At 70.2% G+C, this 57,671-nt stretch carries 42 protein-coding genes and 1 tRNA gene (2 of these 43 cut by a window edge); 19 read left to right on the forward strand and 24 right to left on the reverse strand.

Going from position 1 to position 57,671, the window contains the following annotated elements; all coding sequences use genetic code 11:
* The 3 genes from mfd to ABZ725_RS16410 all read right to left on the reverse strand — a co-directional run.
* Positions 1–1,769 carry the 5' end (the start) of a transcription-repair coupling factor gene (mfd, locus tag ABZ725_RS16400; protein WP_358803342.1) on the reverse strand. It extends 1,789 nt beyond the left edge of the window, so only the first 1,769 of its 3,558 coding nucleotides appear in the window; its start codon is at positions 1,767–1,769; its stop codon lies off the left edge, out of view.
* Positions 1,770–2,050: 281 nt separating this feature from the next.
* Positions 2,051–4,630 carry an FtsX-like permease family protein gene (locus tag ABZ725_RS16405; protein ID WP_358803343.1) on the reverse strand — a complete coding sequence of 860 codons (2,580 nt, stop codon included), beginning with the start codon at positions 4,628–4,630 and terminating at the stop codon, positions 2,051–2,053.
* Entirely contained in the window at positions 4,627–5,415 is a 789-nt protein-coding gene (locus ABZ725_RS16410; RefSeq protein WP_351918450.1) for an ABC transporter ATP-binding protein, read from the reverse strand. The genes ABZ725_RS16405 and ABZ725_RS16410 overlap by 4 nt, the downstream gene beginning before the upstream one ends.
* 435 nt (positions 5,416–5,850) lie before the next feature.
* Between ABZ725_RS16410 and ABZ725_RS16415 the strand changes: the two genes are divergently transcribed.
* Positions 5,851–7,368 carry an MFS transporter gene (locus tag ABZ725_RS16415; RefSeq protein WP_358803344.1) on the forward strand — a complete coding sequence of 506 codons (1,518 nt, stop codon included), beginning with the start codon at positions 5,851–5,853 and terminating at the stop codon, positions 7,366–7,368.
* A gap of 52 nt (positions 7,369–7,420) precedes the next feature.
* Here the strand turns inward: ABZ725_RS16415 and ABZ725_RS16420 are convergent, their stop codons facing one another.
* From ABZ725_RS16420 to ABZ725_RS16430, 3 genes are all read right to left on the reverse strand, one after another.
* The gene (locus tag ABZ725_RS16420) at positions 7,421–8,305 is read right to left on the reverse strand and encodes a cellulose-binding protein (protein ID WP_358803345.1); all 885 of its coding nucleotides are present in this window, start codon (positions 8,303–8,305) and stop codon (positions 7,421–7,423) included.
* A gap of 239 nt (positions 8,306–8,544) precedes the next feature.
* A complete protein-coding gene (locus ABZ725_RS16425) occupies positions 8,545–11,352 on the reverse strand; it encodes an SUKH-4 family immunity protein (protein WP_358803346.1) in 2,808 nt (935 codons plus the stop codon).
* An 8-nt stretch (positions 11,353–11,360) separates the two neighbouring features.
* Positions 11,361–12,365 (reverse strand): SMI1/KNR4 family protein, encoded by a 1,005-nt coding sequence (locus tag ABZ725_RS16430; protein WP_358803347.1) that lies wholly within the window; start codon positions 12,363–12,365, stop codon positions 11,361–11,363.
* 306 nt (positions 12,366–12,671) lie between these two features.
* Here ABZ725_RS16430 and ABZ725_RS16435 point away from each other — a divergent pair, with 306 nt between their 5' ends.
* Both ABZ725_RS16435 and ABZ725_RS16440 read left to right on the forward strand, forming a co-directional pair.
* On the forward strand, positions 12,672–13,265 hold the full coding sequence (locus ABZ725_RS16435; protein WP_358803348.1) for a YwqJ-related putative deaminase: 594 nt from the start codon (positions 12,672–12,674) through the stop codon (positions 13,263–13,265).
* A gap of 91 nt (positions 13,266–13,356) precedes the next feature.
* On the forward strand, positions 13,357–13,851 hold the full coding sequence (locus ABZ725_RS16440) for an SUKH-3 domain-containing protein (RefSeq protein ID WP_358803349.1): 495 nt from the start codon (positions 13,357–13,359) through the stop codon (positions 13,849–13,851).
* 62 nt (positions 13,852–13,913) lie between these two features.
* On the opposite strand, the gene ABZ725_RS16445 is transcribed toward ABZ725_RS16440, so the two are convergent.
* Positions 13,914–15,197, reverse strand: a complete 1,284-nt coding sequence (locus ABZ725_RS16445; protein ID WP_358803350.1) for a histidine kinase — start codon at positions 15,195–15,197, stop codon at positions 13,914–13,916.
* Between the two features lie 133 nt (positions 15,198–15,330).
* Between ABZ725_RS16445 and ABZ725_RS16450 the strand changes: the two genes are divergently transcribed.
* From ABZ725_RS16450 to ABZ725_RS16480, 7 genes are all read left to right on the forward strand, one after another.
* Entirely contained in the window at positions 15,331–16,203 is an 873-nt protein-coding gene (locus tag ABZ725_RS16450) for a hypothetical protein (protein ID WP_358803351.1), read from the forward strand.
* Positions 16,204–16,209: 6 nt separating this feature from the next.
* Positions 16,210–16,280, forward strand: a tRNA-Gln gene (locus tag ABZ725_RS16455).
* 114 nt (positions 16,281–16,394) lie between these two features.
* Positions 16,395–17,843: a bifunctional UDP-N-acetylglucosamine diphosphorylase/glucosamine-1-phosphate N-acetyltransferase GlmU gene (glmU, locus tag ABZ725_RS16460; protein WP_358803352.1), complete on the forward strand. Its 1,449-nt coding sequence runs from the start codon at positions 16,395–16,397 to the stop codon at positions 17,841–17,843.
* A 137-nt stretch (positions 17,844–17,980) separates the two neighbouring features.
* A complete protein-coding gene (locus ABZ725_RS16465; RefSeq protein ID WP_358803353.1) occupies positions 17,981–18,955 on the forward strand; it encodes a ribose-phosphate diphosphokinase in 975 nt (324 codons plus the stop codon).
* A gap of 177 nt (positions 18,956–19,132) precedes the next feature.
* Positions 19,133–19,717, forward strand: a complete 585-nt coding sequence (locus tag ABZ725_RS16470; RefSeq protein WP_358803354.1) for a 50S ribosomal protein L25/general stress protein Ctc — start codon at positions 19,133–19,135, stop codon at positions 19,715–19,717.
* 71 nt (positions 19,718–19,788) lie between these two features.
* Entirely contained in the window at positions 19,789–20,391 is a 603-nt protein-coding gene (gene pth / locus ABZ725_RS16475; RefSeq protein WP_358803355.1) for an aminoacyl-tRNA hydrolase, read from the forward strand.
* A gap of 52 nt (positions 20,392–20,443) precedes the next feature.
* Positions 20,444–20,971 carry a hypothetical protein gene (locus tag ABZ725_RS16480; RefSeq protein WP_358803356.1) on the forward strand — a complete coding sequence of 176 codons (528 nt, stop codon included), beginning with the start codon at positions 20,444–20,446 and terminating at the stop codon, positions 20,969–20,971.
* A 70-nt stretch (positions 20,972–21,041) separates the two neighbouring features.
* On the opposite strand, the gene ppc is transcribed toward ABZ725_RS16480, so the two are convergent.
* Entirely contained in the window at positions 21,042–23,783 is a 2,742-nt protein-coding gene (gene ppc, locus ABZ725_RS16485) for a phosphoenolpyruvate carboxylase (RefSeq protein WP_358803357.1), read from the reverse strand.
* 278 nt (positions 23,784–24,061) lie between these two features.
* Here ppc and ABZ725_RS16490 point away from each other — a divergent pair, with 278 nt between their 5' ends.
* Together ABZ725_RS16490 and ABZ725_RS16495 are read left to right on the forward strand one after the other, a co-directional pair.
* Positions 24,062–25,072, forward strand: a complete 1,011-nt coding sequence (locus tag ABZ725_RS16490; protein WP_358803358.1) for a fatty acid desaturase — start codon at positions 24,062–24,064, stop codon at positions 25,070–25,072.
* Entirely contained in the window at positions 25,069–25,755 is a 687-nt protein-coding gene (locus tag ABZ725_RS16495) for a TetR/AcrR family transcriptional regulator (RefSeq protein WP_358803359.1), read from the forward strand. The genes ABZ725_RS16490 and ABZ725_RS16495 overlap by 4 nt, the downstream gene beginning before the upstream one ends.
* 35 nt (positions 25,756–25,790) lie before the next feature.
* On the opposite strand, the gene ABZ725_RS16500 is transcribed toward ABZ725_RS16495, so the two are convergent.
* Entirely contained in the window at positions 25,791–26,594 is an 804-nt protein-coding gene (locus ABZ725_RS16500; RefSeq protein WP_358803360.1) for a trans-aconitate 2-methyltransferase, read from the reverse strand.
* 90 nt (positions 26,595–26,684) lie between these two features.
* On the opposite strand from ABZ725_RS16500, the gene ABZ725_RS16505 reads away from it, so the two are divergent.
* Positions 26,685–27,182, forward strand: a complete 498-nt coding sequence (locus tag ABZ725_RS16505) for a MarR family transcriptional regulator (protein WP_351919425.1) — start codon at positions 26,685–26,687, stop codon at positions 27,180–27,182.
* Here the strand turns inward: ABZ725_RS16505 and ABZ725_RS16510 are convergent.
* Positions 27,141–27,908 (reverse strand): response regulator transcription factor, encoded by a 768-nt coding sequence (locus ABZ725_RS16510; protein WP_351919423.1) that lies wholly within the window; start codon positions 27,906–27,908, stop codon positions 27,141–27,143. The genes ABZ725_RS16505 and ABZ725_RS16510 overlap by 42 nt on opposite strands.
* Positions 27,909–28,178: 270 nt before the next feature.
* Here ABZ725_RS16510 and ABZ725_RS16515 point away from each other — a divergent pair, with 270 nt between their 5' ends.
* Positions 28,179–28,634 carry an N-acetyltransferase gene (locus ABZ725_RS16515; protein ID WP_358803743.1) on the forward strand — a complete coding sequence of 152 codons (456 nt, stop codon included), beginning with the start codon at positions 28,179–28,181 and terminating at the stop codon, positions 28,632–28,634.
* Positions 28,635–28,667: 33 nt separating this feature from the next.
* Here the strand turns inward: ABZ725_RS16515 and galK are convergent, their stop codons facing one another.
* From galK to galT, 3 genes are read right to left on the reverse strand one after another with little or no spacing between them, the layout of a single operon-like run.
* The gene (galK, locus tag ABZ725_RS16520) at positions 28,668–29,825 is read right to left on the reverse strand and encodes a galactokinase (RefSeq protein ID WP_358803361.1); all 1,158 of its coding nucleotides are present in this window, start codon (positions 29,823–29,825) and stop codon (positions 28,668–28,670) included.
* Positions 29,826–30,809, reverse strand: a complete 984-nt coding sequence (gene galE, locus ABZ725_RS16525; RefSeq protein ID WP_351919420.1) for a UDP-glucose 4-epimerase GalE — start codon at positions 30,807–30,809, stop codon at positions 29,826–29,828. It lies immediately after the preceding gene.
* A complete protein-coding gene (galT, locus tag ABZ725_RS16530; RefSeq protein WP_358803362.1) occupies positions 30,806–31,867 on the reverse strand; it encodes a galactose-1-phosphate uridylyltransferase in 1,062 nt (353 codons plus the stop codon). The genes galE and galT overlap by 4 nt, the downstream gene beginning before the upstream one ends.
* 121 nt (positions 31,868–31,988) lie before the next feature.
* On the opposite strand from galT, the gene ABZ725_RS16535 reads away from it, so the two are divergent.
* Together ABZ725_RS16535 and ABZ725_RS16540 are read left to right on the forward strand one after the other, a co-directional pair.
* Positions 31,989–33,668 carry a sodium:solute symporter family protein gene (locus ABZ725_RS16535; protein WP_358803363.1) on the forward strand — a complete coding sequence of 560 codons (1,680 nt, stop codon included), beginning with the start codon at positions 31,989–31,991 and terminating at the stop codon, positions 33,666–33,668.
* 36 nt (positions 33,669–33,704) lie between these two features.
* A complete protein-coding gene (locus tag ABZ725_RS16540) occupies positions 33,705–34,085 on the forward strand; it encodes a hypothetical protein (protein ID WP_358803364.1) in 381 nt (126 codons plus the stop codon).
* A gap of 68 nt (positions 34,086–34,153) precedes the next feature.
* Here the strand turns inward: ABZ725_RS16540 and ABZ725_RS16545 are convergent, their stop codons facing one another.
* Both ABZ725_RS16545 and ABZ725_RS16550 read right to left on the reverse strand, forming a co-directional pair.
* Positions 34,154–34,426, reverse strand: a complete 273-nt coding sequence (locus ABZ725_RS16545) for a hypothetical protein (protein WP_358803365.1) — start codon at positions 34,424–34,426, stop codon at positions 34,154–34,156.
* A gap of 128 nt (positions 34,427–34,554) precedes the next feature.
* Positions 34,555–34,962 (reverse strand): ATP-binding protein, encoded by a 408-nt coding sequence (locus tag ABZ725_RS16550; RefSeq protein ID WP_358803366.1) that lies wholly within the window; start codon positions 34,960–34,962, stop codon positions 34,555–34,557.
* A 202-nt stretch (positions 34,963–35,164) separates the two neighbouring features.
* Here ABZ725_RS16550 and ABZ725_RS16555 point away from each other — a divergent pair, with 202 nt between their 5' ends.
* Both ABZ725_RS16555 and ABZ725_RS16560 read left to right on the forward strand, forming a co-directional pair.
* Positions 35,165–36,016, forward strand: coding sequence for a helix-turn-helix transcriptional regulator (locus ABZ725_RS16555; protein WP_358803367.1), 852 nt, complete (start codon positions 35,165–35,167; stop codon positions 36,014–36,016).
* 7 nt (positions 36,017–36,023) lie between these two features.
* Positions 36,024–36,329: a DUF397 domain-containing protein gene (locus ABZ725_RS16560; RefSeq protein ID WP_358803368.1), complete on the forward strand. Its 306-nt coding sequence runs from the start codon at positions 36,024–36,026 to the stop codon at positions 36,327–36,329.
* Here the strand turns inward: ABZ725_RS16560 and ABZ725_RS16565 are convergent.
* Genes ABZ725_RS16565 through ABZ725_RS16575 form a run of 3 tightly spaced genes read right to left on the reverse strand, consistent with a single transcriptional unit; the run spans position 36,260 to position 45,126 of the window.
* Positions 36,260–36,898, reverse strand: coding sequence for a hypothetical protein (locus ABZ725_RS16565; RefSeq protein WP_358803369.1), 639 nt, complete (start codon positions 36,896–36,898; stop codon positions 36,260–36,262). The genes ABZ725_RS16560 and ABZ725_RS16565 overlap by 70 nt on opposite strands.
* A 54-nt stretch (positions 36,899–36,952) precedes the next feature.
* Positions 36,953–37,381, reverse strand: a complete 429-nt coding sequence (locus tag ABZ725_RS16570; protein WP_358803370.1) for a hypothetical protein — start codon at positions 37,379–37,381, stop codon at positions 36,953–36,955.
* A gap of 32 nt (positions 37,382–37,413) precedes the next feature.
* Positions 37,414–45,126: a polymorphic toxin-type HINT domain-containing protein gene (locus tag ABZ725_RS16575; RefSeq protein WP_358803371.1), complete on the reverse strand. Its 7,713-nt coding sequence runs from the start codon at positions 45,124–45,126 to the stop codon at positions 37,414–37,416.
* 510 nt (positions 45,127–45,636) lie between these two features.
* Here ABZ725_RS16575 and ABZ725_RS16580 point away from each other — a divergent pair.
* Positions 45,637–49,239, forward strand: a complete 3,603-nt coding sequence (locus ABZ725_RS16580; protein WP_358803372.1) for a DNRLRE domain-containing protein — start codon at positions 45,637–45,639, stop codon at positions 49,237–49,239.
* Positions 49,240–49,386: 147 nt separating this feature from the next.
* Here the strand turns inward: ABZ725_RS16580 and ABZ725_RS16585 are convergent, their stop codons facing one another.
* The 6 genes from ABZ725_RS16585 to ABZ725_RS16610 all read right to left on the reverse strand — a co-directional run.
* Positions 49,387–49,836 (reverse strand): hypothetical protein, encoded by a 450-nt coding sequence (locus ABZ725_RS16585; protein ID WP_358803373.1) that lies wholly within the window; start codon positions 49,834–49,836, stop codon positions 49,387–49,389.
* Positions 49,833–50,531, reverse strand: a complete 699-nt coding sequence (locus ABZ725_RS16590; RefSeq protein WP_358803374.1) for a LuxR C-terminal-related transcriptional regulator — start codon at positions 50,529–50,531, stop codon at positions 49,833–49,835. The genes ABZ725_RS16585 and ABZ725_RS16590 overlap by 4 nt, the downstream gene beginning before the upstream one ends.
* 230 nt (positions 50,532–50,761) lie before the next feature.
* Positions 50,762–52,912, reverse strand: coding sequence for a PQQ-binding-like beta-propeller repeat protein (locus ABZ725_RS16595; RefSeq protein WP_358803375.1), 2,151 nt, complete (start codon positions 52,910–52,912; stop codon positions 50,762–50,764).
* A 58-nt stretch (positions 52,913–52,970) separates the two neighbouring features.
* Entirely contained in the window at positions 52,971–54,788 is a 1,818-nt protein-coding gene (locus ABZ725_RS16600) for a PQQ-binding-like beta-propeller repeat protein (protein ID WP_358803376.1), read from the reverse strand.
* 191 nt (positions 54,789–54,979) lie between these two features.
* Positions 54,980–56,788, reverse strand: a complete 1,809-nt coding sequence (locus ABZ725_RS16605) for an ABC-F family ATP-binding cassette domain-containing protein (RefSeq protein ID WP_358803377.1) — start codon at positions 56,786–56,788, stop codon at positions 54,980–54,982.
* Between the two features lie 161 nt (positions 56,789–56,949).
* Positions 56,950–57,671, reverse strand: partial view of an ATP-binding protein gene (locus tag ABZ725_RS16610; protein WP_358803378.1) — the final stretch only. Its footprint extends 1,240 nt past the window's final position; the window shows 722 of its 1,962 coding nt (coding positions 1,241–1,962); the start codon falls outside the window, past its right edge; it ends in the stop codon at positions 56,950–56,952.

The following is a 57,671-nucleotide window of genomic DNA, read 5'->3' on the forward strand; positions in this document are numbered from 1 at the left end:
CGCGCCTTGGTCTTCGTCCAGTCCGCGCCGCCGAGCCGGTGCAGGGTGGGGGCCTCGCCGCCGACGTACTTGGTGATCTGCTCCAGCTGGTCGGTGGGGATGTAGAGCCGGTCGCCGGGCTGGCCGCGCTTGGCGGGGGCGTACTCGACGACCAGGTACTCGCGCGTGGCGCCCTGGACCGTGCGCTGCACCATCTCGATGTAGCGGCCCACGCCGTGCTGCTCGTGGACGATGTAGTCGCCCGCTTCAAGGGTGAGCGGGTCGATGGTCTTCCGGCGACGCGCGGGCATGCGCGCGCCGTCCTTGCCGGCCGCCTTCTGGCCGGACAGATCGGTCTCGGTGAGGACGGCGAGGCGCAGCGTGTGGTCGACGAAGCCGTAGTCGATCGAGCCGCAGGACACATGTACCAGGGAGGGGCCGAGGTCGGTGAGGTCGGCGTCCAGCCGGGCGGCGACGCCCTCGCCGCCGAGCACCTCGACCGTGCGGGCCGCCGGGCCGTGCGCCTCGGTGACGAAGACGACGCGCCAGCCTTCGGCCAGCCAGCCCTTGGTGTCCGCGAGGGCCTTCGCGGTGTCGCCGCGGTAGGTCTCGGGGGCGTGCATGCCGAGCTTGAGGGTGTCGGCGGACCCCGCCGCGTCAGCGGCATGGGTGAACGACTCGTCCGCCGCGAACGGCGACACCGACCACCACATCATGTCCAGCTCGCGCGCGTGGTCGCGGACGTCCGCGATGGACCGCAGGGAGGCCGCGCCGACGTCGATGGGGGCGTCGCCGCCGCCGGCGGTGGCCGCCCAGGACGCCTGGAGGAACTCCTGCGAGGTCGCGACGAGGTCGGCGGCACGCGTGCGTACCCGCTCGGGATCGCAGACGACAGCCATCGCGTTCTTGGGCAGGACGTCGATCAGCAGCTCCATGTCGTCGACCAGCACCGGGGCCAGGGACTCCATGCCCTCGACCGCGATGCCCTCGCCGATCTTGCCGAGCAGCTCGCCCAGTTCGGGATGCTGCTCGGCGAGGGCACGCGCACGCGTGCGCACCTCTTCCGTCAACAGGAGTTCACGGCAGGGCGGGGCCCACAGGCCGTGGGCGGCGACCTCCAGGGAGCGCTGGTCGGCGACCTTGAAGTAGCGGATCTCCTCGACGTCGTCGCCCCAGAACTCGACGCGCAGGGGGTGTTCCTCGGTGGGCGGGAACACGTCCAGGATGCCGCCGCGCACGGCGAACTCGCCGCGCTTCTCGACGAGCTCCACGCGCGCGTAGGCGGCCGCGGCGAGGGCTTCGACGATCGCGTTCAGGTCGGCGCTCTGGCCGGTGCGCAGGGCCACCGGTTCCAGGTCGCCGAGGCCCTTGACCTGCGGCTGGAGCACCGAGCGGACCGGCGCGACGACCACCGAGACCGGGCCGGTCTCCGGGTCGTCGGGGCGCGGGTGGGCGAGGCGGCGCAGGACGGCGAGGCGGCGGCCGACGGTGTCGCTGCGGGGGCTGAGGCGCTCGTGCGGGAGCGTCTCCCAGGAGGGGTACTCCACGACGCCGTCCGGTGGGAGCAGCGAGCGCAGGGCGGCGGCCAGGTCCTCGGCCTCGCGGCCGGTGGCGGTGACGGCGAGGACCGTGCGGGCGCTCTCGCGGGCCAGGGCGGCGATCGCGAAGGGGCGGGCCGCCGGGGGACCGACCAGGTCGACGTGCATGCGGTTGCCGTCTGCGGCCGCGGGGATCGCTTCCGCGAGGGCGGTGTCCTTGACGACGGCGTCGAGCAGACCGTGCAGGCTCATGGAGGGCTGTTCCGTCCGAGGGGTCGGGGGCGGGGCTTGTTGCTGGCAACGCGAAGGGCCCGACGCGTGTCACGGGCCGGGGGTGTCCAGGGTACGACGGGGCGGTGCGGTTCGCCGGGGGCTGTGGACAACCCCGGGGGCGGTGGGGGTCCGGGCCGGGGGTCCGGGCCGGACCCCCACCGCCCCCGGGGTCGGGGTCCGGGCCGGCGCACACAACTGGCCCGGCACCGAGAAGACCCCCGTCCTTCTCGATGCCGGGCCGTTGCCCCCGTGGGCTGTGGTCAGTCCGTCGCGATCGCGTTCAGCACGTTCATGCGGCCCGCGCGGAACGCCGGGATCAGTGCCGCGAACAGGCCCACGAACGCGGAGCCGATGAACACGCCGATGATCGTCGGCCACGGGATGTCCAGGACGTCCAGGCCCTGCAGGGCGAGGAGTTGCTGGGCGGTGGCGCCCCAGCCCATGCCCAGGCCGAGGCCCAGCAGGGCGCCGAAGAGGGCGATGACGACCGACTCCATGCGGATCATGCGGCGCAGCTGACGGCGGGACAGGCCGATCGCCCGCATCAGGCCGATCTCCCTGGTGCGCTCCACCACCGACAGGGCCAGGGTGTTCACCACGCCCAGGACCGCGACGATGATCGCGAGGGCGAGCAGGCCGTAGATCAGGTTCAGCAGCTGGCCGATCTGGTCCTTGAGCTCCTGCTTGTAGTCGGTCTGGTCGCGGACCGTGTACTGCGGGTAGTCGTGCAGCGCGGCCTTGACCGACTTGTACGCGGCGTCCTGCTGCCCCTCCTTCGCGGTCGCGAAGACCAGCTGGTCCAGCGGCAGCTTGTCGGCCGGGACGTACTTCTTGAGGGTGTCGATGGAGGTGTACATCGCGTGCTGGTCGATGACGACGTCGCTGCTGGTGATCGCGCGGACCGTCAGCCGTGCGGTGGAGCCGTCCCGGAAGGCCACGGAGATCTTGGAGCCGAGGCTGATCTTGTGGTCCTTGGCGAACTTCTCGTGGACGGACATCGAGTCGGGCTTGTAGGCGTCGGCGAGGTTGCCGGCGACCGTCTCGGTGCGCAGGTCGGTCGCGTAGGTCGGGTCGGCGGCGGTGATGGCCGTCTTGTCGAGGGTCTTGCCGTCGGGGGTGGTGAAGTCGGCCTCGGTCGGCTTGTACTCGGTGACCTGCGCCAGTTCCGGTGTCGACTTGATGGCCTGCACCGCCTGCGGGGTCATGAGCTGGCCGCTGTCGCTCTGGATGATGAAGTCCGTGCCGACGCTTTTGTCGAGCTCTTCCGTGGCCGAGGCGACCATGGAGGAGCCGACCACCGACAGACAGGCGACCAGCGCGAGGCCGATCATCAGGGCCGCGCCCGTGGCGCCGGTCCGGCGCGGGTTGCGCAGCGCGTTGCGCTCCGCCATCCGTCCGACGGGTCCGAAGGCCCGCAGGACGAGCGCGCCCAGCACCCGGACCACCGCGCCCGCCAGCAGCGGGCCTATCACGACGAAGCCGATCAGGCTGAGCACCACGCCCAGGCCGAGCCAGAGCGAGCCCTCGGCGGCCTTGTCGGCGGTGGAGGCGAGGTAGAGGCCGAAGACGCCGCCGCCGGTCAGCAGCAGGCCGAGGACGGCCCGTACGGCGCCGGCCTTGGCGTCGGCCGGGGCGCCCGCGTCGCGCAGCGCGGCCATCGGGGAGACCTTGCCGGCGCGGCGGGCCGGGAGGTAGGCCGCCAGCACGGTGACGACGATGCCGAGGACCATGCCGACCACCGGGGTGGTCCAGGCGACCGTCAGATCGTCCGTGGAGAGGTTCATGCCGGTCAGGCTCATGAGCTTCATCAGGCCGATCGCGATGCCGACGCCCGCGCCGACGCCGAGGACCGAGCCGACCACGCCCAGGAGCAGGGCCTCCACGAGAACCGACCGGTTGACCTGCTTGCGGCTGGAGCCGATGGCCCGCATCAGGCCGATCTCGCGGGTGCGCTGGGCGACCAGCATCGAGAAGGTGTTGATGATCAGGAAGATGCCGACGAGGAAGGCGATCCCGGCGAAGCCGAGCATCGCGTACTTCATGACGTCCAGGAAGCTGCCCACGTCCGCGCGGTTGGCGTCGGCGGTCTCCTTGGCGGTCTGCACCTTGTAGTCGGCGCCGATCTCGGCCGCGACGTTCTTCTTCAGCTGCGCGTCGCTCACCCCGGACGCGGCCGTGACGTTCACGTTCGTGAAGACGTCCGGCTGGCCGACCAGTGCCTCCTGGGCGGTCCTCGTGTCCAGGTAGAAGATCGCGGCGCCGGGGTTGGTGACCTGGAAGGCGGCGATGCCGGAGATCTTCGCGGTGTGCGTGCCGATCGCGCTGATCACGCCGATCTCGTCGCCGAGCTTCAGGTGATGCTTGTCGGCGGTGTCCTCGTCCACCATGATCTGGTCGGAGCCCTTGGGGGCCGCGCCCTCGGTGATCTTCATGGTGCGGGCGTCGTTGCCGTTCCAGCTGCCGACGATGGTGGGCGCGCCGCTGGACGGCGACAGGCTGTCCTTGTCGGCGTCGACGACGGTCACGGAGGTCGAGAAGACGGTCCCCTCCGCCGACTTCACCCCTTGCGCCTTGCGCACCTCGTCGAGCACGGAGGCCTGCATGACCGGCGGCTTGCCGTTCTCGGAGGTCGTCTCACCGGTGTCCGAGGCGCCCTTCGCGCTCACCGTCACATCGGAGGAGGTGGCGGCGAAGAGCTTGTCGAACGTCGTGTTCATCGTGTCGGTGAACACCAGCGTCCCGCAGACGAACGCCACCGACAGCAGGACCGCCACGGCCGACAGGGCCATCCGTCCCTTGTGCGCGAAGAAGTTGCGCATGGAGGTCTTCATGACGGTCATGACGTACGCCCCCGCGCGTCGAAGTCCTTCATCCGGTCGAGGACGGTCTCGGCGGTCGGCTTGAACATCTCGTCGACGATCCGGCCGTCCGCGAGATACAGCACGCGGTCCGCGTAGGAGGCCGCCACCGGGTCGTGCGTGACCATGACGATGGTCTGGCCCAGGTCGTCCACCGAGCGGCGCAGGAAGCCCAGCACCTCGGCGCCCGCGCGCGAGTCGAGGTTTCCGGTCGGCTCGTCCCCGAAGATGATCTCCGGGCGGGCGGCGAGGGCCCGGGCCACGGCGACGCGCTGCTGCTGACCGCCCGAGAGCTGGGTGGGACGGTGCTTGAGCCGGTCGCTGAGGCCGACGGTCTCCACCACCTGGTTCAGCCAGCCCTTGTCCGGCTTACGGCCGGCGATGTCCATGGGCAGCGTGATGTTCTCTATCGCGTTCAGCGTGGGCAGCAGGTTGAACGCCTGGAAGATGAAGCCGATCCGGTCCCGGCGCAGCTTCGTGAGCTTCTTGTCCTTCAGCCCGGTGATCTCGGTCTCGTCGAGGTAGATCTCCCCGGACGTGACGGTGTCGAGACCGGCGAGGCAGTGCATGAGCGTGGACTTGCCGGACCCCGAGGGGCCCATGATCGCGGTGAACTGGCCGCGGGCGATGTCCACGTCGACGTGGTCGAGGGCGACGACACGGGTCTCGCCGGACCCGTACGCCTTGACGACCTGCCGCGCCCGCGCGGCGACGGCCGTACGCCCTCCAGTGCCCCCGTGCCTGGGAATGGTCACAGCCGAAGTCACGGTAAATCTCCTCAGTAGAAGGTCAGAAGCTTTCAGAAGCTGCATAGCGAGAAGCGCTACGCCGAAGAGTCTGTCGGCGGGAGGGGGTCCCGCGCGCTGGTGCTCGGGCCCGTCTTCCAGGGGGGTTAACCCCACCCCCCGCCGGTGCGTCTGCCGCCCCCCAGCGGCATAAAGCCAGGTTAAGGAGCGACCTGGGGCCTTCTCCTCCTCCGACGGTACGAACCCTCCCCCAGCCGCAGTACGGAGGGACCCCTAGGGGCCGTCCACCGTCAGGTGGAGGCGCTCTCGGGGTCGTGTCCACCCTTCGACCCGGTCAGGCTCCACCCTCCCGCGACGTGAGGGTCAAGTGGGAAGCTGAGTTCCGGCAGTTGCATGCAAGGGGCACGGAACACGGGACGACGGAACATCTGACGGAACATCTGGGGAGGGGCATCCGTGGGGGACACCAGACCTGCGCTACGCGGGACCGCGCAGCCGACGCAGACGCACAAGCGGGGAGCGGTCGTCGCCGCGCTCATGCTCGCCATGGCGCTGGCCGCGCTCGACTCCACCATCGTCTCCACGGCCGTCCCGCAGATCGTCGGTGACCTGGGCGGGTTCTCCGTCTTCTCCTGGCTGTTCTCCGGCTACCTGCTCGCCGTCACCGTCACCCTGCCGGTGTACGGCAAGCTCTCCGACACCTTCGGCCGCAAGCCTGTGCTGGTCGCCGGAGCCGTCCTCTTCCTGCTCGGCTCGCTGCTGTGCGCGCTCGCCTGGAACATGGGGGCGCTCATCGCGTTCCGCATCGTGCAGGGCCTGGGCGGCGGGGCGTTGCAGGGCACCGTGCAGACGCTCGCCGCCGACCTGTACCCGCTGAAGGAGCGCCCGAAGATCCAGGCGAAGCTGTCCACGGTGTGGGCGCTCTCCGCGGTCGCCGGGCCCGGGCTGGGCGGGGTGCTGGCCGCCTACGCGGACTGGCGCTGGATCTTCCTCGTCAACCTGCCCATCGGGGCGGTCGCGTTGTGGCTGATCGTCCGTCATCTGCACGAGCCGCAGCGGGAGTCGGACGGAGGGGCGGAAGGAAAATCGCGGGTACGCGCGCGTGTCGACTGGGCCGGCGCGCTGGCGGTGTTCGCGTGCGGCGGGGTGCTGCTGACCGCGCTGGTGCAGGGCGGGGTGGCCTGGCCGTGGCTGTCGGGACCGTCGCTCGCGCTGTTCGCCGCGGGTCTGGCGCTGGCCGGCCTCGTCGTCGTCATCGAACGCCGGGCCGCGGAGCCGATCATCCCCGGCTGGGTGTGGCGCCGCCGGACGATCGCCGCGGTCAACCTCGCGCTCGGCGCGCTGGGCCTGCTGATGGTGGCCCCGACGGTGTTCCTGCCGACCTACGCCCAGGCGGTCCTGGGGCTGGGACCGGTCACCGCCGGCTTCGTCCTCTCCGTGTGGACGCTGAGCTGGCCGCTCTCCGCCGCCCTCAGCCAGCACGTCTACCGGCGCATCGGCTTCCGCGACACCGCGCTGCTCGGCATCGGCACGGCGACGCTGATCCTGCTCGCGTTCCCGTTCCTGCCCTATCCCGGCCAGGCCTGGCAGCCGACCCTGCTGATGCTGCTGCTCGGCGGCGCGCTGGGCCTGTTCCAACTCCCGCTGCTCGTCGGCGTGCAGTCGACGGTCGGCTGGTCGGAACGCGGGACGACGACCGCGTCCGTGCTGTTCTGCCGGCAGACGGGCCAGACGATCGGCGCGTCGGTGTTCGGCGCGGTCGCCAACGGGGTGCTGGCCGCCCGCCTGGGCGGAGCGGGCGACCTGGACTCGCTCGCCCGCGACCTGGACACCGGCACCGCCGCCGAGGCGACCCGCCGGGCGGTCGCCGACGCCGTGCACGCGGTGTACCTGGGCGCGTCGTGCGCGGCGGCCGTGGCATTCGTCGTCCTGCTGACCCTGGCCCCACGCCGCTTCCCGGTACGAACGGAGTGAGCAACCGGGACCGCCGGGCCCGACCGGCGGCCCCGGTGGGCGGCCCGACCGGCTACTCGACCGCTCGGCCCGTGAGTGCGGTCAGGCTGTTGCGTACGTGGTCCATGTGGGCCTGTACGTCGTCCCAGCGCTCGCCGTGCTCCCGCAGGACCCGTTCCGTCTCCCGCGCGGCGTGCTCCTCCCGGGCGCGTGCCTCGGCCAGGAGTTCGGCGGCACGCGCGTGTGCGTCCTCCTGGCCCCGGCGGGCCGACTCCTCGGCCTCGGCGAACGCCTGCTTCGCCGCGGACAGCGCCGCCTCGGCCCGGGTCACCGACCGGGCGTACTGCGCGTCGAGCGCCGCGGACCGTTCGGCCGCCTCGCGCTCGGCCGCCGTCCACCGCTCGGCATGCTCCTTGTCCTGCTCGGCGAGCATCCCGGTGGTGCGCTGCCGCACCTCGCGCAGGGCGGCCAGCGCCTCGCCGCGATACTCCTTCACCTCGCGGCGGGCGCCGACCCGGACCTCGTCGGCCTCGGCGCGCGCCGCGAGCAGTCGCTGACGGGCGCGTTCCTCGGCCTCCGCGCGGAGCGTGTCCGCCTCCTCCTGCGCCTCCCTGCGCACGCTGAGGGCGCACGTCTCGGCCTGCGCAACCTGCTCTCGCGCTTCACCCCGCGCGTTCTCGCGGACGTCCGCCGCCTCCTCCAGCACGAGCTGGAGAATGCGCCGTGCACGCTCCCCCAGGCACTCGTACGTCTGCGGCGCGAGCTGTGTCACGACCTCGCGCAACTGCTCGACCTCCGCCTCCATGCGCTTGGCGAGGACGGTGAGCCGGGCGGCCCGCTCCCACGCGGCGTCCCGGTCGGCGCAGAGCGCGACGGTGTACGCCTCGACCTGTTCGGGCCGGTAACCGCGGCGGCGAACGGTCACGAACCCCGGCGGTGCCACCGATGCGCTGCTCATCCTTGAAAACCCCTCGCCATCAGACGGACACGACATGATGATTTCGCGCATATCTTGATGGATCGGGTGTAAGTGTTCATAACGCGACACTCCGCGCACAGGACACGGTCAACCCAGAACAGGGATTGATCGCATGTCGATCGCACCCTGAACACAGAAGGGGCCGGGCCCGATCTTCCGACCGGGCCCGGCCCCTTCCCCTTCGCCTGAGCGACCTCAGCGACCTCAGCGACCGCCCGTCACAGCAGCCCGTCCCACATCTGCTCCAGCAGCACCGACCACCAGCTCTCCGGCGAACCGAGCGCCGCCGGGTCGAGCGAGACCAACTGGGCCTGGAAGTCGACGGTCCAACGACCCGCCTGCTCCTGGTTCAGACCGAACCGCAGCCGCCACATCCGCCCCAGCAACGCCAGGCAGCGCGCGAACTCCGGCAGCCCCGTGTTCACGAACTGCGGCGGCACGGGCGCCCCGCCCGGCCCCGCCTCCACCGGCACGGCGACGATGTTCGCCGTCCCGTACTGCACACAGATCGCCTTGCCGAAGTCACTGCCCATGACGAGGTACGACCCCGCGTCCGAAGCCGGCTGCACACCCCGCTCCGCCGCCAGCTCGGCCAGCGTCGGCACGGCCCGCCCCGGCTGGGCCTGCGCCCAGAAGAACGGCCCCATGTCCGCGGGCAGGCCCGCCACCACCAGCGTGTGCGCCACCACCGGCGGCACACCCTGCCGCGACACCGCCGCCTGCTCGAACCGGAACACCGACGGCCCGAACACCGCGGCCAGCTCCTGCCCGATCGCCTCCGGCGGAACCGGCGGCGCCGACTGCACCTGCGGCAACGGCGCCCGAACCGGCGCCGGACGCGCCGGCCCGTCCGCCACCTGGTGCAACTCGCCCTGGTGCGCCAGCAACTGCTGCATGCCCTGCTGCCGACTCGCGTGATCCGTGCCGTACGGCGCGATGCTCGTGATCCGCGCCTGCGGCCACTGCTCCCGGATCATCCGCGCACAGTACGCACCCGGCAGCTCACACGACTCCAGCTCCGTGTGCAGCTCCAGCACCTGGTCCGGCGGCACGTTCATCGCCCGCAGCTCGTGGAAGATCTGCCACTCCGGGTGCGGCGTCCCCGGCGCCGAACGCCGGATCAGCTGCTGCTCCGAACCGTCCTGCGCCCGATAGCGCAACACGGCCTGATAGCCCGGACCGACCGTCGGCAACCCCTGCTGCTGCGGATACCCGTACGCCGGCGGCTGCCCCGGCACCGGCCCACCCGGCGGCGGCATCGCACCCGGCGGCATCGGGGGCTGGGGAGCACCCGGAGCCATACCGGGAGCGCCCGGGAAACCAGGAGCACCTGGAACACCGGGGGCCTGCGGCGGCGGAGGCGCGCCCGGGCCGCCCGCCGGGGGCCCGGCCAGCATCGTCTGCGCATGGTGGACGGCGCCCTGCGCGCCCCCCACCGAACCGTGCACGCCCTGCACGCCGGGCGCGCCAGGCCCGCCCGGGGCTCCCGGAACACCAGGGGCACCCGGCGCTTGAGGTGCACCGGGAGCGCCCGGCATCCCCGGAGCACCCGGCGCGTGAGGCACACCCGGAGCACCCGGAGCCTGCGGCGCGCCACCCGTTCCCGGACCGCCCGGTCCACCCTGACCGCCCGGACCGCCCGGTCCCATCCGGCCGGGATCGGCGAACATGGTCGCGGCATGGTGAACGCCACCGGGAGGCGTGCCCCCGGGCGGGTTCGGCCCAGCAGGCGCACCCGGACCCGCCGGAACACCCGGCCCGTCAGGCCCCAGGGCCGACACAAGCTGTGTAGGCACGTAACCGCCCGCCGGAGTACCCGGCGCCCCCGGCCCGGAAGGCGGCGGCGGAGGCGTGCCGCCCGGCCGCGCGCCCGGAGTCCCCGGCGCACCCGGCGGAGGCGGCGGCACGGCCCCTCCCCCTCGGTTACGACGCGGAGGCGGCGCAGCCTTGCTGGTCGCGGCGTCGGCGATGTCACCGGCGTTCGGCGCGAGCGGCCGCGACGGCGCACCCGGACCGGCCGGCGGCGCCGAAGCAGCAGCGCCCTGCGGATAGCCGTACGACGCCCCGACCGCCCCGACCGCCCCGGACGGACCGGACGGCGAAGGCGGCGGAGTCGGAGCAGCCGGCGGAGTCGGAGCAGGCGTAGGCGGCGGAGTCGGCTGAGGCCGCGCCCCCTGCGGCACGGGCGCACCCGTCCCGTCGAGCGCGGGCGCGACCGCGGTCGGCGGAAGCTGGCTGCCACCGGACATCAGCGCCGTCTTGGCGTCCGGCGCCGCCGTCGGCGGTCCCGACTCGTCGTCGGAGCCGCTCAGCGGCGGCGCGAACACGGTCGCGGGCAGCGGCACGGAACGGTCGTCACCGGAGTCGCCGTTGGTGTCCGTCCCCGCCCACGGAGTCGCCCCCAGCGGCGCCGCGGGCGCGACCGGCACCCCGCCCTGCGTCTCGGGCAACCCACTCCCCGGCACCCCGGCCTGCGTCCGAGGCAGCGAAGGATCACCACCGGGCACGCCCCCACCGGCGGCGGACCCCACCCCCGAACCCGCACCCACTCTCGAACCAGAACCAGAACCCGGACCAGAACCCGCAGCCGGACCCGGACCCGCACCCGCAGCGGCCGCCCCGTTCCCCGAACCAGCCCCCTGCCGGCCCTCGATGCCCAACCTGTCCGCCGCCTCCTGCAACCACTCCGGCGGCGACAACAGGAACGACGTCTGATTCAGATCCACCCGCGCCGCCGGCGCCGGCGCCGCGTCGGCAGGGGCCTCCGGACGGCCGTACTCCTCCTCGTACCGGCGGATCACCTCGCCCACCGGCACCGAAGGCCACAGCGTGGCCTCCCCGCTGTCCCGGGCGATCACCAGCCGATGCGCACCGCCGTCCGACCGCGGCCCCTCCGCACGGTCCTCGGCCCACACCACGAACCCGAGCTCGAACTCCCGCACCCGCACCTCACGATGCTGGTACGCCGGCACATCCCCGTTGATCCACTCTTCGGCGCGCTCCTGCGCCTGCGCGAACGTCACCATCGGTCAGCTCACTCCCCCGCGCCCGCGGACGACCCGGACGACACCGGAACCGACCGCGCGAAACCGCCGTCCACCATCAGATTCGCCACCGTCTCCAACTCCGGCGGATTACCCGCCAACCGCGACAGGAAGACGTCGAAATCCTCACCGCACGGCAGCAACAACCGCTCCATACGCTCGGCCGACGACCAGCCCGGATCCACGTCCCGCACATCGTCGTACGAGCAGAACCACACCGAACCGGCACGCTCACCGCGCACCTTCACGGCCAGCAACCCGCCCTGCACGAACGCGACGCCCAGATAGTCCTTCGTCAGATGGTCACGCAGGCACTTGTTCACATACACCAGGTCGTTCACGGCGGCCTCGTCCCGCACCGTGAAGAACGGCTGGTCCACCAGCAGCCCCAGCTCCGCGACCAACGCCGCGCCCACCGGCGCACAACCGCCCGCCGCCTTCACGAACGACCGATACGCACCCGGCAGCCGATACCCGAGGTCCTCCTCGACCCCCTGCACCTGCTGCTCCGTCACCGCCACACCCGACTTCGGCAGCCCGAAATGCGCCGGACGCGTCTCCTGCAACGGCCGCGTCCCGCGCTTCGACTGATCCACGACAGCCGTCGACACACCACCGTGATGCCGCAGCAACGCCTTCACCTCGACCGGAACCAGCTCCAGCCGCCGCGAACCCACCACGTGATGCCACGTCCAGCCGTGCGGAGTCGCCACCGCCGGCACCGTGTCCCACAGCTCGTGACCCGAAGCCGCCAGCGCCGCGTTCGCCGACACGTAGTCCGTCAACCGCAGCTCGTCCACGCCGAAACCCTCCGGCGGATCCGCGATCTCCGCGACCGCGCGCGCATACGGCGAGAAAACCGGGTAGCCCCGCTCGTCCACCCGCACACCTCTCGGGTGCCGTGCCGCCCGGACCGGATCCGGGAAATGCACGACCTGCCCGGCATAGGCCGCATTCGGCGGCGCGGCTTGCTGCCCGAGCCGACTCGTCGTCATGGCGGTTGCCCCCTGCGGCACTCTGTACGGCCCGCAGCGGCCGGTTCCGCTTCCGGTCCCGACCCACCACGCCCGTATCGACTGTCTCCAACAATCTCCAACGCGCGTCAACCGCGCGCCCACGGTGGCGACAGCCTATGCGGTACGACGACGACGGTCACCGGGCCTCCGGTTCCGTGACCAGCCGTCACCCCGCCGTGACAGCCCGCCCAAACCCGGGCGTGTCGCACCGCCCCAGCTTCCGCACCCGCCACGCCGTTTGGCACCCTGTGACCTCCGGGGGATGCACGGGAGGGGAAAACGATCATGAACGCGACGCAGACGGGGCCACACACCAGCAGGTCCAACGACCTGTACAACGCCCACCCGGGCGACCACCACGCAGGCGACCACGCCACCGCGGACCACGGCACCGGCCGATCCGGCGACCCCCGCATCGGCTGGTCCGCCACCGAAGCCACCCACACCCCCACCCTCCGCCACCGCCGCGACGGCATACTGCCCACCGTCGCCGCCGCCCTCTCCGTCCGCGGCGCCACCCTCACCGGCACCGCCGCCCGAGGCGACCAACCCCCGCCGCTGCACCCCCTCGTCCAGGACTTCCTCGACACCCTCACCAGCGCCCAACGCGACCGCTTCACCGGCCGCTGCGCCGAAGCACTCCTCATCTCCCGCCACATCGCCGCCGCCGACGCCGACCGCAGCAGACGCGCCGCCCGCCGCCCCATGACCAACGGCGAAGCCCGCAAGACCCTCAAACAAGCCAAACTCACCACCCGCCACATCCGCGAGGACGGCGACCCCCTCCACGGCAGCTTCGCCACCCCCTGCCGCGCCTGCACCGCCCTCAGCGACCACTTCGGCGTCCGCATCGTCGACCCGGCCACGACAACCGCCTGACCCACCCGACACCGGGCACCGGGCACCCGACACAAGACACAAGTCACAAAACACGCAGCACCAGGCACACAGCACGACGAACGAAGGGCAGATGCACCCCGACCGCACCTCCACCACGCGCTTCCCCGTACCCGTCGACGCCGCCCTGCGCGCCGCCGGCTGGCAACCCGGACGCTGGGACATCAAACAAGCCGAGATCTGGGCCGACACCCTCCGCGAACACACCTCACCCGCCGGCCACCGCCACGCCGTCTTCCCCGCCGCCGTCGAAGCCTGGGCCGAATTCGGCGGACTCACCATCACCCCCACCGGCCCCGGCCGCCAGGTCGCCCCCAGCACCGTCCACCTCGACCCCCTCCACGGCCTCCACATGGCCCGCACCCTCGCCGACCTCGGCCGCGCCCTCGACACCGACGTCGCCCCCCTCGGCACCGAGACCGACACCCACTCCCTCCTCGCCGTCGACGCCGAAGGCCGCGTCTACGCCCTCGACCACACCGGCGACTGGTACCTCGGCCCCGACATCGACCAGGCCCTCGGCGCCCTCACCTCCGGCATCGAACCCATACGCCTCACCGCAGGCTGAGCCACCCCCACGGGCCCCCTCCACGGGTCCCCCACCGGCCCCTGCGCGGGCCTCCACAGGCTCTACGACGCCGGAATCACCGCCGACACCCGAAACCCCCCCGCCTCCGTCGGCCCCGACACAAACACCCCACCCAACGCCACCACCCGCTCCTTCATCCCCACCAACCCGTTCCCCCCCGACGGCAACCCCGCCGACGACGCCGACCCCACCTCCGCCGGCGGCCCGTTCTCCACCTGCATCGCGATCTCCCCCACCCGATGCGCCAACCGCACATGCGTCTTCGCCCCCGCCGCATGCTTGTGGACGTTCGTCAACGCCTCCTGCACCACCCGATACGCCGTCTGCTCGATCTCCCCCACATACGCCCGCACCTCCCCGTCCACCGACAACTCCACCACCATCCCCGCAGCCGCCGACTGCCCCACCAACTCATCCAGATCCGCCAGACACGGCCCCTCACCCTCGTCCACCACCACCGCGGCCACCACCGCCAACGGCACCGAAGCCGCCGCCCGCTCCCGCGCACCACCACTGCGCAACACCCCGAGCATCTCCCGCAACTCGGTCAACGCCTGCCGCCCCATGTCCCCCACCAACACCGCATTGCGCACGGCCTTCTCAGGATCCTTCCGCGCCACAGCCTGCAACGCCGCCGCATGCACCACCATCAGACTCACCCGATGCGCGACGACGTCATGCATCTCCCGCGCGATCCGCGTCCGCTCCTCGTTACGCGCCCACTCCGCCCGCTCCTCCGCCCGCTCCGCGAGCAACTGCAGCTCCCGCTCCAGACTGTCCGCCCGCTCCCGCAGACTCTCCATGAGCCGCCGCCGGGCGCCGACATACATCCCGAGCAGCAACGGAGGCGCGGTCAGCCCCAACGACGTCGTGATCGCAGCGAACGGAACGAACCAGTCCCCCAGGGTCAAAGTCCCCCGGTTCATGCTCTGCCGCACCTGCACGAACGTCACGATCAACGTCCCCACCAGCTGCATCCCCGCCAACGACGCGATGATCCGCCGCGGCAGCTCGGACGCCGCCAGCGTGTACAGCCCGACGATCCCCATCAGGAACCCCATCTGGGCCGGCGTGATCGCGATCGCCACCAGTACCACAGCGATGGGCCACTGCCGCCGCACCACCAACACGGAACCGGCGACCAAACCGAACACGACTCCCGCCGCCACCGGCACCCCGGCGTCCCGCGCGAACTCGACCCCCTCCACCGCACACTCCACGGCGGACACGAGCCCCAGACTCCAGTCGAACGCCGCGCTGCGCCACCTGGCCCACCACAGCGGCCCTCCCCGGGCCGCGGTGTCCTCTTCCCCCGTCGTGGTCATGCCTCCAGCCTACGGGCGCGAGCCCCGCCTTTTCCGGCGACTTTCACCGACCGAATACCCCCGATATCACTCGAACTGGTGAACCATGCCCGTTCGAGCCCGGAACCTGGCATTCCGCCCGGACGGTATGCGTATGACACATGCATCCGGCAAGTACGCGGACTTCGAGGCACTACGAGAGCAGGCGGTCGCCTTGCGGCGGGCGGGCTTGAGCCTTCGGCAGATCCGGGACGAGCTCCAGGTCCACAACAAGGAGACCCTGCAGCGCCTCGTCGAGGGCGAGCCACCCCCGGAATGGACGAAACGCCCACGAGCGAAGGACGACCTCCGCGAGAGGGCGCGGGAGCTACGACAGCAGGGCTGGACGTACAACCAGATCCAGGCGGAACTGGGGTGCTCGAAGAGTTCGGTGTCGCTCTGGGTGCGGGACCTACCGCACCCGGAGCCCAAGTGCACGCCGGAAGAACAACGAGAGCGCATGAACGCGGGACTTGCGCGACTTCGAGCCTCTCGCGAGCAAGAACGCGAGGCTACGAAGTGGGAGGCGGCGGCAGCCATCGGGACGCTCTCGGATCGCGAACTGTTCCTCACCGGCGTTGCTCTCTACTGGGCAGAGGGCACCAAGGACAAACCGCACGCTCGCCGCGAGAGTGTGGAGTTCGTCAACAGCGACCCCGGAATGATCACTGTCTTCCTCGCCTGGCTGGACCGTCTCGAGGTAAGCCGGGACCGACTCCACTGCCGCGTCATGATTCACGAGTCCGCGGACGTCGCCGCGGCCGAGCGCTACTGGTCCGACCTCGTCGGCATCGACAGGTCAGCCATGGGCAAGACCATCCTCAAGAAGCACAACCCGACGACCGTGCGCAAGAACACGGGAGACAACTACAAAGGGTGTCTCGGCATCAAAGTGCGGCGAGGAGCCGATCTGTACCGTCGCATTGAGGGGGCCTGGTACGGCATAGTAGGGGCTGTCCGTCCGGACGACCTATCGAACCGGACATAAGGGCGATCCCGGGTCGTCTAAGGGCAGGACAGCGTCTTTTGGTGTCGCTTATGGAGGTTCGAATCCTTCCCCGGGAGCCCAAGTGAAGGCGGGCCCTGACAGCACTGTCAGGGCCCGCTCTCATGTCGCCCAAGAAACGCCCCGGTATCCTTCGGATGTCCCCACCTCTCCACAGCCGAAGGGCAACTTCCGTGAGCGCCAATCGCCCGGCAGCCGTCGTCGTACTCGCAGCGGGTGAGGGAACCCGTATGAAGTCGGCCATACCGAAGGTCCTGCATGAGATCTCCGGCCGCTCCCTCGTGGGTCATGTGCTGGCCGCCGCCGGCGAGTTGGACCCCGAGAACCTGGTCGTCGTCGTCGGGCACGCGCGGGAGAAGGTCACCGCGCATCTGAACGAGATCGACCCGCACGTACGCACCGCCGTGCAGGCGGAGCAGAACGGCACCGGGCACGCCGTCCGGATGGGGCTGGAGGCGCTCGGCGGGAGCGTGGACGGGACCGTGGTCGTCGTGTGCGGCGACACCCCCCTGCTCACCGGTGCGACCCTCGCGCAGCTCGCCGCCACGCACCAGGGCGACGGGAACGCGGTCACCGTGCTGACCGCCGAGGTGCCGGACGCGACCGGGTACGGCCGGATCGTGCGGGACGGGGCGAGCGGTGCCGTGACGGCGATCGTCGAGCACAAGGACGCGACCGAGGCGGAGCGGGCGATCCGGGAGATCAACTCCGGGGTGTTCGCGTTCGACGGGCAGTTGCTGGCGGACGCGCTGAAGAAGGTGCGGACGGACAACAGTCAGGGTGAGGAGTACCTCACGGATGTGCTCGGCATCCTGCGTGAGGGCGGTCACCGCGTGGGCGCCTCGGTGGCTGCCGATCACCGTGAGATCGCCGGCATCAACAACCGTGTGCAGCTCAGTGAGGCGCGTCGGATTCTCAATGATCGGCTGCTGACGGCCGCCATGCTGTCGGGTGTGACGGTCATCGACCCGGCGACGACCTGGGTGGACGTGACGGTCACGTTCGAGCAGGACGCCGTCGTGCACCCGGGCACGCAGCTGCACGGTGCCACGCACCTCGGGGAGGGTGCGGAGGTGGGTCCGAACAGTCGGCTGAAGGACACGACGGTCGGTGCGGGGGCCCGGGTCGACAACACGGTTTCGGACAGTGCGCAGATCGGTGCGCACGCGACTGTCGGGCCGTATGCGTATCTGCGTCCCGGTACGCGGCTGGGTGCGAAGGGCAAGATCGGCACGTACGTGGAGACGAAGAACGCCGCCATCGGCGAGGGCACGAAGGTGCCGCACCTCTCCTACGTCGGTGACGCGACGATCGGCGAGTACACCAACATCGGTGCGGCGAGCGTGTTCGTCAACTACGACGGACAGGACAAACACCACACCACCATCGGGTCGCACTGCCGGACGGGTTCCGACAACATGTTTGTGGCTCCTGTCACGGTCGGGGACGGCGCGTACACCGCCGCCGGGTCCGTGATCACGAAGGATGTGCCGCCCGGTTCGCTGGCCGTGGCCCGTGGTCAGCAGCGGAATATCGAGGGCTGGGTGGCTCGTAAGCGTCCGGGCAGTGCGGCGGCGAAGGCTGCCGAGACTGCCTCCGGCCAGGTGGAAAGCGAAGGCTGACCGAAAACAGGTGCGGCAAAGACGGCGTACCGTGATAAGTGCACACCCGCACCCCACCAGCTGAGACGGCTCTGTCGCGCCCAGCGGCGAGCGGTCGCTCGACACCCAGCTGAGACACCCTCTGAGGAGACAGTGCTGTGACCGGGATCAAGACGACCGGCGAGAAGAAGATGATGTTCTTCTCCGGCCGCGCCCACCCCGAGCTTGCCGAGGAGGTCGCCCACCAGCTGGGTGTCGGGGTTGTCCCGACGAAGGCCTTCGACTTCGCCAATGGTGAGATCTACGTCCGTTACCAGGAGTCGGCGCGTGGTGCCGACTGCTTTGTGATCCAGAGCCACACGGCTCCGATCAATCAGTGGATCATGGAGCAGTTGATCATGATCGATGCGCTGAAGCGGGCTTCGGCGCGTTCGATCACGGTGATCGTGCCGTTCTACGGTTATGCGCGGCAGGACAAGAAGCACCGTGGTCGTGAGCCGATCTCGGCGCGGCTGATCGCGGACCTGATGAAGACGGCGGGTGCGCACCGGATCCTGACCGTGGATCTGCACACGGATCAGATCCAGGGTTTCTTCGACGGTCCGGTGGATCATCTGTTCGCGTTGCCGCTGTTGGCGGACTACGTGGGTGCGAAGGTGGACCGGTCGAAGCTGACGGTGGTCTCTCCGGACGCCGGCCGGGTGCGGGTCGCGGACCGTTGGTGCGACCGGTTGGGCGCGCCGCTGGCGATCGTGCACAAGCGGCGTGACAAGGACGTGGCGAACCAGGTGACGGTCCACGAGGTCGTGGGCGAGGTCAAGGGTCGGGTCTGTGTCCTGGTGGACGACATGATCGACACGGGTGGCACGATCTGTGCCGCTGCCGACGCGTTGTTCGCGCATGGTGCGGAGGACGTGATCGTGACGGCGACGCACGGTGTGCTGTCGGGTCCGGCGGCGGATCGGCTGAAGGCGTCTCGGGTGAGCGAGTTCGTGTTCACGAACACGTTGCCGACGCCGGGTGAGCTGGCGGTGGACAAGATCACGGTGTTGTCGATCGCGCCGACGATCGCGAACGCGGTGCGTGAGGTGTTCGAGGACGGTTCGGTGACGAGCCTGTTCGACGAGCAGTGACGGTTCTCGTCTAGATCGATTTCCGGTACGGCCTTCCCGCTGCGTAAACTGCGACAGTTGCTCGGCGAGGGAGGCCGTACACGTGTGTGTACGGCGGTCCGTTATCGACGCGCTCTTCGTAGCAGGCCGATGGTTTGGCCGGGTGACCACCTTTCCCCAGTTCTACGAGGAGTGAACATGGCCGAGGTCAAGCTCGCCGCCGAGACCCGTACCGAGTTCGGCAAGGGCGCTGCCCGCCGTATCCGTCGTGCCAGCAAGGTTCCCGCCGTGGTGTACGGCCACGGTGTCGACCCGCTGCACATCACGCTGCCGGGTCACGACCTGCAGCTCGCCCTGCGTACCCCGAACGTTCTGCTGAGCCTGGAGATCGAGGGCAAGTCCCAGCTGGCGATCCCGAAGGCCGTGCAGCGCGACGCGATCAAGGGCTTCCTGGACCACGTCGACCTCCTGCTCGTGAAGCGTGGCGAGAAGGTCAACGTCGAGGTCTATGTCCACACCGAGGGTGAGCTGGCTCCGGGTGCCTTCCTGCTGGAGCACGTGCTGAGCACGCTGACGGTCGAGGCCGAGGCCACGCACATCCCCGAGTCGGTCACCGTCTCGATCGCGGGCCTGGAGGCCGGTGCGGCCATCCTCGCCAAGGACATCCCGCTGCCCGAGGGCACCACGCTGGCGATCGACGAGGACGCGGTCGTCCTGCAGGTCCTGGCCGCTCAGGCGGAGGAGGCTCCGGCCGAGTCCGAGGCCGAGGCCACCGAGGCCTGATTCCCCGGCATCTCATCCCGTCGGCCGCCGCTTCCTCCGGGAGGCGGCGGCCTACGTGCACTCAAGGAGATATGGACGTGACGACGGACGCCAATGAGCCCTGGCTGATCGTGGGCCTGGGCAATCCCGGCCCCGAGTACGCGATGAACCGGCACAACGTCGGTTTCATGGTGGCCGATCTGCTGGCGGAGCGGATGGGTGGGAGGTTCAAGCGGGCGGGGAAGGCTCAGGCGCAGGTCGTCGAGGGTCGGATCGGTCCGCCGGGGGTGGGGAGTCGGCGGGTGGTGCTGGCGAAGCCGATGTCGTTCATGAACCTGTCGGGTGGTCCGGTGAACGCGTTGCGGGAGTTCTACAAGGTGCCGGTGGCGAACATCGTGGCGGTGCACGATGAGCTGGACATCGATTACGGGGTGCTGCGGTTGAAGTTGGGCGGCGGGGACAACGGGCACAACGGTCTGAAGTCGATGACGAAGGCGATGGGTGCGGAGTACCACCGGGTGCGGTTCGGGATCGGGCGGCCGCCGGGGCGGATGCAGGTGGCGGATTTCGTGCTGAAGGATTTCGCGTCGGCGGAGCGCAAGGAGCTGGACTACTTCGTGGACCGGGCGGCGGACGGGGCGGAGGCGTTGGTGCTGGAGGGGCTGGAGCGGGCGCAAAGCACCTACAACTCCTGACTTGTCCGGCTGGGAGCGTCGCTGAGGTTGACGGGTCGTTCGGGCATGGCCAATGATCCCGGCCATGCCTGCCACAGCTGTCCGTTCCCACCGTCGCCGCGGGAGGACCTCCCGGAAGGGTTCCGTCGTCGCGTTGCGTTATGGGCGGCTTGCGGCGATGGGTGCGCTCGCGGTGCTGATTCTGGTCGCGGGGGTGTGGGGTTCCTGGGGTGCGGCGCAGCACGTGATGCTGACGAAGGGGCGGGAGCGGGGCACGGTCGAGGTGACGCGGTGTGGTGCGCGGATGTGTGCGGGGCCGTATGCGCCGTTGTCGGCGGGGTCGACGGCTCGGGCGCGTGTGGAGATCGAGAAGTCGGTGGCGGTGCGGAGGGGGCAGAGGTACGCGGTGGTGTTGAAGCCGGGCGGCGCTGAGGCGGTGCGGTCGGGTCCGGCGGGTGTGTTGTATGCGTGGGTGCCGTTCGGTGGGGCGTTGTTGCTGGCGTCGGTGGTGGTGGCGGGTGGTCTGGGTCGGGTGCGGGTGGGGTGGGTGTTGGCGGGGTCCGGGGTTGCGTTGTTGACGGCGGCGTTTGTGGCGATCTGAGGTCGGCGACGACGGAAGGGCGCCTCCGAGTTCCTTCGAGCTCGGGGGCGCCCTTCGTCATGTGTGCAGGTCAGCCGGTGTTGCGTAGGCCTGCTGCGACGCCGTTGACGGTGAGGAGGAGGGCGCGGGCGAGGAGGGGGTCGGGTTCGGCGCCGGCGGCGGCTGCGTCGCGCTGGCGCTTGAGGAGGGTGACCTGGAGGTAGGAGATGGGGTCGAGGTAGGCGTCGCGGATGGTGAAGGTCTGCTTGAGGACGGGGGTGGCGTCGAGCAGTTCGCTCTCGCCGGTGACCTTGAGGACTTCGGTGACGGTGAGGGCGTGTTCGGCCTTGATGCGGTCGAAGACGTGCTTCAGGTCGTCGGGGACCAGGGAGTCGACGTAGTGCTGGGCGATCCGCAGGTCGGTCTTGGCGAGGGTCATCTCGACGTTGGAGATGAAGTTGCGGAAGAAGTGCCACTGCTCGTGCATCTCGTCGAGCACGGTGTCGAGGCCGGCTTCGCGCAGTGCCTTGAGGCCGGAGCCGACGCCGTACCAGCCGGGGACGATCTGGCGGGACTGGGTCCAGCCGAAGACCCAGGGGATGGCGCGCAGGCCGTCGAGGGAGACGCCCGAGCCGGGGCGGCGGGAGGGCCGCGAGCCCAGGTGCAGGTCGGCGAGCTGGTCGACCGGTGTGGAGGCGAGGAAGTACGTCGGCAGGTCGGGGTCCTCGACGAGTTCGCGGTAGGCCGCGTGGGCCGCGTCCGAGACGACGTCCATGGCGGCGTCCCAGCGGGCGAGGGCTTCGTCGGACTGGCGGGGGGCGGTGTGCAGGGCGGAGGCCTGGAGGGTGGCGGCGACGGTGAGTTCCAGGTTTTCCCTGGCGAGGGAGGGGATGAGGTACTTGTCGGAGATGACCTCGCCCTGTTCGGTGACCTTGATCTCGCCTTCGAGGGTGCCCCAGGGCTGGGCGAGGATGGCGTCGTGGGAGGGGCCGCCGCCGCGGCCGACGGTGCCGCCGCGGCCGTGGAAGAGGCGCAGGCGGACGCCGTAGCGGTGGGCGACGTCGCGCAGTCGGCGCTGGGCGCGGTGGATCTCCCACTGGCTGGTGGTGATGCCGCCGAACTTGGAGGAGTCGGAGTAGCCGAGCATGACTTCCTGGACGTCGCCGCGCAGCGCGACGAGGCGCCGGTAGGACGGGTCGGAGAGCATGTCCTCGAGGATGGTGTCGGCGGCCTTGAGCTCGTCGGTGGTCTCCAGGAGCGGGACGATGCCGATCTTGGCCCAGCCGGCGTGGAGGTCGATGAGTCCGGCTTCGCGGGCGAGGACGGCTGCGGCGAAGACGTCGTCGGCGCCCTGGCACATCGAGATGATGTACGACTCGATGACTTCGGGTCCGAAGACGGCGAGGGCGCGCTTGATCGTGCCGAACACGCCGAGGGTCTTTTCGCCGGCTGCGTCGACGGGTGCCGGGGTGGGGGCGAGGGGCCTGCGTGAGCGCAGTTCCTTGGCGAGCAGCTTGGTCCGGTAGTCGCGGGGCATGTCCGCGTATCGCCAGGACTCCTCACCGAGGCGGTCGAACAGTTGACCGAGGGCGTGGTGGTGGGCGTCGGCGTGTTCGCGGACGTCCATCGTGGCGAGCTGGAGGCCGAAGGCGGCGAGGGTGCGCAGGGTGCGGTTCATCCGGCCGTCGGCGAAGAGGCCGCCGCGGTGTTCGCGCAGGGAGGTCTGGATGAGCGTGAGGTCGGCCAGCAGCTGGCTCGTGCCGAGGTAGTCGCGGCCGGGCTGGTGCGGGGTGCCCTTGGCGAGGCGCTGCTTGGTGTTCTCGAGCTTCTGCCGGATGCAGGTGGCCTTGAGGCGGTAGGGCTCTTCGGCGTTGAGGCGCTTGTAGCGGGGGCTGATCTCGGGGAGTCGTTCGAGGTCGCTCTTCAGCGACTCCAGGAGTTCCTCGGTGGCGCCGGTGTAGCGGATGGAGTTCGACAGGAAGCCGCGCAGTTCGTCGATGGTCTCCAGGGCGTCGTTGATGCCGTGTTCGTGCTGGAGGATGAGGACGTCCCAGGTCACCTGGGGGGTGACGTTGGGGTTGCCGTCGCGGTCGCCGCCGATCCAGGTGCCGAAGGTGAGGGGGCGGGTGTCCTCGGGGAGCTTGACGCCGACGCGCTCGAGTTCGGCGGTGAGGTCCTCCAGGACGTCTCCGACGGCGCCCGCGTGGAGTTCGTCGAGGTAGTAGATGGCGTTGCGGGCCTCGTCGGCGGGTTCGGGACGCACGACGCGGAGTTCGTCCGTCTGCCATACGAGGTCGATGTTCTCCGCCAGGCGGGTGTCGTAGCGGCGGCGGTCGGACTCGATGACCGGGGTCTCCAGGAGCGCGGCGATGCGCCGGAGCTTGTTGAGTACCGACCGGCGTGCGGCTTCGGTGGGGTGCGCCGTGAAGACGGGGCGGACGTTGAGGTGGCGGACCGTCTGCTGGACGTGTTCGGGGTCGGCGTCCTTGAGGCGGTCGGCGGTGCGGGCGAGGAGGCCGCCTTCGGCGGCGCGGCGCTCGCGCAGTTCGCGGCCGCGGTGGACCTGTTCGGTGACGTTGGCGAGGTGGAAGTAGGTGGAGAAGGCGCGGACCAGCTTGGCCGCGGTCTCCAGTTCGATGCCGCGCAGCAGTTCGGCGGCGGCTTCGCCGTCCTCTCGGGTCAGGCGGCGGACCTTCTCGACGAGGTCGAGGAGTTCGGGGCCTTCCTGCCGGACCAGGGTCTCGCCCAGAAGGTCACCCAGTCGGCGGATGTCGGCGCGCAGCTCTGGGCTGGTCGTCGTGGTGGCCTGGCCATGGTCGTCGGCACTGCTCACAGGTGCGGCTCCTTGCAGTGTTGAAGCTCGTCCGGGAGGGAACTAAACAGAGCGGACCGCGCTGTCCGACCGTCTCCAAGGATAGGTGTCCGTGGAGACGCGCAGGTTGGCGGGCTCTTGCCGCCGGGCAGTGCACTGCCATACTTACGATGCCGTAGGTTACGGAACCGTAGGAACCTGCGGGAAGCCGTACGAGGTTGTACGAGCCGACTTGTCCTCGTGTTCGCCGCGACCCGGCAACCTGACACAAATCCCTCGAACCCCCCAGGGGACGCCCCATGACCTCGAGCTCCGACGTGATCGACGATGCCCCGCAGCGAGCGGACGGCTCTCCACTCCCCTCCGCGACGCTCGGCGGCGAACGCAAAGGTTCGCTGGAGCAGCTCGCCCTTCTGTTGTTCATCGTCGTCCCGTTCCTGGCACTGCTCGCGGCGGTGCCGCTGGCGTGGGGATGGGGTGTGAGCTGGCTGGACATCGGTCTGCTGGTGCTCATGTACTACGTCGGCTGTCACGGTGTCACGATCGGTTACCACCGGTATTTCACCCATGGCTCGTTCAAGGCGAAGCGTCCGTTGCGGATCGCGCTGGCGGTCATGGGGTCGCTGGCGGTGGAGGGTCCGCTGGTGCGCTGGGTGGCGGACCATCGCAAGCACCACAAGTTCTCGGACGCGGAGGGCGACCCGCACTCGCCGTGGCGGTACGGGGAGACGGTTCCGGCGCTGCTGAAGGGCCTGTGGTGGGCTCATATCGGCTGGATGTTCGACGAGGAGCGGACCCCGCAGGAGAAGTACGCGCCGGATCTGATCAAGGACGGGGCGATCCGGATGATCTCGCGTCAGTTCATCGTGTTCACGGTGGTCTCGCTGGCCATTCCGCCGCTGGTGGGCGGGCTGGTGACGATGTCCTGGTGGGGTGCGTTCACGGCGTTCTTCTGGGGTTCGCTGGTGCGGGTGGCGTTGCTGCATCACGTGACGTGGTCGATCAACTCGATCTGTCACGCGGTCGGGAAGCGTCCGTTCAAGTCGCGGGACCGGTCCGGCAACGTCTGGTGGCTGGCGGTGCTGTCGTGCGGCGAGTCCTGGCACAACCTGCACCACGCGGATCCGACGTCGGCGCGGCACGGCGTGGAGCGGGGTCAGCTGGACTCTTCGGCGCGGTTCATCCGGTGGTTCGAGATGCTCGGGTGGGCGTACGACGTGCGCTGGCCGTCACGCTCGCGTATCGATTCACGTCGTAACACGGGTGAGGACGGTTCCCGACAGGGGAAGGCGACCGCCGAGGCGGCATGATTGACGGCGTGGCGACCGATCCCAGCAGTACCTCCAGTCCCAGCGGTGAAGCGAAGCCGCGGCGCGCGCGACGTACCCGGATGACGGGGGCGGAGCGCCGGCAGCAGCTGTTGGAGATCGGGCGCACCCTGTTCGCGGCGAAGGGTTTCGAGGGCACGTCGGTGGAGGAGATCGCGGCGAAGGCCGGGGTGTCCAAGCCGGTGGTGTACGAGCACTTCGGCGGCAAGGAGGGGCTGTACGCGGTGGTGGTGGACCGGGAGATGCGCCGTCTGCTGGACATGGTCACGTCGTCGTTGACGGCGGGCCATCCCCGCGAGCTTCTCGAACAGGCGGCCTTCGCACTCCTGGACTACATCGAGGAGTACACGGACGGCTTCCGCATCCTGGTCCGCGACTCCCCGATCCCCCAGTCGACGGGTTCCTTCGCCTCGCTCATCTCGGACATCGCCACCCAGGTGGAGGACATCCTGGGTCGTGAGTTCAAGAACCGCGGCTTCGACCCGAAACTGGCGCCGCTGTACGCCCAGGCCCTGGTCGGCATGGTCGCTCTGACGGGCCAGTGGTGGCTGGACGTCCGCCGTCCGAAAAAGGCGGAGGTCGCCGCGCATCTGGTCAACCTCTCCTGGCACGGTCTGGACGGCCTGGAGGCCAAGCCCCACCTGATCGGGCGCAGGAAGAGCTGAGCCGCGCCCCCTGCCCTGTCACGTGCCTTTCCTGATCACGTGCCTTTCCTGGCCACCGCGAACAGGCGGCGGAACGGCAGGACCGTGCCGTGTTCCGTGCTCGGGTAGGCCTCGCGGAGCAGGCCGCGGTAGGCGGTGACGAAGGCGTCGCGGGCTTCGGGGTCGTCGGCGAGGGCGTCGAGGACGGGGCGCAGTCCGGTGCCCTTGACCCAGTCGAGGACGGGGTCCTGGCCGGTGAGGACGTGGAAGTACGTGGTCGTCCAGACGTCGGGCGTGCAGCCGAGGCGGGCCAGGCGGTCGAGGTAGACGGCGGGCGCGTGGACGGAGTCCTGGCGGCGCAGCACCTCGCCGAGCCGGTTCTTCCAGCGGGGCGTGTTGCCGAGTTCGCGCATCAGGGCGTGCAGGGGCGCGTCGATGTTGTGGGGGACCTGGAAGGCGAAGACGCCGCCGGGGGCGAGGCCGTCCAGCCAGGCGGGGAAGGCGTCGAGGTGGCCGGGGACCCACTGGAGAGCGGCGTTGGAGACGATCAGGTCGTAGGTCGTCTCCCCCGGCGTCCAGGTGGTCAGGTCGGCGTACGCGAAGTCGAGGTGTGCGCCCGCGTGCGCTGCGGCGTCGGCGAGCATCTGGGGTGAGTTGTCGTAGCCGGTGATGCGGGCGGTGGGCCAGCGGTCGGCGAGGCCGGCGGTGACGTTGCCGGGGCCGCAGCCGAGGTCGGCGATGCGGGGCGGGTCGCCGGGCAGGGCGGGGACGCGGGCGAGGAGGTCGGCGAAGGGGCGGGCGCGGTGGTCGGCGTGCCGCAGGTACTGGGCGGGGTCCCAGGAGGGGTTCGTGGTCGTCATGTCTCCCTACTCTCCCCCGCAATATCTCTCGACGTCAAGAGACTCGACATCAAGAGACTTCACATCGACACAACCACTACACTGATCGTCATGGAGGACGAGGTCGATCGGCTGGTCGCAGCGTGGCGCCGGGAGCGCCCGGACCTCGACGTGGAGCCGCTGGAAGTGCTGAGCCGGGTGAGCAGACTGGCCCGGCACCTGGACCGCGCACGTCGGCTGGCGTTCTCCGAGCACCAGCTGGAGCCCTGGGAGTTCGACGTGCTGACGGCGCTTCGGCGCGCGGGCGGGCCCTACCAGCTCTCGCCGGGGCAGTTGCTGACGCAGACGCTGGTGACGTCGGGCACGATGACGAACCGCATCGACCGGCTCACGCAGAAGGGCCTGGTGGAGCGGCTGCCGGACCCGAACGACCGGCGCGGTGTGCTGGTGCGCCTCACGGACGACGGCAAGGACCGCGCCGACCAGGCACTCGCCGGACTGCTCGACCAGGAGCGGGCGATCCTGGCCGAGCTCTCCACCTCCCAGCGCGGCGAACTGGCCGGCCTGCTACGCCAGCTGACCGCCCCGTTCGACAACATCCCCGGCTAGATCGACGGGTCCGACCCCGGCGCGGCGGGCGAGGGCGACGGCGGCGAGGGTGGAGTGGACGCCCAGTTTGCCGAGGACGTTCTGCATATGGGTGCGGACGGTGTGCGGCGAGAGGAACAGCCGGTCGGCGACGGCCTTGCGGCCGAGCCCCGCGACCATGCAGCGCAGCACCTCGCGCTCCCGCGGCGTGAGGGACTCCACCAGCCGCTCGCTCTCGGTGCGGTGCTTGCGCGCGGCCGTCAGCTCCCGCAGGACGCCGGTGAGCAGGGCCGGAGGCAGATGGGTCTCCTCGCGCAGCACCCCGCGGATGACGGTCAGCAGCCGGGACAGCGAGCAGTCCTTCGCCACCCAGCCGGACGCCCCGGCCTGCAGGGCGAGGGCCGCGCGACGCGGGTCGTCCTTCTCGGCGAGGACGACCGTGCGGACATGGGGCTGGATGCCGCGGACGCCCGCGACCAGCGAGATCCCGTCGACGAGGCCGTCCTCTCTCACCTCCTGCACGGGCACGGCCGGCCGTATGTCCGGCAGGCTGCCGCCCAGGTCGGCGTCGACCAGCAGCACGTCGTACCGGCGCCCCTCGGCGACCGCGCGCTCCAGGCTGCGCAGTGCCGCCGGGCCGCTGCCGGCCGCGGACACGTCGACATCGGGCTCGGCTGCCAGCGCCGCGGCGAGCGACTCGGCGAAGATACGGTGGTCGTCGACGACCAGCACTCGGATGCGAACCACGAAACCCCCTCCCCCAAGCTCCTTGACAGAGCAGGGGATACCCCAAGGTCCGGAGACGGAGAACGGCGACCGGCGCGGGTACGACGCCCGAAGGGGGGTGCCATGACCGCACGGCCGCCGCCGTGCAGAGACTGCTACCCCCACCGCGGGCGTCGTACCCGACTGTCTCGCCCCCTGATCAGCACCGGCCCCCACCGGTGCTGCTCATCAGCGTAGGGCCGCCAGCTGACAGCGGAAGGAAAATTGCAGAACTGGTTGGCCAGCACGTTTATGGTGTGCCGCATGTTTCGTCTTGAGACAGAAGTCGACAGGACTCGACGCGATCTTCTCCGTTCGCGGCTCCTGGCCACCAACACGGAGGCGTCGCCGGTGCTCCGCGCCCTGCGCGGCACCCCCGCCGAACGCGAGCGCCCGCTGCACGTCTGGGCCTCGGACCCGGCGGGCGAGCTGGCCGGCGGCCTGGTGGGGCACACCTGGACGACCTGGCTGCACGTCACCTACCTGTGGGTCGACGCCCGCCACCGGGGCGCCGGCCTGGGCTCCCGCCTGCTCGCGCAGGCCGAGCGCATCGCCCGCGACGAACGGGGCTGCGACCGCGTCCGCCTGGAGACCTGGGACTTCCAGGCCCCGGAGTTCTACCGGCGGCAGGGCTACGACGTGGTGTGCGTGATCGAGGACTACCCGCCGGGCCTCACGGAGTACACGCTGACGAAGCGGCTGGGCTGAGCCGCCCCGTCAGCTGCACATGCTCCGGGACGCTCAGCTCACCCGGCGCGCGCCCGCCGCGGGCACCGCCTCGAACACCCGCGGGGCCTTGAAGCCGGCCGCGGCGAAGGCGTTCTCGACCGCCTTGGTGATGGTCTCCACGTCGGACTCCTCGACCAGCACGATCGCCGAGCCGCCGAAGCCGCCGCCGGTCATACGGGCGCCGAGGGCGCCGCCGCCGAGAGCGGTGTCGACGACGAGGTCCAGCTCGGTGCAGGAGACCCGGAAGTCGTCCCGCAGGGAGGCGTGGCCCTCGGTCAGGATCGGGCCGACGGCGCGGGTGTCGCCGCCCGCCTCCAGGAGGGAGACGACGCGCTCGACGCGCTGGTCCTCCGTCACCACGTGCCGCACCAGACGGCGGACCTCCTCCTCGTCGCCGAGCCGGGCCAGGGCCGCGTCCAGGTCGCCATAAGGGATGTCCCGCAGGGCGTCCACGCCGAGCAGCGCGGCGCCCTTCTCACAGCCCGCGCGGCGCTTGCCGTACTCGCCGCCGCTGTGCGCGTGCGTGACCTGGGTGTCGACGACCAGCAGACGCAGGCCCTCGGCGGCCAGGTCCAGGGGGATCTGCTTCTGGGACAGGTCGCGGGTGTCGAGGAACAGCGCGTGGCCGGCCTCGCAGCACGCGGACGCCGTCTGGTCCATGATCCCGGTGGGGGCGCCGACGTACACGTTCTCGGCGCGCTGGCACAGCCGGGCGAGCTGCCAGCGCTGGAGCCCGAGCTCGTACAGGTCGCCCAGCGCGAGTGCCACGACGACCTCCAGGGCCGCCGAGGACGACAGGCCCGCGCCCGACGGGACCGTCGAGGCGAGGTGGACGTCGGCGCCGGTGATCGGGTGGCCGGCCTCGCGCAGCGCCCACACGACACCGGCCGGGTACGCCGTCCAGTTCTTGTCGGACTCGGGGACGAGGTCGTCCAGCCGCAGTTCGGCGACGCCGGCGTCGAGGTCGGCCGAGTGCAGCCGCAGCACGCCGTCCGTGCGCCGCGACACGGCCGCGACGGCGGTGTGCGGCAGCGCGAAGGGCATCACGAAACCGTCGTTGTAGTCGGTGTGCTCACCGATGAGGTTGACGCGGCCGGGGGCCGCCCAGACGCCCTCGGGCTGCGTGCCGTAGAGCGCGGCGAAACCGTCCCGCACTTCCTGTGCCCCCATTTACCGCTCCCTTGCGATGTGCTGCGCGAACTCCCACGCGTCCGCGACGATACCCGCGAGATCCGCGCGGGACGGGTTCCAGCCGAGCCGCTCGCGGGCGGTCGCGGCGGAGGCCACCAGGGTCGCGGGGTCGCCGCCGCGGCGCGGTGCGGCCACCTCGGGGATCGGGTGCCCGGTGACCTGGCGGACGGTCTCGATGACCTCGCGGACGGAGAAGCCGTTGCCGTTGCCGAGGTTGCAGATGAGGTGCTCGCCGGGCTGTGCGGCGGCGACGGCGAGGAGATGGGCCTCGGCGAGGTCGGCGACGTGGATGTAGTCGCGGATGCAGGTGCCGTCCGGGGTCGGGTAGTCGTCGCCGAAGACGGAGACGGCCTCGCGGCGGCCCTGCGCGACCTGGAGGACGAGCGGGATGAGGTGCGACTCGGGGTCGTGCCGCTCGCCCTGCGCGCCGTACGCGCCGGCCACGTTGAAGTAGCGCAGCGAGACGGCGCCGAGCCCGTGGGCGGCGGCCTCGCCGGTGATCATGTGGTCGACGGCGAGCTTGGAGGCGCCGTAGGGGTTCGTGGGCCGCGTCGGCGCGGTCTCGACGATCGGGACCTGCTCGGGCTCGCCGTAGGTCGCCGCCGTGGACGAGAAGACCAGCTTGCGCACGCCCGCCTCGCGCATGGCGCCGAGCAGCGCCATGGTGCCGCCGACGTTGTTGTCCCAGTACTTCTCCGGCTTGACGACGGACTCGCCGACCTGCGAGAACGCGGCGAAGTGGAGCACGGCGTCGAAGGAGGCGTCGAGGTGCTTGGCGGCGTCGCGGATGTCGCCCTCGATGAAGGTCGCGTCCGCGGGCACGCCCTCGCGGAAGCCGGTGGAGAGGTTGTCCAGGACGACGACCTCGTGCCCCGCCTCCAGCAGATGCTGGGCGACGACGCTGCCGACGTATCCGGCACCGCCCGTGACCAGGTACTTCCCGCTGCTGCTGCCGCTGCTCATGAACTCGCTACCTCTCGCAGTCGCTCGGCCGCGAACTCCGGCGGCACGTCGTTGATGAAGACGTTCATGCCTGATTCGGAGCCCGCGAGGAACTTCAGCTTGCCGGAAGTACGGCGGATGGTGAAAAGCTCGAGGTGGAGCGCGAAGTCGTCGCGGTTGACGCCCTCGAACTCCTCCAGCGCGCCGAACGGCGCCTGGTGCCAGGCGGCGATGTACGGCGTCGAGGGCTCGTTCTCCCCGAAGATCCGGTCGAAGCGCCTCAAGAGTTCCAGATACACCTTGGGGAACTCTGTGCGCGCGTCCTCGTCGAGCCCGAGCAGGTCGGGGACCCGCTTCTTCGGGTACAGGTGCACCTCGTAGGGCCAGTGCGCCGCGTACGGCACGAACGCGACCCAGTGCTCACTCTCCAGGACGACGCGTTCGTCGGCGAGTTCACGTTCGAGGACGGCGTCGAAGAGGTTCTCCCCGCCGGTCGCCTCTTTGTGCGCCGCGGCCGAACGCAGCATCAGCGCGGTGCGGGGCGTGGTGAACGGGTAGGCGTAGATCTGCCCGTGCGGGTGACCCAGCGTCACACCGATCTCGGCGCCGCGGTTCTCGAAGCAGAACACCTGTTCCACGGAGGGCAGATGCGACAGCTCGGACGTCCTGTCCGTCCAGGCCTCCAGGACGAGCCGCGCCTGCTCCTCGGTGAGGTCGGCGAAGGACGCGTTGTGGTCGGAGGTGAAGCAGACCACCTCGCAGCGCCCGGAGTCGCCGGCCAGGGAGGGGAAACGATTCTCGAACACGACGGCGTCGTACGACGAGTCCGGGATCTCGCTGAGTCGGTCGCCCTGCGAGGGGCAGAGCGGGCACTCGTCGGCCGGCGGGTGATAGGTCCGCCCCTGCCGGTGTGAGGCGATGGCGACGGAATCGCCGAGCAGCGGGTCGCGCCGTACCTCCGAAGTGGTGACGGTGCGCTCCAGCGGACGCTTGTCCACCGCGTCGCGCACGGAGTCGTCCCGCAGGTCGTAGTAGATCAGCTCACGACCGTCGGCCAGTCGGGTCGAGGTCTTCTTCACCGCGGCACTCCATCCGTACACCAAGCGAAGCGTCAAACAGAACCAAACACATAAAACCATAAACCCGCACGCGAGTCACCATCACAACCGAACAAAGAACACCAAACGAAGTGAGCAGTGCATGCGAACCCCCACATACCTGGCGGCTGAGCTACGGCTGCCGACGAACTGGCTCGACTACACGATCCTCGGCATCTACTTCGTCGTGGTCCTGGGCATCGGCTTCGCCGCCCGACGCTCGGTGAAGACCACCCTCGACTTCTTCCTCTCCGGCCGCTCGCTGCCCGCCTGGATCACGGGCCTCGCGTTCATCTCTGCCAACCTGGCCGCCACCGAGATCCTCGGCATGGCCGCGAACAGCGCACAGTACGGCGCGTACACCGTCCACTGGTACTGGATCGGCGCGATCCCCGCGATGGTGTTCCTGGGCCTGGTGATGATGCCGTTCTACTACGGCAGCAAGGTCCGCTCGGTGCCGGAGTTCCTGCTGATGCGCTTCGACAAGGGGGCGCACCTGCTGAGCTCGGCCCTGTTCGCCTTCGCGGCGATCCTGATCGCGGGCGTGAACCTGTACGCGCTGGCGATCGTGGTCGAGGCGCTGCTCGGCTGGCCGCAGTGGGTGGCGATCGTCGTCGCCGGCGCCTTCGTGCTCGCCTACATCACGCTCGGCGGCCTCTCCTCGGCGATCTACAACGAGGTGCTCCAGTTCTTCGTGATCCTCGCCGCCCTCATCCCGCTGTCGGTGCTGGGCCTGAAGAGTGTCGGCGGCTGGGACGGTCTGACCGACTCCCTGAGCGCGACCCACGGGGACGACTTCGTCAGCGCCTGGGGCGGCACGGGCATCGGCAGCGAGAACCCGCTGGGCGCGAACTGGCTGACGATCGTGCTGGGCCTGGGCTTCGTCCTGTCCTTCGGCTACTGGACGACGAACTTCGCGGAGGTGCAGCGAGCCCTCTCGGCGAAGAACCTGTCGGCGGCCCAGCGCACCCCGCTCATCGCCGCCTACCCGAAGGTCTTCATGGTGTTCCTGGTGATGATCCCGGGCCTGGTGGCGGCGGTCCTGGTCCCGAACATCGGCACGGCGGACTCCGACCTCCAGTACAACGACGCGATCCCCTATCTGATGGAACAGCTTCTGCCGAACGGCGTACTGGGCATCGCGGTGACGGGCCTGCTGGCGGCGTTCATGGCGGGCATGGCGGCGAACATCTCGTCGTTCAACACGGTGTTCACGTCGGACATCTGGGCGAAGTACGTGGTGCTGGGGCGGGAGGACACGTACTACGTCCGCTTCGGCCGCCTGATCACGGCCATCGGGGTGGCGGCCTCGGTGGGAACGGCGTTCCTGGCCTCCACCTTCTCGAACATCATGAGCTACCTCCAGACCCTGTTCAGCTTCTTCAACGTCCCGATGTTCGTGGTCTTCATCGTCGGCATGTTCTGGAAGCGGGCGTCGAAGAAATCGGGCTTCTGGGGCCTGCTGGCCGGCACGACGGCGGCGATGATCAACTACTTCGTCCTCTACAAGCAGGACGTCATCGGCATCCCCACCGACCAGGGCGCGAACTTCGTCTCCGCGATCGCAGGCTTCGTGGCGGGCGCGGTGGTGATGTTCGCGGTGTCGCTCTTCACCGCCCCGAAGCGGGACGAGGAACTCCAGGGCCTGGTCTACGGCACCGTCTCCCCCGGCATGGCCGAGCCGCCCGCCGCGGGCGACGACGCCTGGTACCGGCGTCCGGCACTGCTGGGCTGGGGCGCGGTGATCCTGGCCGCCGTCTGCTACATCCCGTTCTCGTTCTGAGCCCGGTCGCGAATACCGCGGGAGACTGGAGAGACCATGTCCGAGCAATTCGACCCGTCCGAGCGCGCCGAGGCTGCCGAGCGGCTGCGGCGGGCGGGGTACTCCGAGGCCGACCTCCAGCGGGAGGTCACGGAACTCGAGGAGAAGTCCGCGACCGCGGCCCGCATCTTCGACCTGCGCCGGATCATCGGCGGCCTGTTCGTCGTCTACGGCGTGATCGTCACGATCGCCGGGATCACGGACAGCGACGCGGAGATCGACAAGGCCCAGGGGATCAACATCAACCTGTGGACCGGCCTGGGCATGCTGGCCCTGGGCATCTTCTTCCTGGCCTGGCTGAAGCTACGGCCCACCGCGCCGGTCACCCCGACCCTGCCGCCGGAGGCGCTGGGCGGGAAGCCCCCGCAGGGCGAGTAGCGACGCGGGCCGCGGCGTGAGCCGGCTCCGGGATCCGAGGCATCGGATCCCGGAGCCGGCTCAGTTCGCTAGTCTTCCCGGCTGGCGACGTTCGCGTTGATGGCGTCGTCCCCGTTGTTGCAGATCTGCTGGGTCGCGTCCTGGTTCGACGAGAGGCCGAGCAGCGGGAGGTTCAGGTTCGGGATGTTGATGAGGCCGAACGAGATGTTCTGCACGTGGTTGGCACACTCCCGGGAGTCCCCGTCCCCGCCGGCGGCGGAGGCGGAGGCGAATCCGGCACCGGCCATGCCGAGGCTCGCGACCATGGCGGCGACGACAGCGGTGTTGCGAAGCTTGCGCATTACGTTCCCTTTTCGTCTGAGCGGCATGTTCCGTTACTGAACGAAACCGTACGATTACACACCGTATGTGCCGATTATCTGTCCCGCACCTTCACCGCGCGTCTGCCGCGCATCTGCCGCGCATCTGCCTACGCCACCGAGAGCTCGCACCACACGAGCTTGCCCCGGTGCCCCATCCGGGACAGCGGCTGCCAGTGCCAGAGATCCGAGCAGGCCCGCACCAGCCCCATGCCCCGTCCGCGTTCCGCGTCCGCGAGCTCCTCCAGCCTGCGGGGCGGGTCGGGCGGCTCGGGGTCCGCGTCCCACGCGCCGATCTGCAGGACGCCGTCCCGGAAGCGGAGACGCAGACAGGCGGGGCCCTTGGTATGCAGGACGGCGTTGGACATCAGCTCCGAGGCGAGCAGCTCGGCGGTGTCGACGAGGTGGGTAAGGCCGTGGAGGGTGAGGATCAGGCGGAGAGTGCGGCGGCAGACCGTGACTGCGCGGGGGTCGGCGGGGATGTAGAGGGAGTACTCCCAGGGGGCGGCTTCGGGCATGGGTCGGCTCCAAGTGGGTGGGTTATTGGGCGCGGTGGCATTGCCGCGGCCGTCATGGCAGGACGGCGCGGTGCGCTTCCGCAGCGTGCACGGCACGTCACCGACGGTATTTCCTAACATTAGGAAGGCGCAAGCGGCTGGCCTATCCTGACCCTCGAACGAGGTACGTTCCCAGGGCAGTTGAGACGAGGAGGTGCGCGGCTTGCCGCCCAAGAGGCATCTCACGGCCCGCAGGGTGCGACTGGGCGCTGAACTGCGCAAACTCCGCGAGGCGACGGGCATGAAGGCCCGGGAGGCAGCGGCCCTGCTCGGTGCCGACGCGGTCCAGATGAGCCAGATCGAGTCCGGTGTCGCGGGCGTCAGCGCGGAGCGCGTCCGCCGCCTGGCGGCCCACTACGCCTGCGCGGACGAGGCGTTGATCGAGGCCCTGATGGCGATGGCATCCGATCGAACGCGCGGCTGGTGGGAGGAGTACCGGGGTGTCCTGCCGCCTGTTTTCCTGGACACCGCAGAGGTCGAGCACCACGCGGAGTTCCTCCGGGAGATCGTGATCACACACGTTCCCGGGCTACTGCAAACTGCCGACTACGCCCGCGCCGTCTACGCGTACATGATGCCCGGCCTGCCCGAGAGCGAGCTGGCACCTCGCGTCGAGCACCGGCTGAGACGACGGTCTGTGGTCGAAGGCGACAACCCCACCCCATACGAGACGATCGTCCACGAGTTCGCCCTGCGCATCCGAGTGGCGGACCGCAGGGCCTCGCACGCTCAACTCCTGCGCATCCTCGATCAGATCGAGCAGGGGCACGCTGCTGTGCGCGTCATCCCCTCCGATCAGGACGGTTTCGCAGGTGCCGGAGCCTCGATGATGTACACCGGCGGTCCCGTTTCCCGGCTGGACACCGGTCTGCGCGACGCCCCCACCGGAACTGCGTTCATCGACGCGGAACCTCAACTGGCCCAGCTCCGAACACTTTTCCGTAGGGTGGAGAAGGCAACGTTGGCACCGGAAGCGTCGCGGGACTTCATCCACCGCCTGACGAAGGAACTGTGAGGCACCCATGGACCACACCCTGCGCTGGCAGAAGTCCACCTTCTCAGACGGCGGAAACGGCAATACCTGTGTCGAACTCGCCGCGTCCTGGCAGAAGTCGACGTTCTCCGGTGGCGGCGAAGGAGACACCTGTGTCGAACTCGCCGCCAGCCCCGCCAGGCTCCATCTCCGTGAGAGCGACACCCCGGCCACCACCCTCACCACCACCCCCGCCGCCCTCGCCCACCTTCTGGCAGGCATACGTCACGAGGACAGTTTGACCAGTTGGGCGTCCAGGACCGCCGTCGGGATCGACGGGGTGCCGCTGAGGTAGGCCACCGTGTCGCCCGAGCGGAGGATCACCGCCTTCGTCGGGGTTTTGCCGCCGGGCGGCCCTTCCACCGTCGCGGCCAGCGCCATCGCCTGGTCCGCGCCCTCGGGGGCGAGTTCCGGGGCGATCTTTCCGGCCGTCCGCTCCTCGCCGTCCACGGTCGCGGTAAAACCGTCGCCGCACTCGTCGAGGGCGGTGCCGATCGCGTCCATCGCCGACTGGGCCTGGCCGGAGGCGTACTCGGCGAGGACGACCGTCACGACCGCGCCCTCGCCGGACGCCTCGCGCACGACCGTGGACGCCGGCTTGCCGACCGCCGTGCCGGACAGGGCGTAGGCCAGGGGGGCGCAGGCGTTCCGGGTGACCTGCACCTTGCGGTTGCCGGCCGGCGTGGACACCGTGAAGCCGTCCACGCTGCCCACACCCAGGGCCTCGGCCCTCGCTGTGACGCCGGGCCGGGCGGTGGGTTTCAGCAATCCGTCAGTACTGCTGCCACCGCCGCCGCTCGCCACGTCGCACGCCGACACCAGCGCGCACAGTGCCAGCACCGCGCTTCCCCACAGGCGACGCACGCCCACCCCTCCGCTCGAATCGAACAGGCCCCGCACACAGAACCGGGCCGGCCGTCAGGCCGTCCAGCAGTAGACATTCTCCCCGGGCGGCCTTTCCTCGCGAATCAGCCGGACGAGATCCTCGAGGATTTGGAGAGCGATGAGCGCATCGATCGGGAACCCGTCCTGCGCCGTCTTGGCCGCCCACCAATTCGCCATTTCACCGACCCTGGAATCCGTGATACCGGCGAGCTCCTCCAGGAGCCCATCCGAGAGGAGGAAAACGGTAGGACCGTCTTCGTCCTCGGCGAATACCTCGGGAACATCCCGGTCAAGAAGCTCGTCGAACGTGCTGCCCGTGAGATGGGACTCCCAGTTCAGCAGAGCCTCTTCGGCGTCGAAATTCCCGAACACCACCGATCGGAGCGACGCGCTCGGTCCATGCGTCAACGAAGCGGCCGCATCCGACGGTGATGCCACGAAAAACTTCACGATACTGCTCATACTGCACTTCCTTCGGCCTTCGGGACGCTGGGTCAACTCCAGAGGATTCCTATCCCTGGACCGTATCCGGGCCCGTAGTCGAACGCATGTTGGCCCCACATCTTACTGGTCGTGAGGTCGTACCAGCCGATACCTGAAACGCTCTTGCCGGTATTCACCCAGTCCGGTCCGGGCATGCCGCCCGGCGTGGAGAACAATTCCTTGAGCGCCGGATCAGCGTCGGCCAACTCCTTCACCCGCTTGTCCAGGATGTTGCCCATGATCGTGTTGGCGCGGTTCTTGTTCCGGTCGATCCGCTTGAAATCGGCCTCGGTGTATCCAATGATTCCGGAATCCCACTCGGACAGCGCCGTGTTCGTGTGTTCAAGCAGTCGAGTGGCCAGTGGATCGGGATTCACGATGTCGTTGCCATTCATATCGACAACGCGAGCCCCACAGTTGTGGACGAGAACCGCGGTCCCGCCGGCGAGCACATAGTAGGTGTGCAGATCGCTGACGGTGAGGTTGTGGACCGTGGCCCGCTCGGTCGTCCAGCGCTCGACCGCCGTGACCTGGACGTAGGTGCCGGCGCTGGTGCGCAGCCACTCGCCCGCCCTCAGGTCCGTGGCATCGACCCACTCGCCCAGTTCGGGGACCCAGAACGGGTGTCCCTCGGTGGCGGTCACCTGGGCGGTCGACTCACCGTCACCCACCGCGATGGTCACCTTGACCAGGTGCTTGACGCCCTCGCCGACGATCTCGGCAGTGACCGTCTCGACGGCGGTCTCGCCGGTCTCCGGATCCGTCGCCAGGACCTTGTCGCCGTTCTCGACGTCCTCGATCGGCTTGGTGGTGCCGTCGGCCATCAGGACGAGCGTGCCGGGGACGAAGCTGTTGGCCTCCTTCGTCGGGCAGCTTCCGCCTCCGCCGCCGGACGGCTCGTCCTTGCCCCTGGCCGCGTTCGCCTGCCGTGGCTTCGGCTCCGCCTTCTTCGCCGCCGCCTTGCGCGCCTTCTGGATCGCGTTGCCGGTCTTCTGCGCGGCCTTCTTGGCCTGCCGGGTCGCCGCTTCCTTGGCCTTCTTCTTCAGCTGCGCGGCCAGCGCGGCCGCCTTCTTCTTGGCCTCGGCCGCCTTGCGGGCCAGTTCGCGCGCCTTGCGGGCCAACTCGATGATCTTGCGGGCCTTGTCCTTGGCCTTCATCAGCGCGTTGATCGCCTTCGCGATCCGGTACGCCGCCTTGGCGATTCCGAAGGCCTTGTACGCCTTCGTCCAGGGGATGGCGTTGAGGAACAGGTCACCGCACGCCCAGACATCGCCCCGGGAGAAGCAGCCCACCACGCTGTTCCAGCCGACGAACTCCTTCAGAGCGGCCCAGCCGATGGACAGGATCACATCCGCCACCGAGGTGTTCAGCGTCTTCTTCGCCGACGCCTCCTCCGAGGCCGACGGCCCGCCGTACTCCGAACTGCCGCCGTCCGACGCGAGACCCGACGGGTCGGCGTAGGTGACCGGGTTGTTCTCGCAGTAGACGTAGCCGTTCATCTGGACCGGGTCGGCCAGGTCCAGGACCGGGTCGGCGGAGAGGAAGCGGCCGGTCGACGGGTCGTACTCACGAGCGCCCAGGTGGACCAGGCCGCTGCTCGCGTCGTCGCCGCCGCCTACGTAACTCTGGTGCGAGCGCCAGGTCGTCGCCTCGGACCGCTCCACGCCGAAGGCGTCCGTCTTGGCGAACTTGACCTTGTTGCCCGACGTCAGCGCCACATTGGCGTACGCCGTGCCGTTCTGGTCGGTGACCTGGACGGACAGTTCCGCCGTGCCCGTGCCCTGCGCGTGGCGCATCACCGTCGGGGCGCCAGCCTGCGCGTAGTAGCGCTCGGAGTAGGCGGGACCGCCGGCCGCGTTGACCGAGATCGTCGACTCGCCGAGGTACAGGGTGCGCTCGGTGGCGGAGATCGCCATCAGGCGCGATCCGTCACCGCCGTAGACGTACTTCGTCTCCTTGTCCGGCGCCCAGGCCTGGGCCGTCGTGCTGTTGCAGGTGTACAGCTGGAGGTCGGTGCTGTCGGCCGAGTTGGAGCTCGGGACGTCCAGGCACTTGCCCGACGAGACGTGCTTCAGGGTGCCGGCGGTCGTCGCCGTCCACTGCTGGCCCGCCGCGCCGGTGCAGTCGGCGATGACGACGAGCGTGCCGTTGGCCGTGCCGGCGTCCTTGGGGACCACGCACTTGCCCAGGATCTTCAGCGCGCCCGTCGACGGGTCCGCGGCGGACGCCGAGTCGATGCGGAACTTCTGCGCCTTGGAGCCGTTGCAGGTGTACAGCTGGATCGGCGTGCCGGCCGTCGTCAACGCGCCTGCCAGGTCCAGGCACTTGTTGGCCAGGCCCTTCCACGCGCCGTAGCCGTTCTCGCCGAAGCCGGTGACCGTCTCGACCTGGCCGTCCCAGGTCCAGGACAACGCCTGCTCGGAGCCGTCGTAGGTGCGGGTGAGCGTGTTGCCCGCGTCGTCGTAGGTGAGGCTCGTGGCCTTGGTGACCTGTGCGCCCGAGTCCGCCTTGTACGTGGCCGACATGCCCGTCAGCGTGTGCGGCTGGGTGCCGTCCGTCTTGCCGTACGTGTAGTCGGTGGTGGCGTCCTTGGTGGTGTCCAGGCCCGGGTCGTGCTCGACGAGCTTCTTGCGGTTGCCCATCGCGTCGTACGTGTACGACTGCCAGTAACCGCTGTTCGCGGCCGTGACGTTGGTCGTGCCGTCCGAGTACTTCGGGGCAGCCGTGGTCTTGCCGGTGGCCGTGCAGGACGTGGGAGCCGTCCACGCCTCGCTCAGCTGGCCCAGCGCGTCGTAGGTGAAGCACTGGCGGTCGGTCACCGAGTTCGAGGTGTCCGCGATCGAGGTGACGTTGCCGGCCGGGTCGTAGGCGTAGCTGCGGGCGTTGACGCGGTGGCCGGTGACGGCCGTGGTGTCGCTGGTCGACTCCCGGTCCACGATGCTCTGGGTCAGCTCGCCCGTCGCCTCGTCGTACAGGTTCGTCGTCCAGACGCGGTTGGGGTTCTCGCCGGTGGCCGTGCGCAGGACCTGGCCGTACGGGGAGTACGAGGTCTGCGCGGTGTACCAGGCCAGACCCGAGGTGGAGACCGGCAGGCCGTCCTCGTTGTAGCGGACGACCACCTTCTCGGCGGGCAGGGTGCCCACGGAGGGCAGGTTGACGGCCTCCAGCAGGCCGGACTGCGAGTACTCGTAGCTGTACGCGTACTCCTTCTGGAGTCCGTACGCGAGCGCAACCGATTCGGGGATGGAAATCTTCTGGCCGGCCGGCTGGTAGTCGGCCGTGTAGCCGGTCACCGCCGTGGTGTACGCAAGCCCGTCCGTGTAGCGGGTCTGTGAGGTGGCCAGGCCGACACCCCCGATCAGGGTGTCGTACGTGGCCTTCGCCAACAACGTGCCGGTGGCGGAGTTCTCGTGCTGCTCGATCGGGCGGGACAGCTTGTCGTAGACCGTGTAGACGGCCGAGTTCTCGTCCGTGACCAGTTCGGGCCGGTTGAGGAGGTCGTACTGGGTCGACGTCGTGCCCGTGTCCGGGTCGACCGACTCGATCCGACGGCCGCGGGCGTCGTACGTGTAGCTCCAGAGGTTGCCCTCCGAGTCCTTCGCCTCCACCTGGTCGCCGCGCTCGTCGTACGTGTACGTCGTCGAGCGGTACCCCGCGCGCAGCGCGTCCGTGTACGTGTCCACCCGGGTCGTGCGGCCCATGGCGTCCGCCCAGGTCCGCTGGGCGGCGGCCCCCGTCGGGTTGATCACCGTCGAGTTGTCGAGGCCGTAGGCGTAGCGGGTCGTCTTCGCCGGGACCTCCACGCCGTTGAGGTACGGCGTCTCGGTGAGGGTGCGGCCCAGGCCGTCGTAGGCGTAGAGCGTGGCGTTGGGGACCTGGTAGTCCGAGTCGAGCTCGAACAGGACGGTGGAGGGGTCTTCCTTGTCGTAGTACGCGTTGTTGGTCTGCTTGATGGTGGCGTTGGCGCTGTACAGCGTGTCCGTGATGAGGCGTCCGCCGCCGACCGCCGGTTCCTGCTTCTGGCGTTCGCGGCCGAGGCCGTCGTAGATGACGGTGGAGACGCCGTAGTCGCCGTCGTCGGTGAGCGACTCGGTCGTGATCGAGACCGGCTGGCCGATCGTCGTGTCGTACGTGATCTTCGCCGACGGCGTCTGGGAGGTGGCGCGGTTCGGGTTCCACACCTGGGTGGCGCGGCCGAGGGCGTCGTAGGTGTAGGTGGTGACGCGGCCGTTGACGTCCTGGTCGGTCAGGGCCACTCCGCGGCCGGGCTCCAGCGTGCTGGTCTCGCTGTGGTTCAGCGCGTTGGTGGTCGTGATCGCGTAGACCTGGCCCGTGGACGGGGTGTAGGTCGTGGTGTCCTTCGAGGTCTCGCTGTTCGCGATGGCCAGGGCGTTCTTGGTGGACGTCGTCCGGCCGTAGTCGTCGTAGCTGACCTCGCCGTCCTTCACCCAGCCGCCGCCGGCGCCGGTGATCGCCCAGGTGGCGGTGGCGTTGCCGGTGGTCGGGGCGGCGTCGTAGGCCAGGCCGTCGTAGGCGACGCGGGAGCCGTCGATCCAGTCGGCGGCGGTGGCCGTCTCCGTGCAGGCGCCGGCCGTCGCGAGGGTCTGCCTGGGCAGGCCGATGAGGTGCTTGGCGGTGTTGTGGACGTACGACATGACCGTGCAGGTGTCGTCGTCCGCGTTGTTCGCCGAGGCGTCCGAGGACCAGTCGTTGTACTCGGTGACCTGCGTCGGCAGGCCGTAGGTGTCCTCGTACTCCGTCACCGTGCGCAGGACGCGCAGCTCACGGTCGTCGTCGCCGTCGCCGGAGGAGCGGGTGTAGGTGAGGGACTCCGGGGTGAGGACGCGCCACGCCTTGAGGTCCGGGATGCCGCCGGAGCGGCTGCGGGCGGCGAGTTTCACGGCCTTCGGCTTGTCGACGGTCCTGGTCAGCCAGGTGTCGGCGGTCGCGGAGGCGTAGGTGAGGGATTCCGCGACGCGGCCGGCGAAGGGCTCCTCGTCGGTGGCGATCGTGACGCCCGCGGAGTCCTTGACCGTGACCGAACGGGTGCCGCCGCCGGGCAGCGGATCGCCGTCCATGCCCCGGAAGTAGCGGGTCTCCGTCATGCCCTTCTGCGTGGACATGTACGCGGTGGAGCTGTCGTCGCCGGTGTAGGTGCGCACCCGGGCGAAGCCGCGCCACTGGTCGTAGGTGCGGGTCTTCTTCTTGGAGAACTCGGCCTGGTTCAGCGCCCAGGCGGCGTCACCGAGGTAGTCGTAGGTCGTGGTGATGGCGTCGAGGCCGGTGAGGGCCGGGAGTTCCTGGACATTGGCGACGACGTACTTGTGGAACCAGTCGATCGTCTCCTTGTCCGGGTCGGGGTTCCAGTACGCCGGGAAGCACAGCCCGACGTTCTCCGCCGGTTCGGGGAACGCTCCGTCCACCTTGCAGGCGTCGGTCTTGTAGGTGACGACGGTCTCGCCGCCGTACTCGCTGACGACGCGGGCGATGCGCAGCCGGTCGAACGCCGGGTTCGGGTCGCTGGAGCTGCGCTTGACGCGGTTGGGCATCGAGACGCTGTTGGCGAGGAACTCCACCGGGTTGAGGGCGATGGCCTCGCCGTCGGTGCCGTAGCCGGTGCGGGTGATCGACTCCAGCCACAGGGCCGTGCCCTCGTCGGTGAGGTCGGCGGGCAGGGACTGCTGGAGCGTCCAGCTGTCCACCTTGGACAGCTCGGTGGAGCCCTGGGTGCGCTGCGTCCACGACGCCACCTGCGCGAGGCGCTTGCGCGACCAGAAGGTGGGGACGGGGACGTAGCACTCCTTGCCGGAGGCGCAGTACAGGTCGGCCGGGGTGTCGTACCAGATGCGGTTCTTCGCGAAGTCGCCGGAGGCGAAGTTGTCGTTCTCGTCGCCCTCGGCCGTGCAGGCGAGCTCGCCCTCCTTGAAGCAGCGCTCGTCGACGCTGAAGGTGACCTTGGAGATCGGGGTGGCGTACGGGTCTGCCGAGGTCAGGCCGTACTCGATGCGCTTGAGCCAGCCGCCGCGGTCGTAGGCGACGGGCGTCTTGTACTTGTTGTTCTGGGCGTAGTGGTTGGTCTCCTTCGCCCAGTACAGCGTCATCGCGTTGCCGTTGCCGTCGACGACGTAGTCGAGGTTCCAGCGCCAGGCCTGGTCGCAGAAGGAGCCGGCGAAGTCACCCGCCTTGTAGCAGGGCTCGCCGCTCTGGTTGCCGGCGACGGGCGCGGTGAAGACCGAGTCGGTCACCGGGTCGCCGCTCGCCCAGTCGGCGGCCAGCTTGTGCTTGCCGAAGTAGTACTGGGTGCCGTCCCGGGTGGTGACCCGCCAGTACTCGCCGTCGGCGTCGCCGTTGCCGAGGCTCGTGTTCTTGAGCAGTTCGACGCGGGAGCCGTCGCCGTTGGCGGTGACCCAGTCGTCGCCGAAGGGGTCGGTGTCGTCGGGCAGGACCAGTTCGGTCGTCGTCCCGCCGAGCGTGAGGGTGGCGTTGTACGAGCCGAAGCAGAGGTCGCTGGTCTTCTTGGTGTTGTTGCCGTTCGTCTGGTCGTCGCGGCAGGAGGTGTACGTACGGGTGATGGAGCCCGCGTTGTACTCCCAGCCGTCGCCGACCCAGGAGGGCTGGTTGTTGGAGGCGGACGTACGGCCGTCCACACCTTGCGAGTTGTAGCCGAAGGACACCGAGGGCGAGGGGCCGCCGGGGACGCTCGGGGTCTGCAGGGTGTACGAGTACGTGAAGCCGCCCGAGTTGCCTCCGGCCGACCAGGAACCGGCGCTGACCAGCGGGGTCGCGCCGAAGTCGCCCTTGGATCCGGAGCCGGAGTCGGTGGCGAGGAGGACGGAGGAGCCGGAGCCGTCGGCCGAGGCGGCGGTGGTCGCGGCGGCCAGGGTGGCCAGGCGCGCCTTCGGCTCCTCGCGGTAGACCGCGTCGGTGACCGTGCCCTCGGTGGAGGCGGCTGCGGTGGACGCGGTGGCGTCGCCGGTGCCGCCCGCCGCCAGGTCCTCCGTCGCGACGGTCGCCAGGACGCGGCGCTCGTACACCGCCTTGCCGTCGGCGTCGGTGCCGGTCTGCGCGACCACGTTGTCGGTGGAGACCTCGGTCGGCTCGGCGCAGCCCTCGGTGTCCGGGGTGGTCAGGAAGCACGCCGGGTACTGCACGAACGACAGCCGGTCGGCCCAGTTCGCGCCGTACAGCTCGGAGAAGTCGCTGTAGTCCAGGGCGATCACGGCGTCGCCGGTGGCCTCGGCGGGCGGGGTGACCGTGAGGGCGACGCCCTCGATGGCGGTGGTGGAGAGCTCGTCCTGGCCGGCGAGGGTGACCTGCCACTCGCCCTCCAGGGCGGCGGCCTCGGTCGCGGTGGCCGTCTCCGGCGCGCCGACCTCGACGGGCAGAGCGGTGCCGTCGGCCTGGGTGAGCGGGACCAGGTCGCCGGGGGCGAGACCGGTGAGCTCCTCCGTGGCGGTGCCGCCTGCGGGGGCGGCGACCTGGCTCGGCTCGTACTCCGCGGGCTGTTCGGCCTCGGCCGTGGTGAGCTCGGCGAGCGTGCCGCCGTTCTCGCCGTCGGCCTGCTCGGCGTCGGGGAGGTCGACCAGTTCGACCCCGCTGCGGTCGTCACCCGGCGGCAGCGCGTACGCGGCCGGCGACACGCCGACCGCCAGCGCCACCACGAGCGAGCCGACGACACCGACGCGCATCCGCGTCCGTCTGCGGCGCTCGGCTCGTGTGGTCACGAGCCTGTTCCTGCCGCTCCACGACAGAGATCCCCACACAGCGGCAGCCCCCGTGCACACAGTTCGGTCCATTGATGAGCACGAATGCTCGGGCACGTGTTCACGGAAAGTCAACAAGCCAAATATGGCACGTGATTTAGCTCACAGGGCGAAATTCCATAGCCCGCCATAAAAGATATCCGGGCCGTTTATACGGCAAAGAACCGGCCAAAGCGCGGTCAATCGGTCGCCAAGTATGCGCATATTGCACTTGTTTGCCACTCGACATCCGAGACGCGAACTCGCTGCTGGAGCCCACTTGTTAGACGTACGAGCGAGCCCGTTCGCTCCACGCCCCAGGTAACGGAAAAGCAAAGGACGTCAAGCAGTGTGGCGCGATCCCGTCGCATCGGCCATGCTCTGTGCTCGCTTTCCCTGGCCACCGAAAACAGAAATTCGGACCCAGGCGAGGCACAGGTATTTCACAGAATTCCGGGAGTCCCGGAATTTTAGGGGGAGGGACGCACCACCATGGAACGTCGTCGCTTCGGCCTGCCCGCGTCCGGACGCGGGAGGGCAGGGGTGGCCGCTCTGGTCGCCGGCGCACTCGGCGTCGGGCTGCTGACCGTGCCACTGTTCGACGATCCGGGGCCCGCCGACTCCCCCGGCGAAACCAAGAAGGCGGCCGCCGTCCCGCTGACCCAGGACACCGCGCAGGAGCGAGCGGTCTCCACGGGCAGGCGCGTGGAGGTGACCGCGCTGCGCGACGAGACGTCCACGACGTACGCGCGCCCCGACGGCAGCTTCGAACTGGTCGCGTACGGCGCACCGGTACGGGCCAAGGTGAACGGCGCGTGGAAGCCCGTCGACACCACGCTGGCCCGGACGGCCGACGGCGGCTGGGCCCCCAAGGTCGCGGCCGACCCCGTGGTGTTCTCGGCGGGCGGCGGCACGACGAAGGCAGGCAGCGCGACGAAGGCCGGCGGTACCGGGACGGCGACCGTGCGGCCGGCCGTCTTCAGCGCCCCGAGCGGCGAGGGCAGCGGGTCCGGCGGGAGCAGTGGGTCCGGCGGGAGCGCGCTTCAGGTCGCCGACGCCACCGACGGCTACACCGAGCTCGCCACCATGACCAGCGACGGCCACGAGATCACCCTGAGCTGGCCGGGCGCGGTGCCCGAGCCCGTGGTCAGCGGCTCCAGCGCCCTGTACCGGAACGTGTTCGACGGGGTCGACCTGCTGCTGACCGCGCAGGCCAGCGGCTTCAGCCATCTGCTGATCGTGCACAGCGCGGCGGCCGCGGCCGACCCGGCGCTCGCCAGGCTGTCCTACGGCCTGTCCTCCCCCGACCTCACCTTCCACCTGGACCCGGTCACCAGGATCGTCACCGGCAAGGACCGCGACGGCCAGGAGATCGCCGTCTCCCCCACCCCCTACCTGTGGGACTCCGCGGGCTCCTACGCCGTCACCGAGGGCGCGGACCCGGAGCCTGCGGAGGAGCCCGCCGAGCCGGCCCCGTCGTACTCCGAGGAGCCGGGCGCGGAGGTCGGCGAGGAGAGCGTCCCGCCCGACGACGGGCTGGACACCGACGCACCGGCGGCGGAGACGACCGAAGAGCCCGAGGTGCCCGAGTCCCTCGACATCGAGGAGCTGCCCGCCGCGTCGGCCGCCGATCCGTCTGCCACCGACTCGTCTGCCGCCGATCCGGCCGCCTTCCGCGGCGGGGCGCAGGCGGGGACCGCCGTGTACCGCGAGACGTCCTCCGGCTCCGGCGACGCCGTGTACTCCGACGCCGACCCGGCCGCCCTCACCGATGCGCAGGTGTTCGCCCTGCCCGGCCTCGCCGGACCGGACCCCGGCACCCATCTGGCCGTCGCCGGGGCCGAGTTGAGCGCGCCCGGCGCCGCCTCCACCGCCCTGTCGATCGTGCCCGACGCCGCTCTGCTGACCGACGAGGACACCGTCTACCCGGTCTTCGTCGACCCCACGATCTACGGCAAGACCAAGAACTGGACCACGGCCTACAAGAAGTACCCGAGCTCCAGCTTCTACGACGGCGCCAACTACAACACCGGCACCACGGAGGCCCGCGTCGGCTACGAGTCGACGACCTGGGGGTTGTCCCGCTCCTTCTTCAAGCTCGGCTGGTCGACCGACATCAAGGGCGCACACGTGTCCTCGGCCTCCATCAAGCTGCGGGAGACCTACTCCTGGTCGTGCTCCTCGCGCGAGATGCAGGTGTGGCTCACCGGCGGGATCTCCTCCAAGACCACCTGGAACAACCAGCCGGACTGGAAGTCGGAGATCGGCACCAAGTCCTTCGCGCACGGCTACAACTCGTCCTGCCCGGACTCCTACGTCAGCTACGACGCCAAGTCGGTCGCCCAGGACGCGGCCGACGGCGGCTGGTCCTCGATGACCATCGGGCTGCGCGCCAGCACCGAGGACTCGGCGTACTCCTGGAAGAAGTTCCGCGCCGAGGGCGACAGCGCGCCCAAGCTCACCCTCGTCTACAACCGCAAGCCGAAGACGCCGAGTTCGGTGACGCAGACGCCCGGCGGCCAGTGCGACCGCACCACCCCGTACATCCACATCGGCAAGCGCGACCTCGTGCTGTCGGCCGCCTCCTCCGACGCGGACGACACCTCCACCCAGCAGGACCTGAAGTACCTGGACTTCGAGCTGTGGCGCACCGGCTACGGCGACAGCAAGATCCTCGACAAGAACGTCACCGTCACCAGCGCCGGCAAGGCGTCGGCCACCGTCTCCAAGTCGTCGTTCACCAACGGCTACCAGTACTCGTGGCGGGTGCGCGCGATCGACTCCAGCGGGGCCGCCTCACCGTACGCGCCGACCGCCGACCCGGGCGTGTGCCGGTTCATCTACGACAGCAGCGTGCCCAACGAGCCGCTGATCACGTCCACCGCGTTCCCGGCGGCGGACGAGGACGGCTCCATCTGGTCGACGGTGAAGTTCGGCACGGCCGGCAACTTCACCATCGCGCCGGACGAGGACACCGACGTCACCAAGTTCCAGTGGTCGTTCAACACCACGACCTACGCGAGCAGCAAGACCGTCACCGCGGGCGCCTCGACGACCGTGTCGCTGTCGCCGCCGCTCGCCGGACCCAACGTGCTGTACGTACGGGCCGTGGACAGCGCGGGCAATGTCTCGCTCGGCACGAAGTACCTGTTCTACGTCACCCCGCGCGACACCGCCGACGAGGCCGGCGACACCACCGGCGACGGCGTTCCCGACCTGTTCGCGATCAGCTCGGGCGGCAACCTGCTGATGTACCCCTCGTCGTCCGCCGGTGACCTGCACGTCGGCATGGAGGCCGCCCACGACAACGGCACCGCGCTGCTGTCCGACCCGGACGGCGACGGCGCCGACCACCTGCCGGGCTACTGGAAGGGCACGGACGGCACGGCGGCGCTGATCGCCCACGGCGGCGACGCCGTCGGCGCCGACGGGATCGGCGACGTCTTCGCCCGGATGCCCGACGGCAAGCTGTACGTCTACCCAGGCGACGGCTACGGCAGCGTCGACATCTCCCAGCGGATGACCGTCCGGCTGCCCTCCGGCTCCCCGGACCCGGCGACCCTCGACCAGATCATCGTGGGCGACTACGACGCGGACGGCCGCGCCGATCTCTTCGCCACCGCCACCGGCGGCGCGATGTGGGCCTTCGAGGGATACACCGGCGTCACGTTCCTGACCGTCACCAAGATCGCCTCGACGGCGTGGCTGGAGCGGGACCTGGTCTCGGTCGGCGACCACGACGCCGACGGAGCGCCCGACCTGCTGTGGCGCTCCGGCTCCTCCAGCCGCCTCTACCTGCGCTACGGCGTCGCGGACAGCGTCGGCGGCTCCACCATCGCCTCCCTGGCGACCGCGGCGGCCTCCAAGACCGGCGCCGACGAGGTCTACGCCGAGAGCTGGTCGACGACCACGGTGCCGGTGACCCACCTCTACGGCACCCCGGACGTCACCGGAGACGGCATCCCCGACCTCTGGGCCCTGTCCAGCGCCGGAAGCGTCTACTTCTACAAGGGCGGCGCGTCGGTGATCGGCACGGGAACGGCGGTGATCAGCGCGGACAGCGCCTGGGCGACGACGAAGCTCCGCTTCGGCTGACCCACGGCCCACGGCCCACGACCCTCGGCCCACGGCCCACGACCCTCGGCCCACGGCCCACTGCCCACGGCCCACAGCCGGCGACGACCCCCGGGCGCGGGGCCGGAGTTCACCAGGACTCCGGCCCCGCGCCCGTTTCCCTCGCGCTCAGCGATCCGTGCCGTGGCCGGTGATCTCACCGCTGCGGGCTGCCGTCACCAGCGCCGCGGCCAGCGGGAGGGACCAGAACAGGAGGTGGGTCGACGGAGGGTAGTCCGCGAGGGAGTAGCCGTCCCCGCGGAGGAAGACAAGGGAGAGCGTCGCCAGCGGGAGACCCATGGTGAGCGCCGCCAGGAGGCCCCTCGGCAGGGGGTGGGTGAGCAGTCGGCGGGGCGCCACGGCCAGGACGAGACCCGTTGCGGCGCCCAGGACGACGCCCACCGTCATGCAGGCCAGTGCCGTGCCCACGCCGATGCCCAGGATCGCCCAGAATGTTCCCCGCATGTCGCCGACCAGGAAGACGATCGCCGTCACCAGGCACAGCGTGCCGGCGATCCCCGCCGGCCATGCGCCGATCAGCGCGCCCAGGCGTGCGCCCCGGCGGATGACGTCTCTCATGCGTGGTCCGTGTCGCGCGAGGTGTGGGGCAGCGCACCGGCTCGGTCCAGGAGGCCGGTTCGGGCCGCCAGGGCCGCCGCTTCCAGTCGGGAGCCCACGCCGAGCTTCATCAGGACCCGCTGGACGTGGGTGCGGGCCGTGGAGGGGGCGATGCCCATGCCCGCGGCGATCAGCCGGGTGTCCTCGCCGTCGGCGACGCGGACCAGGACCTCCACCTCGCGCGGGGTGAGCATCTGCAGCAGGCGCTGGCCCTCGTCGTCCGGTTGGGCCGCGGGGTTGAGGAGCTCGCTGAACGCTCCCTGGAGCAGTTGCGGGGCCACCGCCGCCTCGCCCGCCCGCGCCTTCATGATGGCGCGCTCCACGCCCTCGATCCGCTCGTCATGGCGTACGTAGCCGGAGGCGCCGGCCGCGAAGGCCGACGCGATGCCGCGCGGGCTCGGCACCGGGCCGAGCACCAGGACCGCCACCTGCGGACGCTCCCGCTTGATGCGGACCACCGGGTCGAAGATGCCCGGCTCGGCCGGGGTCGCCGTGCCCAGCAGGCACACCTCCGGGGCACGGGTGATCACCAGTTCCGCCGCTCCCGCGGTCGGCGCCGCCGCGGCGAGCACCCGGTGCCCCCGCAGTTTGAGTGCCGAGGCCAGTGCCTCCGCGAGCAGTCGGTGGTCGTCGACCACCATCAGCCGCACTCCCATCGAGCAACCCCCAGTCCCCCCACGACAAACAAAGGGTGCCCCCCGGCACCCCGTTCTTCATGCCCCCGGAAGCTACACGCTTGTTCGACGTTGCGCTCCCCCTACTCGTGAGAAGTGCCCCGGATCGTCGAAATTCCTCGCATTCGAGGGTCATGGGCGGTAAGTGCACGGCCCCGCCCCTGAGCAGGGACGGGGCCGTGGCCACGATTAGGACGATCAGCTGCCCGCGATCAGCTGCCCGCGCCGAACCCGATCGCCAGGTACTGCGGGTCGCCGCCCGAGGTCGCGCCGTCGTCGGCGTACACCTCCGACATGAACAGGCGGCCCTGGGCGAAGAGGACCTCCGAGTACTCCGGGGACAGGGTGGTCTCCAGGTCCCGCACGGAGTCCGTGGACGGGTTCTGCAGCAGCACGGTCTCCTTGAAGGTGCCGCCGTCGACGCTGACGACCTGGCCGCCCTTGTCGTACGGCGGCCGCTTGTAGGCGATCAGATTGCTGCCGTCCATGCGCAGCGGGTAGATCGTGTAGCCGTCGCCGGCGTCCGCGCGCTGGCCGGTCTGCTTGCCGGTGGCCAGGTCGAAGGCGATGACCTCGTTGGTGCGGCTGTACTCGCCGGTGCCGTCGTGCTCCTCGGTCGGCACATAGATCCGGTCGTTGCCGACGGCGAGTCCCTTGCAGTCCTCGACCTTGGTGATGCCGTCGCAGTCGGCCGCGTAGTCGTCGCCCGGCACCGAGATACGGGTGCGCAGCTTGCCGGTCTTGTTGTCGATGGAGAAGAAGTCCGAGATGCCGCTGCCGTCACCGGCGCTGTCGCCGACGTCGGCGGCCACCACCAGCGGCTCGGTGGACACGACGGACGCGTAGTCGATGCCCGTGGCCAGCTTGTACTCGGAGAGCACCTTCCCGGAGACCGGGTCGATGGTCTGGATCTGCAGCTCGGGGTTGTCGTAGTCGCCGCACTTGCGCACCGCCACCAGCTTCGGGCCGCCGCCGTAGCCGGCGTCGTAGCAGGTGTCGGCCGGCTTCGGCGACCACAGCACCTTGCCGGAGTCGATGTCGAAGGCGGCGCCGCCGTCCGTGCTGCCCAGGGCGACCGTGTTCGCGCTGACCGTGACGTTCTCGAAGTCGATCGCGTAGTCACCGGAAGTGACCGTCTTCGTCCACAGCTGCTTGCCGGCAGCCATGTCGATCGCCCCGATCTGATCGCACCGGGCCGTCTCCGCCGCGCTCGCCTGGAAGACGATCGCGGTGCGGTGGTCGTCGGTGGCGAACTTGCTGGTCTCGCACACCGGGCCCGGCAGCTTGATCGACCAGAGCTTGGTGCCCTTGTCCAGGTCGTAGCCGACGATCTCGCTGACGCCGGTCTTCACATAGGCCTTGTCGGTCACCCAGGAGCCCTTGACGCCGACGCTGTCGTCCTTCTTGACCACGGGCATCGGAATCTTGAAGAGCAGCTTGGAGGCGGGGTCGGCCGGCACCTTCTCGCTGCCGCCGGAGGACGTGCCGCCGGTGCCGCCGGTACCGCCCGAGCCGCCCTTGTCGCCGCCGGTCGTGCCGCCGGAACTGGCTTCTTCCTTCTTGCCGTTGTCACCGGACGCGTACCAGATGCCGCCGCCGACGATCAGCGCGATCGCGACGACCGCCGCGACGATGATCAGCACCTGCGCGTTGAGCTTCCTGCCTCCGGCGCCCTGCCCCTGGCCCTGGCCGCCGGCCTGGCCGTACATGGGCACGGTGGGCTGCCCCGGGTAGCCGGGACCCGGCTGACCCGGGTACCCCGGATACCCGTAACCGGGCTGCTGCCCGTACGGACCCGGCTGCGGAGGCTGCCCGTACGCCGGGGGGCCCTGCTGCGGAGGCTGCCCGTACGCCGGAGTGCCCGGCTGCTGGGGCTGCGGAGCCGGGTACCCGTACCCGGGCGCGGGGGCCGCAGCCTGGGGGTAGCCGTAACCCGGCTGCGGCGGCCCGGCCGGAGCCGCAGCAGCCGGAGCCCCGTAGGCAGCCGGGGAAGCCTGCGGCGGCTGGCCCGGAGCCTGGGGAGGCTGGCCGGGTGCCTGCGGCGGCTGGCCCGGGGCCTGCGGAGCCTGGCCCGGGGCCTGCGGCGGCTGGCCCGGGGCCTGCGGAGCCTGGCCCGGGGCCTGCGGAGCCTGGCCCGGGGCCTGCGGAGCCTGGCCCGGGGCCTGCGGGTAGCCGTAGCCCGGTGCCGGTGCCGGAGGCTTCGCCAGGTCAGGGGTGGGGGGCTGGGGCGCCGCGTCCGCGGGGACGGCGTCCGCGGGGACGGCGTCCTGCGGGGGCGGCGGCGGGCCGAAACCGCCCTGCTGCGGAGGCTGCGCAGGCTGCTGCGGGGGCTGGTTCGGGGGCGGGGGCGGCGGCTGGGTCATGGTGTGGATACCTCGGGAGAACGCTCGGGAGACGGGGGCTGGACGACGGCGGTTCGCCTCACTTGCCGAAGGCGAGCATCAGCTTCTCCTTCGTGTCGTCGTTGCCCGTCAGCCGGGTGGAGGAGAGGTAGAAGCGCCCGTCGACCCAGTCGAGGTCACGCGAGTAGAAGCCGTCCTCGATGTCGGCCGTGCTCTCGGGCAGTTGCAGCAGCTTCGTCGTCTTGTGCGCGGACCCGGCCGTCGGGATCGACACCACCTGACCGGCCGCGTCGTACGACGGCTCGACGTACGCGACGAGGTTGCCGCCCTCGACCTTCACCGGCAGCATCGCCTCGTCGGTCGGGGACTTCACCCGCCACTTCTCCTTGCCGGTGGACAGGTCGATCGCCACGATCTCGTTGGGCCCGCTGCTCGCCTCGGTCGGCAGGTACAGCGTGTTCGCGTCGGAGGCCGTGCCCACACAGCCGGTGAGGTCGCGCTGCAGGAAGCTGGAGTCGCAGTCGGGGGCGAAGTCCTCGTCGAAGCCGACCTGCGAGCGGTACGAGCCGTCCGGCTTGAACGTCGAGATGTTCCAGGTGTTCTTGTCCTCGTTGGTGCTGTAGACGACCAGCGGGTCCACGGAGTACGTCTTGGCGACCGTCCATCCGGTGTCGAACTTCTGGGTCCACTTGACCTTGCCGGTCGCCGGGTCCAGCTCCTGGATCTCGTCGTGCTCGGTGGCCTCGGTCGCGTCGCAGGACGCCACCGCGATCAGCCGGGCGCCGCCCGCGAACGCGGTCGGGAAGCACGCGTCCCCGTACTTCTGCTTGTCGTACAGCTTCTTGCCGGTGCGGACGTCGTACGCCGTCCCGGACTGCGAGCGGCCCACCATCAGCGTGTTGCCGGTCAGCGACAGCTCGATCGTGATCGCGCTGTCGAACAACGCGCCGTCCGCGACGACGCCCTTCCAGCCCTTGGCACCGGTCTTCAGGTCGATCTGCTGGAGCTGGTTGCACTTGGCGCGGTCGCTGGTGCCGCTCATGTACGCCACGACGACCTTGTCGTCCGCCGTCTTCTGCGGGGTGACCGCGCAGATCTCCTGCGGGAAGCTGACGGTGTCCCAGGTCGGCCTGCCGTCGCCGACGTTGTACGCGACGACGTCCTTGTAGGCCGCCTTCACGGCCGCCTTGGACGTGATCCACATGCCGGGGGCGTCGGCGCCGGAGGCGGGCGCGTCGGGCGCCTCCTTGTACCAGAGCACCTTCGCCTCGCCGGCCTGGCGGTTCGCGTTGAAGTCCTCGGTGTCCTCGCCGCCGTCGCCGCTGCCGTCGCCGGGGTTGACCGGGGCGCCGCTCGACGTGGCCGTGGCCTTGTCGTCGTCGCTGGGCCCGGCGACCGGCTGCTTGCCGCCGTCGTCGCCGCTCGTGACCGCGAACACCAGCCCGCCGATCACCAGCAGCGCCGCTGCCGCCGCCCCGACGACCAGCGCGGGCCGCCCCTTGAAGGGGTTGCGCCCGCCGGGCGGAGTCGCACCGGGAACACCGGGAGCACCGGGTGCGCCGGGGAACTGGGGCTGCTGCGGGTAGCCGTAGCCGGACTGCTGGCCGTAGGGGCCGGCGGGCGCGCCGTACGGGCCCGGCTGCGAGCCGTAGGGGCCGGGCTGAGGAGCGTAGGGGCCCTGTTGCGGGGGCTGCCCGTAGGGTCCGGGCTGCTGCGGATAGCCGTACCCCGGCTGCGGCTGCGGCGCCTGCGCGGGCGGGCCCTGGGGCGGTTGCGCGGGCGGCCCCTGAGGCGGTGGCGGCGGCATCTGCGGTGCGCCGAAGCCGCCTTGCGGCTGATCCTGCGGTGCTGGTCCGAAACCACCCTGCTGCGGCGGCTGATTCGGCGGCGTAGCCATCAGCGTGTTCCCCCTATGTCACTGTTTTTTAGCCACGCCCCCAGGTCAGTGACCCACCCGAAGCCGTCTTCAGAAAGTTCTCAGACGGCTCTTTCTATCACCCGTGACTGACGGCTCCCGGGGCCGATCCGCCCCTGTTCCCAAGGGAGGACCGGCCTGTGATGCCGTCGTTATGCGCCTTCACGCACCCTTCACGCGTCCTCGGCGAGTTCCAGCCACCGCAGCTCCAGTTCGTCGCGCTCGCCGACCAACGCCCGCAGCTCGGCGTCGAGTTTGGCGACCTTCTCGAAGTCGGTGGCGTTGTCGGCGATCTGGGCGTGCAGCTTGGCCTCCTTCTCCGAGACCTTGTCCAGCTGCCGCTCGACCTTCTGGAGCTCCTTCTTGGCGGCGCGCTGGTCGGCGGCGCTCTTCTCGGCCGCGGGCTTCTGCGCACCCGCCGGCAGGACGGTGGCGGCCGCGGCCTCCTCCATGCGCTGCCGGCGCTCGATGTACTCGTCGATGCCGCGCGGGAGCATCCGCAGGCTGGAGTCGCCGAGCAGCGCGAAGACCCGGTCCGTCGTCCGCTCGACGAAGAACCGGTCGTGGGAGATGACGATCATCGAGCCGGGCCAGCCGTCGAGGAGGTCCTCGAGCTGGGTCAGGGTCTCGATGTCGAGGTCGTTGGTGGGCTCGTCGAGGAAGAGGACGTTGGGCTCGGCCATGAGCAGCCGCAGGATCTGCAGACGGCGGCGCTCACCGCCGGACAGGTCCCCGACCGGCGTCCACTGCTTGTCCTTGTTGAAGCCGAACGTCTCGCACAGCTGCCCTGCGGTCAGCTCGCGCCCCTTGCCGAGGTCGACGCGCTCGCGCACCTGCTGGACGGCCTCCAGGACCCGCAGGTTCGGGTCGAGTTCGCCGACCTCCTGGGAGAGGTAGGCGAGCTTGACGGTCTTGCCGACGACGACCTTGCCCGCGGCGGGCTGTGTCTCGCCCTCGGTGCGCGCGGCCTCGGCCAGCGCGCGCAGCAGCGAGGTCTTGCCCGCGCCGTTGACGCCGACGAGGCCGATGCGGTCGCCGGGGCCGAGGTGCCAGGTGACGTGCTGGAGCAGCACCTTCGGACCGGCCTGGACGGTGACGTCCTCCAGGTCGAAGACCGTCCTGCCGAGCCGGGACGACGCGAACTTCATCAGCTCGGTACTGTCGCGGGGCGGCGGCACGTCCGCGATCAGCTCGTTGGCGGCCTCGATACGGAAGCGCGGCTTGGACGTCCGCGCGGGGGCGCCGCGGCGCAGCCAGGCCAGCTCCTTGCGGACCAGGTTCTGCCGCTTGACCTCCTCGGTCGCGGCGATGCGCTCGCGCTCGGCGCGCGCGAAGACGTAGTCGGAGTAGCCGCCCTCGTACTCGTGGACGTCACCGCGCTGGACGTCCCACATGCGGGTGCAGACCTGGTCGAGGAACCAGCGGTCGTGGGTGACGCACACGAGCGCGGAGCGGCGCTCGCGCAGATGCCGGGCGAGCCAGGAGATGCCCTCGACGTCGAGATGGTTGGTCGGCTCGTCGAGCACGATCAGGTCCTGCTCCTCGATGAGCAGCTTGGCGAGCGCGATCCGCCGGCGCTCGCCTCCGGACAGCGGTCCGATCACGGTGTCGAGCCCCTGCGGGAACCCGGGCAGGTCGAGCCCGCCGAACAGCCCCGTCAGCACGTCCCGGACCTTGGCGTTGCCCGCCCACTCGTGGTCGGCCATGTCCCGGATGACCTCGTGCCGGACGGTCGCGGCGGGGTCGAGGGAGTCGTGCTGGGTGAGCACGCCCATGCGCAGCCCGCCGGAGTGCGTGACCCGTCCGGTGTCGGCGTCCTCCAGCTTGGCGAGCATCCGGATCAGCGTCGTCTTGCCGTCGCCGTTACGGCCGACGACACCGATCCGGTCCCCTTCGGACACGCCGAGCGAGATGCCGTCGAGCAGTGCACGGGTCCCGTACACCTTGCTGACGTTCTCGACATTGACCAGATTGACGGCCATTTCTCTCCTGCCCGGGGGGATCGATCGACCCTCCAGGGTAGTCCGGCGGGGCGAGGTGCCCGTCAGCCCGTCCGACCCGGCCCGTCCGACGCTTGAGGACGAGGCCCGTTCAGGGTCGATGCGGGGGTCTGGGGGCGGCAGCCCCCAGACGCTCACCCGGGCTAGCGGCCGGGAAGCAACCCCGCCGCCGGAGCCAGCCCCCGGCCGCCTGCAGCATGCGGCATGTCGTCCCGCAACAAGGCCTCAGGGATCAGCACCGCCGCGGTGACACCCCCGTTCGGCGAGGAGCGCAGCTCCACCCGCAGCCCCTGCCGCTCGCGCAGCCGGTTCACCACGAACAGCCCGATCTGCTTGGCGTCCAGAAGGTCGACCTTCTCGGACTGGATCTTGCCGTTGGCGTCGGCGAGAGCCTCCTCGTTCATGCCGAAGCCGCTGTCCTCGATCTCGACGAGCACACCTTCCCGCATCCGCGCGGCCCGAAGATGGACCTTGGTGCTGGGCGGCGAGAACGAGGTCGCGTTCTCGACGAGCTCGGCGAGCAGATGGATCACGTCGGCGACCGAGCCGCCCACCAGCGACACCCGCGGGGTCGCCCAGGTCTGCACGCGCCCGGCGCCCTCGATCTCCGCGACGGCGGCCCGCAGCACGTCCGCCAGCGGGATCGGGTCGCGCCAGCCACGGCCGGGGGCGATGCCGGAGAGGATCAGCAGGCTCTCGGAATGGCGGCGCATCCGGGTCGCGAGGTAGTCGACGCGGTAGAGGTCGTGCAGCTCGGCCTGGTCGTGCTGACGGCGCTCCATGGCGTCGAGCAGGTCGAGCTGGCGGTGCAGCAGCACCTGGCTGCGGCGGGCCAGGCTGACGTACACCCCGGAGATCCCGCTGA

This window comes from Streptomyces sp. NPDC006872 (genome assembly GCF_040635845.1).
Classification (GTDB): Bacteria; Actinomycetota; Actinomycetes; order Streptomycetales; family Streptomycetaceae; genus Streptomyces.

Excerpts from the sequence above, each read along its gene's own strand:
- ABZ725_RS16405 (WP_358803343.1), bottom strand. The coding sequence starts at position 4,630 with ATGACCGTCATGAAGACCTCCATGCGCAACTTCTTCGCGCACAAGGGA.
- ABZ725_RS16420 (WP_358803345.1), bottom strand. The coding sequence starts at position 8,305 with ATGAGCAGCGCATCGGTGGCACCGCCGGGGTTCGTGACCGTTCGCCGC.
- ABZ725_RS16425 (WP_358803346.1), bottom strand. The coding sequence starts at position 11,352 with ATGGTGACGTTCGCGCAGGCGCAGGAGCGCGCCGAAGAGTGGATCAAC.
- ABZ725_RS16430 (WP_358803347.1), bottom strand. The coding sequence starts at position 12,365 with ATGACGACGAGTCGGCTCGGGCAGCAAGCCGCGCCGCCGAATGCGGCC.
- ABZ725_RS16435 (WP_358803348.1), top strand. The coding sequence starts at position 12,672 with ATGAACGCGACGCAGACGGGGCCACACACCAGCAGGTCCAACGACCTG.
- ABZ725_RS16440 (WP_358803349.1), top strand. The coding sequence starts at position 13,357 with ATGCACCCCGACCGCACCTCCACCACGCGCTTCCCCGTACCCGTCGAC.
- ABZ725_RS16445 (WP_358803350.1), bottom strand. The coding sequence starts at position 15,197 with ATGACCACGACGGGGGAAGAGGACACCGCGGCCCGGGGAGGGCCGCTG.
- ABZ725_RS16450 (WP_358803351.1), top strand. The coding sequence starts at position 15,331 with ATGACACATGCATCCGGCAAGTACGCGGACTTCGAGGCACTACGAGAG.
- ABZ725_RS16470 (WP_358803354.1), top strand. The coding sequence starts at position 19,133 with ATGGCCGAGGTCAAGCTCGCCGCCGAGACCCGTACCGAGTTCGGCAAG.
- pth (WP_358803355.1), top strand. The coding sequence starts at position 19,789 with ATGGACGTGACGACGGACGCCAATGAGCCCTGGCTGATCGTGGGCCTG.
- ABZ725_RS16480 (WP_358803356.1), top strand. The coding sequence starts at position 20,444 with ATGATCCCGGCCATGCCTGCCACAGCTGTCCGTTCCCACCGTCGCCGC.
- ABZ725_RS16490 (WP_358803358.1), top strand. The coding sequence starts at position 24,062 with ATGACCTCGAGCTCCGACGTGATCGACGATGCCCCGCAGCGAGCGGAC.
- ABZ725_RS16495 (WP_358803359.1), top strand. The coding sequence starts at position 25,069 with ATGATTGACGGCGTGGCGACCGATCCCAGCAGTACCTCCAGTCCCAGC.
- ABZ725_RS16500 (WP_358803360.1), bottom strand. The coding sequence starts at position 26,594 with ATGACGACCACGAACCCCTCCTGGGACCCCGCCCAGTACCTGCGGCAC.
- ABZ725_RS16505 (WP_351919425.1), top strand. The coding sequence starts at position 26,685 with ATGGAGGACGAGGTCGATCGGCTGGTCGCAGCGTGGCGCCGGGAGCGC.
- ABZ725_RS16515 (WP_358803743.1), top strand. The coding sequence starts at position 28,179 with ATGGTGTGCCGCATGTTTCGTCTTGAGACAGAAGTCGACAGGACTCGA.
- galK (WP_358803361.1), bottom strand. The coding sequence starts at position 29,825 with ATGGGGGCACAGGAAGTGCGGGACGGTTTCGCCGCGCTCTACGGCACG.
- galE (WP_351919420.1), bottom strand. The coding sequence starts at position 30,809 with ATGAGCAGCGGCAGCAGCAGCGGGAAGTACCTGGTCACGGGCGGTGCC.
- ABZ725_RS16535 (WP_358803363.1), top strand. The coding sequence starts at position 31,989 with ATGCGAACCCCCACATACCTGGCGGCTGAGCTACGGCTGCCGACGAAC.
- ABZ725_RS16540 (WP_358803364.1), top strand. The coding sequence starts at position 33,705 with ATGTCCGAGCAATTCGACCCGTCCGAGCGCGCCGAGGCTGCCGAGCGG.
- ABZ725_RS16545 (WP_358803365.1), bottom strand. The coding sequence starts at position 34,426 with ATGCGCAAGCTTCGCAACACCGCTGTCGTCGCCGCCATGGTCGCGAGC.
- ABZ725_RS16550 (WP_358803366.1), bottom strand. The coding sequence starts at position 34,962 with ATGCCCGAAGCCGCCCCCTGGGAGTACTCCCTCTACATCCCCGCCGAC.
- ABZ725_RS16560 (WP_358803368.1), top strand. The coding sequence starts at position 36,024 with ATGGACCACACCCTGCGCTGGCAGAAGTCCACCTTCTCAGACGGCGGA.
- ABZ725_RS16570 (WP_358803370.1), bottom strand. The coding sequence starts at position 37,381 with ATGAGCAGTATCGTGAAGTTTTTCGTGGCATCACCGTCGGATGCGGCC.
- ABZ725_RS16580 (WP_358803372.1), top strand. The coding sequence starts at position 45,637 with ATGGAACGTCGTCGCTTCGGCCTGCCCGCGTCCGGACGCGGGAGGGCA.
- ABZ725_RS16585 (WP_358803373.1), bottom strand. The coding sequence starts at position 49,836 with ATGAGAGACGTCATCCGCCGGGGCGCACGCCTGGGCGCGCTGATCGGC.
- ABZ725_RS16590 (WP_358803374.1), bottom strand. The coding sequence starts at position 50,531 with ATGGGAGTGCGGCTGATGGTGGTCGACGACCACCGACTGCTCGCGGAG.
- ABZ725_RS16595 (WP_358803375.1), bottom strand. The coding sequence starts at position 52,912 with ATGACCCAGCCGCCGCCCCCGCCCCCGAACCAGCCCCCGCAGCAGCCT.
- ABZ725_RS16600 (WP_358803376.1), bottom strand. The coding sequence starts at position 54,788 with ATGGCTACGCCGCCGAATCAGCCGCCGCAGCAGGGTGGTTTCGGACCA.
- ABZ725_RS16605 (WP_358803377.1), bottom strand. The coding sequence starts at position 56,788 with ATGGCCGTCAATCTGGTCAATGTCGAGAACGTCAGCAAGGTGTACGGG.